Source organism: Streptomyces sp. H27-H1 (assembly GCF_026627445.1).
Classification (GTDB): domain Bacteria; phylum Actinomycetota; class Actinomycetes; order Streptomycetales; family Streptomycetaceae; genus Streptomyces.
Genome location: NZ_JAPNLJ010000011.1, coordinates 56,679 through 111,372, shown reverse-complemented (window position 1 = coordinate 111,372; position 54,694 = coordinate 56,679). Strand labels below are relative to the sequence as shown.

Annotated in this window: 55 protein-coding genes, 2 pseudogenes and 1 riboswitch (2 of these 58 only partly in view); of the genes and pseudogenes, 31 read left to right on the top strand and 26 right to left on the bottom strand. The window is 72.3% G+C overall.

Annotation, left to right across the window (positions count from 1 at the left end; genetic code table 11):
• Both OTB20_RS14675 and OTB20_RS14670 read right to left on the bottom strand, forming a co-directional pair.
• Positions 1-808: the 5' portion of an alpha,alpha-trehalose-phosphate synthase (UDP-forming) gene (locus tag OTB20_RS14675; protein WP_267817746.1), read on the bottom strand. The gene continues 653 nt to the left of window position 1, outside the view; the window shows 808 of its 1,461 coding nt (coding positions 1-808); the start codon lies at positions 806-808; the stop codon falls past the left edge of the window.
• Positions 809-926: 118 nt separating this feature from the next.
• Positions 927-1,904 (bottom strand): glucosyl-3-phosphoglycerate synthase, encoded by a 978-nt coding sequence (locus OTB20_RS14670; protein ID WP_267817897.1) that lies wholly within the window; start codon positions 1,902-1,904, stop codon positions 927-929.
• 186 nt (positions 1,905-2,090) lie between these two features.
• Positions 2,091-2,248: riboswitch (SAM riboswitch) on the top strand.
• A gap of 17 nt (positions 2,249-2,265) precedes the next feature.
• Here OTB20_RS14670 and thrC point away from each other — a divergent pair.
• The 6 genes from thrC (at position 2,266) to OTB20_RS14640 (ending at position 8,158) form a co-directional block, all read left to right on the top strand.
• On the top strand, positions 2,266-3,576 hold the full coding sequence (thrC, locus tag OTB20_RS14665) for a threonine synthase (RefSeq protein WP_267817744.1): 1,311 nt from the start codon (positions 2,266-2,268) through the stop codon (positions 3,574-3,576).
• Positions 3,577-3,608: 32 nt separating this feature from the next.
• Complete coding sequence (locus OTB20_RS14660) at positions 3,609-3,887, top strand: MoaD/ThiS family protein (protein ID WP_266907411.1); 279 nt, start codon at positions 3,609-3,611, stop codon at positions 3,885-3,887.
• Positions 3,888-4,282: 395 nt separating this feature from the next.
• Positions 4,283-4,489 carry a cold-shock protein gene (locus OTB20_RS14655; RefSeq protein WP_008743607.1) on the top strand — a complete coding sequence of 69 codons (207 nt, stop codon included), beginning with the start codon at positions 4,283-4,285 and terminating at the stop codon, positions 4,487-4,489.
• A 369-nt stretch (positions 4,490-4,858) separates the two neighbouring features.
• Positions 4,859-6,484, top strand: a complete 1,626-nt coding sequence (gene groL / locus OTB20_RS14650; protein ID WP_267817741.1) for a chaperonin GroEL — start codon at positions 4,859-4,861, stop codon at positions 6,482-6,484.
• A 219-nt stretch (positions 6,485-6,703) separates the two neighbouring features.
• Positions 6,704-7,321, top strand: coding sequence for a phosphoribosylanthranilate isomerase (locus tag OTB20_RS14645; protein WP_267817739.1), 618 nt, complete (start codon positions 6,704-6,706; stop codon positions 7,319-7,321).
• Between the two features lie 201 nt (positions 7,322-7,522).
• Positions 7,523-8,158 (top strand): hypothetical protein, encoded by a 636-nt coding sequence (locus OTB20_RS14640; protein ID WP_267817737.1) that lies wholly within the window; start codon positions 7,523-7,525, stop codon positions 8,156-8,158.
• Positions 8,159-8,230: 72 nt separating this feature from the next.
• On the opposite strand, the gene OTB20_RS14635 is transcribed toward OTB20_RS14640, so the two are convergent.
• The gene (locus OTB20_RS14635) at positions 8,231-8,830 is read right to left on the bottom strand and encodes a TetR/AcrR family transcriptional regulator (protein WP_267817736.1); all 600 of its coding nucleotides are present in this window, start codon (positions 8,828-8,830) and stop codon (positions 8,231-8,233) included.
• 93 nt (positions 8,831-8,923) lie between these two features.
• Between OTB20_RS14635 and OTB20_RS14630 the strand changes: the two genes are divergently transcribed.
• The 5 genes and pseudogenes from OTB20_RS14630 to OTB20_RS14610 all read left to right on the top strand — a co-directional run bounded on the left by OTB20_RS14630 (position 8,924) and on the right by OTB20_RS14610 (position 12,892).
• Positions 8,924-9,745 (top strand): SDR family oxidoreductase, encoded by an 822-nt coding sequence (locus OTB20_RS14630; protein ID WP_267817734.1) that lies wholly within the window; start codon positions 8,924-8,926, stop codon positions 9,743-9,745.
• A gap of 69 nt (positions 9,746-9,814) precedes the next feature.
• Positions 9,815-10,272: pseudogene (locus OTB20_RS14625) on the top strand (haloalkane dehalogenase); the annotation flags it as partial.
• 134 nt (positions 10,273-10,406) lie between these two features.
• Positions 10,407-11,852 carry an alanine/glycine:cation symporter family protein gene (locus OTB20_RS14620; RefSeq protein ID WP_267817732.1) on the top strand — a complete coding sequence of 482 codons (1,446 nt, stop codon included), beginning with the start codon at positions 10,407-10,409 and terminating at the stop codon, positions 11,850-11,852.
• A 51-nt stretch (positions 11,853-11,903) separates the two neighbouring features.
• Positions 11,904-12,173, top strand: a complete 270-nt coding sequence (locus OTB20_RS14615) for a hypothetical protein (protein ID WP_267817730.1) — start codon at positions 11,904-11,906, stop codon at positions 12,171-12,173.
• Between the two features lie 131 nt (positions 12,174-12,304).
• On the top strand, positions 12,305-12,892 hold the full coding sequence (locus OTB20_RS14610; RefSeq protein ID WP_267817727.1) for a hypothetical protein: 588 nt from the start codon (positions 12,305-12,307) through the stop codon (positions 12,890-12,892).
• 85 nt (positions 12,893-12,977) lie between these two features.
• Here OTB20_RS14610 and OTB20_RS14605 read toward each other — a convergent pair whose 3' ends face one another.
• The gene (locus OTB20_RS14605; RefSeq protein ID WP_267817726.1) at positions 12,978-13,559 is read right to left on the bottom strand and encodes a GNAT family N-acetyltransferase; all 582 of its coding nucleotides are present in this window, start codon (positions 13,557-13,559) and stop codon (positions 12,978-12,980) included.
• 136 nt (positions 13,560-13,695) lie between these two features.
• Here OTB20_RS14605 and OTB20_RS14600 point away from each other — a divergent pair, with 136 nt between their 5' ends.
• Entirely contained in the window at positions 13,696-15,009 is a 1,314-nt protein-coding gene (locus tag OTB20_RS14600) for a lipase family protein (protein WP_267817725.1), read from the top strand.
• Positions 15,010-15,112: 103 nt separating this feature from the next.
• Here OTB20_RS14600 and OTB20_RS14595 read toward each other — a convergent pair whose 3' ends face one another.
• The 3 genes from OTB20_RS14595 to OTB20_RS14585 are packed head-to-tail and all read right to left on the bottom strand — an operon-like array spanning position 15,113 to position 18,663.
• The gene (locus tag OTB20_RS14595; protein WP_267817723.1) at positions 15,113-16,687 is read right to left on the bottom strand and encodes a PTS transporter subunit EIIC; all 1,575 of its coding nucleotides are present in this window, start codon (positions 16,685-16,687) and stop codon (positions 15,113-15,115) included.
• A gap of 56 nt (positions 16,688-16,743) precedes the next feature.
• The gene (gene murQ, locus OTB20_RS14590; protein WP_267817721.1) at positions 16,744-17,670 is read right to left on the bottom strand and encodes an N-acetylmuramic acid 6-phosphate etherase; all 927 of its coding nucleotides are present in this window, start codon (positions 17,668-17,670) and stop codon (positions 16,744-16,746) included.
• Positions 17,671-17,691: 21 nt separating this feature from the next.
• Positions 17,692-18,663 carry a MurR/RpiR family transcriptional regulator gene (locus OTB20_RS14585; RefSeq protein WP_267817719.1) on the bottom strand — a complete coding sequence of 324 codons (972 nt, stop codon included), beginning with the start codon at positions 18,661-18,663 and terminating at the stop codon, positions 17,692-17,694.
• Between the two features lie 124 nt (positions 18,664-18,787).
• Between OTB20_RS14585 and OTB20_RS14580 the strand changes: the two genes are divergently transcribed.
• Together OTB20_RS14580 and OTB20_RS14575 are read left to right on the top strand one after the other, a co-directional pair.
• The gene (locus OTB20_RS14580; RefSeq protein ID WP_267817718.1) at positions 18,788-19,213 is read left to right on the top strand and encodes a hypothetical protein; all 426 of its coding nucleotides are present in this window, start codon (positions 18,788-18,790) and stop codon (positions 19,211-19,213) included.
• A gap of 7 nt (positions 19,214-19,220) precedes the next feature.
• A complete protein-coding gene (locus tag OTB20_RS14575; RefSeq protein WP_267817716.1) occupies positions 19,221-19,490 on the top strand; it encodes a DUF4031 domain-containing protein in 270 nt (89 codons plus the stop codon).
• 83 nt (positions 19,491-19,573) lie between these two features.
• Here the strand turns inward: OTB20_RS14575 and OTB20_RS14570 are convergent, their stop codons facing one another.
• On the bottom strand, positions 19,574-19,783 hold the full coding sequence (locus OTB20_RS14570; protein ID WP_267817714.1) for a DUF397 domain-containing protein: 210 nt from the start codon (positions 19,781-19,783) through the stop codon (positions 19,574-19,576).
• Positions 19,780-20,655 (bottom strand): helix-turn-helix domain-containing protein, encoded by an 876-nt coding sequence (locus tag OTB20_RS14565; protein ID WP_267817713.1) that lies wholly within the window; start codon positions 20,653-20,655, stop codon positions 19,780-19,782. Before OTB20_RS14565 ends, OTB20_RS14570 begins: the two co-directional genes overlap by 4 nt.
• A 155-nt stretch (positions 20,656-20,810) precedes the next feature.
• Between OTB20_RS14565 and OTB20_RS14560 the strand changes: the two genes are divergently transcribed.
• The 3 genes and pseudogenes from OTB20_RS14560 to OTB20_RS14550 form a co-directional block, all read left to right on the top strand.
• Positions 20,811-21,248 (top strand): ATP-binding protein, encoded by a 438-nt coding sequence (locus tag OTB20_RS14560; RefSeq protein ID WP_267817712.1) that lies wholly within the window; start codon positions 20,811-20,813, stop codon positions 21,246-21,248.
• 291 nt (positions 21,249-21,539) lie between these two features.
• Entirely contained in the window at positions 21,540-22,439 is a 900-nt protein-coding gene (locus OTB20_RS14555; protein ID WP_267817710.1) for a helix-turn-helix domain-containing protein, read from the top strand.
• A gap of 171 nt (positions 22,440-22,610) precedes the next feature.
• Positions 22,611-23,162, top strand: a pseudogene (locus tag OTB20_RS14550) (hypothetical protein); the annotation flags it as partial.
• 48 nt (positions 23,163-23,210) lie between these two features.
• On the opposite strand, the gene OTB20_RS14545 reads toward OTB20_RS14550, so the two are convergent.
• Positions 23,211-24,422 (bottom strand): Cmx/CmrA family chloramphenicol efflux MFS transporter, encoded by a 1,212-nt coding sequence (locus OTB20_RS14545; RefSeq protein WP_267817895.1) that lies wholly within the window; start codon positions 24,420-24,422, stop codon positions 23,211-23,213.
• Positions 24,423-24,476: 54 nt separating this feature from the next.
• Positions 24,477-25,250: a hypothetical protein gene (locus OTB20_RS14540; protein ID WP_267817708.1), complete on the bottom strand. Its 774-nt coding sequence runs from the start codon at positions 25,248-25,250 to the stop codon at positions 24,477-24,479.
• Positions 25,251-25,360: 110 nt separating this feature from the next.
• Here OTB20_RS14540 and OTB20_RS14535 point away from each other — a divergent pair, with 110 nt between their 5' ends.
• A complete protein-coding gene (locus OTB20_RS14535; protein WP_267817707.1) occupies positions 25,361-26,056 on the top strand; it encodes a copper homeostasis protein CutC in 696 nt (231 codons plus the stop codon).
• Positions 26,057-26,413: 357 nt separating this feature from the next.
• Here the strand turns inward: OTB20_RS14535 and OTB20_RS14530 are convergent, their stop codons facing one another.
• On the bottom strand, positions 26,414-28,396 hold the full coding sequence (locus OTB20_RS14530) for a HelD family protein (RefSeq protein WP_267817893.1): 1,983 nt from the start codon (positions 28,394-28,396) through the stop codon (positions 26,414-26,416).
• A 444-nt stretch (positions 28,397-28,840) separates the two neighbouring features.
• On the opposite strand from OTB20_RS14530, the gene OTB20_RS14525 reads away from it, so the two are divergent.
• The 3 genes from OTB20_RS14525 to OTB20_RS14515 all read left to right on the top strand — a co-directional run bounded on the left by OTB20_RS14525 (position 28,841) and on the right by OTB20_RS14515 (position 30,008).
• Complete coding sequence (locus tag OTB20_RS14525; RefSeq protein WP_267817706.1) at positions 28,841-29,026, top strand: hypothetical protein; 186 nt, start codon at positions 28,841-28,843, stop codon at positions 29,024-29,026.
• 125 nt (positions 29,027-29,151) lie between these two features.
• The gene (locus OTB20_RS14520; protein ID WP_267817704.1) at positions 29,152-29,475 is read left to right on the top strand and encodes a hypothetical protein; all 324 of its coding nucleotides are present in this window, start codon (positions 29,152-29,154) and stop codon (positions 29,473-29,475) included.
• Entirely contained in the window at positions 29,427-30,008 is a 582-nt protein-coding gene (locus OTB20_RS14515) for a glycosyltransferase family 87 protein (protein ID WP_267817702.1), read from the top strand. The genes OTB20_RS14520 and OTB20_RS14515 overlap by 49 nt, the downstream gene beginning before the upstream one ends.
• Here the strand turns inward: OTB20_RS14515 and OTB20_RS14510 are convergent.
• From OTB20_RS14510 to OTB20_RS14500, 3 genes are all read right to left on the bottom strand, one after another.
• The gene (locus OTB20_RS14510; protein ID WP_267817701.1) at positions 29,966-31,609 is read right to left on the bottom strand and encodes a DNA repair helicase XPB; all 1,644 of its coding nucleotides are present in this window, start codon (positions 31,607-31,609) and stop codon (positions 29,966-29,968) included. The two genes, OTB20_RS14515 and OTB20_RS14510, sit on opposite strands and share 43 nt — an antisense overlap.
• A 195-nt stretch (positions 31,610-31,804) precedes the next feature.
• Positions 31,805-32,491, bottom strand: a complete 687-nt coding sequence (locus tag OTB20_RS14505) for an HAD-IA family hydrolase (RefSeq protein ID WP_267817699.1) — start codon at positions 32,489-32,491, stop codon at positions 31,805-31,807.
• 7 nt (positions 32,492-32,498) lie between these two features.
• Positions 32,499-33,107 carry a TetR/AcrR family transcriptional regulator gene (locus tag OTB20_RS14500; protein ID WP_267817698.1) on the bottom strand — a complete coding sequence of 203 codons (609 nt, stop codon included), beginning with the start codon at positions 33,105-33,107 and terminating at the stop codon, positions 32,499-32,501.
• A gap of 84 nt (positions 33,108-33,191) precedes the next feature.
• Between OTB20_RS14500 and OTB20_RS14495 the strand changes: the two genes are divergently transcribed.
• Positions 33,192-33,770 carry a peroxiredoxin-like family protein gene (locus OTB20_RS14495; RefSeq protein WP_267817697.1) on the top strand — a complete coding sequence of 193 codons (579 nt, stop codon included), beginning with the start codon at positions 33,192-33,194 and terminating at the stop codon, positions 33,768-33,770.
• Positions 33,771-33,779: 9 nt separating this feature from the next.
• On the top strand, positions 33,780-34,256 hold the full coding sequence (locus tag OTB20_RS14490; RefSeq protein WP_267817696.1) for an N-acetyltransferase: 477 nt from the start codon (positions 33,780-33,782) through the stop codon (positions 34,254-34,256).
• A 171-nt stretch (positions 34,257-34,427) separates the two neighbouring features.
• Here the strand turns inward: OTB20_RS14490 and OTB20_RS14485 are convergent, their stop codons facing one another.
• The 3 genes from OTB20_RS14485 to OTB20_RS14475 all read right to left on the bottom strand — a co-directional run bounded on the left by OTB20_RS14485 (position 34,428) and on the right by OTB20_RS14475 (position 39,439).
• Positions 34,428-35,705, bottom strand: a complete 1,278-nt coding sequence (locus OTB20_RS14485) for a hypothetical protein (protein WP_267817695.1) — start codon at positions 35,703-35,705, stop codon at positions 34,428-34,430.
• Between the two features lie 480 nt (positions 35,706-36,185).
• Positions 36,186-36,791 (bottom strand): DUF4291 domain-containing protein, encoded by a 606-nt coding sequence (locus tag OTB20_RS14480; protein ID WP_267817693.1) that lies wholly within the window; start codon positions 36,789-36,791, stop codon positions 36,186-36,188.
• A gap of 155 nt (positions 36,792-36,946) precedes the next feature.
• Positions 36,947-39,439, bottom strand: a complete 2,493-nt coding sequence (locus OTB20_RS14475; RefSeq protein ID WP_267817691.1) for a helicase C-terminal domain-containing protein — start codon at positions 39,437-39,439, stop codon at positions 36,947-36,949.
• Positions 39,440-39,525: 86 nt separating this feature from the next.
• On the opposite strand from OTB20_RS14475, the gene OTB20_RS14470 reads away from it, so the two are divergent.
• Both OTB20_RS14470 and OTB20_RS14465 read left to right on the top strand, forming a co-directional pair.
• A complete protein-coding gene (locus OTB20_RS14470) occupies positions 39,526-40,461 on the top strand; it encodes a hypothetical protein (protein ID WP_267817690.1) in 936 nt (311 codons plus the stop codon).
• Positions 40,462-40,677: 216 nt separating this feature from the next.
• Complete coding sequence (locus OTB20_RS14465; RefSeq protein WP_267817688.1) at positions 40,678-41,307, top strand: HAD family hydrolase; 630 nt, start codon at positions 40,678-40,680, stop codon at positions 41,305-41,307.
• A gap of 18 nt (positions 41,308-41,325) precedes the next feature.
• On the opposite strand, the gene OTB20_RS14460 is transcribed toward OTB20_RS14465, so the two are convergent.
• On the bottom strand, positions 41,326-41,604 hold the full coding sequence (locus OTB20_RS14460; protein WP_267817686.1) for a hypothetical protein: 279 nt from the start codon (positions 41,602-41,604) through the stop codon (positions 41,326-41,328).
• Between the two features lie 143 nt (positions 41,605-41,747).
• On the opposite strand from OTB20_RS14460, the gene OTB20_RS42420 reads away from it, so the two are divergent.
• Positions 41,748-42,131 carry a cold-shock protein gene (locus OTB20_RS42420; protein WP_324289406.1) on the top strand — a complete coding sequence of 128 codons (384 nt, stop codon included), beginning with the start codon at positions 41,748-41,750 and terminating at the stop codon, positions 42,129-42,131.
• Between the two features lie 54 nt (positions 42,132-42,185).
• Here the strand turns inward: OTB20_RS42420 and OTB20_RS14450 are convergent, their stop codons facing one another.
• The 4 genes from OTB20_RS14450 to OTB20_RS14435 form a co-directional block, all read right to left on the bottom strand.
• Positions 42,186-43,055 carry a 1,4-dihydroxy-6-naphthoate synthase gene (locus OTB20_RS14450; RefSeq protein ID WP_267817684.1) on the bottom strand — a complete coding sequence of 290 codons (870 nt, stop codon included), beginning with the start codon at positions 43,053-43,055 and terminating at the stop codon, positions 42,186-42,188.
• Complete coding sequence (locus OTB20_RS14445) at positions 43,052-43,798, bottom strand: futalosine hydrolase (protein WP_267817683.1); 747 nt, start codon at positions 43,796-43,798, stop codon at positions 43,052-43,054. The genes OTB20_RS14450 and OTB20_RS14445 overlap by 4 nt, the downstream gene beginning before the upstream one ends.
• 13 nt (positions 43,799-43,811) lie before the next feature.
• Positions 43,812-44,297: a DUF2771 domain-containing protein gene (locus OTB20_RS14440; RefSeq protein WP_267817682.1), complete on the bottom strand. Its 486-nt coding sequence runs from the start codon at positions 44,295-44,297 to the stop codon at positions 43,812-43,814.
• A gap of 78 nt (positions 44,298-44,375) precedes the next feature.
• Positions 44,376-45,758 (bottom strand): MFS transporter, encoded by a 1,383-nt coding sequence (locus OTB20_RS14435; RefSeq protein WP_420716396.1) that lies wholly within the window; start codon positions 45,756-45,758, stop codon positions 44,376-44,378.
• 338 nt (positions 45,759-46,096) lie between these two features.
• Here OTB20_RS14435 and OTB20_RS14430 point away from each other — a divergent pair, with 338 nt between their 5' ends.
• The 3 genes from OTB20_RS14430 (at position 46,097) to OTB20_RS14420 (ending at position 50,269) form a co-directional block, all read left to right on the top strand.
• On the top strand, positions 46,097-47,005 hold the full coding sequence (locus tag OTB20_RS14430) for a DUF3027 domain-containing protein (protein WP_267817678.1): 909 nt from the start codon (positions 46,097-46,099) through the stop codon (positions 47,003-47,005).
• A gap of 147 nt (positions 47,006-47,152) precedes the next feature.
• Complete coding sequence (locus tag OTB20_RS14425; protein ID WP_267817676.1) at positions 47,153-48,895, top strand: ABC transporter permease; 1,743 nt, start codon at positions 47,153-47,155, stop codon at positions 48,893-48,895.
• Between the two features lie 72 nt (positions 48,896-48,967).
• Positions 48,968-50,269 carry a nitrate/sulfonate/bicarbonate ABC transporter ATP-binding protein gene (locus OTB20_RS14420; protein ID WP_267817675.1) on the top strand — a complete coding sequence of 434 codons (1,302 nt, stop codon included), beginning with the start codon at positions 48,968-48,970 and terminating at the stop codon, positions 50,267-50,269.
• Between the two features lie 64 nt (positions 50,270-50,333).
• Here OTB20_RS14420 and OTB20_RS14415 read toward each other — a convergent pair whose 3' ends face one another.
• Complete coding sequence (locus OTB20_RS14415; protein ID WP_267817674.1) at positions 50,334-51,377, bottom strand: WD40 repeat domain-containing protein; 1,044 nt, start codon at positions 51,375-51,377, stop codon at positions 50,334-50,336.
• Positions 51,378-51,454: 77 nt separating this feature from the next.
• On the opposite strand from OTB20_RS14415, the gene OTB20_RS14410 reads away from it, so the two are divergent.
• On the top strand, positions 51,455-52,147 hold the full coding sequence (locus tag OTB20_RS14410) for a GDSL-type esterase/lipase family protein (RefSeq protein WP_267817891.1): 693 nt from the start codon (positions 51,455-51,457) through the stop codon (positions 52,145-52,147).
• Between the two features lie 59 nt (positions 52,148-52,206).
• Positions 52,207-53,196, top strand: coding sequence for an aldo/keto reductase (locus tag OTB20_RS14405; RefSeq protein ID WP_267817673.1), 990 nt, complete (start codon positions 52,207-52,209; stop codon positions 53,194-53,196).
• Positions 53,197-53,325: 129 nt separating this feature from the next.
• On the opposite strand, the gene thpR is transcribed toward OTB20_RS14405, so the two are convergent.
• Together thpR and OTB20_RS14395 are read right to left on the bottom strand one after the other, a co-directional pair.
• Positions 53,326-53,916: an RNA 2',3'-cyclic phosphodiesterase gene (thpR, locus tag OTB20_RS14400; RefSeq protein WP_267817671.1), complete on the bottom strand. Its 591-nt coding sequence runs from the start codon at positions 53,914-53,916 to the stop codon at positions 53,326-53,328.
• Between the two features lie 140 nt (positions 53,917-54,056).
• A protein-coding gene (locus tag OTB20_RS14395) for an MFS transporter (RefSeq protein WP_267761019.1) crosses the window boundary here: on the bottom strand, positions 54,057-54,694 show its 3' end. 712 nt of this gene lie beyond the right edge of the window; the window shows 638 of its 1,350 coding nt (coding positions 713-1,350); its start codon lies off the right edge, out of view — the gene reads right to left on this strand; the stop codon is at positions 54,057-54,059.

The window sequence follows — 54,694 nt, the reverse complement described above, 5'->3', positions numbered from 1 at the left end:
GCCCGCGCAGTTCGTCCGCGTCCACCCCGAGGGGATACGGGGTCACCTCGGTGAACCGGGCCGGCCCGTACCCGCTCGCGTCCGCGGCCGTCCTGCGGTGCGACACCCCGCGCGGGGTCCCGCTCTGCACGGACGGCGTCGCGATGCCGCGCGCGTCGTCCGACTCCGCGCCGGTGATGAAGTGGGCCGACCACCTCCACGTGTGGAAGCCCAGCCGGTCCGCCCCGAGCATCCCCCACACCAGTTGGCTGCGGATGTCCTCCGGGAGCATCTCCATGAACTCCGGCGACGCCCACGGCGTGTGCGTGAAGTGGCCGATCCTCAGGTCGGGGCGCAGCTCCCGCAGCATCCCCGGGGCCAGCGCCAGGTGGTAGTCCTGGATGAGGACCGCCGCGCCCTGCGCCGCCTCCTCGGCCAGTGCCGCGGCGAAGGCCTCGTTGTACGTGACGTACGACTGCCAGCGCCGCCGGAACTCCGCGTCGAAGACCGGCTCGCGCGGGATCTCGTACAGGTGGTGGTGGAGGAACCACAGCACCGAGTTCGCGATGCCGTTGTACGCGTCGTCGTAGACCTCCGGGTCGATGTCGAGCATCCGCACGCCCGGCTCGGCCACACCCCGCCGGACCGCCTCCCGGTCCGCGTCGGACAGGGCCGCGCAGATCCACACCGCCCCCGGCTGCTGCGCGAGGGCGGCGGAGAGGCCGGAAACGAGGCCGCCCCCGCCGCGGCGGGCACTGAGCGTGCCGTCCGGGGCGAGGGCGTACGAGAGCGGGCCGCGATTCGCGGCGACGAGAACTTGGGAAGCCATGCCGCGAACCTAGCCCGGCTCGGGGCCGGTCAAACGTCGGTGCCCGCGCGTGCGCCGGACCGAGAGAAAGACCACTGCGCCGAGTGCCGTGAACGCGCGCCGGCGCCCCGTCGCGGGGCTACGCCACGCGGCGGCGCGCGTACTCCTCGATCTCCTGCATCGGCGGCCGCTCCTCGGTGTCCACGGCGTAGGTGTGCGGTACGAACCCCTCCGGGCCGCGCTCGAACTGCGTCAGCTCGGGGCGTACGAGGTGCCCGCGCGCGAGCCGCGCCAGGGCCGTGCGGTAGATGGCCGCGGCCATCCGGCCCAGCGCCTGGCCGTCCTGGTGCCGGTGCAGCCGTACGCCCACGTCCACCTGGGCCAGCGCGTCCAGCCCGGCCGTGTGCAGCGCGTCCACCAGCAGGCCCAGCTCCACCCCGTAGCCGACGGGGAACGGCAGCCGCTCCAGCAGCTCGCGGCGTACGGCGTACTCACCGCCCAGCGGCTGGACGAAGCCCGCCAGCTGCGGCCAGTGGAGGTTGAGCAGGGGGCGGGCCACCAGCTCCGTGACCCGGCCGCCCTGGCCGTGGGCCTTGGCGGCGTCGAGGCCCTCGAACTCCTGGCCGAGCGGCCGGTCGTACATCGCCTTGACGAACCGCACCGGCGGATCGGTCAGCAGTGGACCGACGATCCCGGAGACGAAGGTGGCCGAGAAATCACGCAGATCGGCGTCGACGAAGCAGACGATGTCACCCGTGGTGACCAGCAGCGATCGCCACAGGACCTCACCCTTGCCGGGCAGCGCCGGGATCCGCGGCAGGATCTCGTCGCGGTGCACCACCCGCGCCCCGGCCTTGGCCGCGACCTCGGCGGTGCGGTCCGTCGAGCCCGAGTCGATCACGACGAGCTCGTCCACGAGGGGCACCGGCAGGCCCTCGATCAGATCGCGCCGGATCACCTCGACGATCTCGCCGACCGTCGCCTCCTCGTTCAGCGCCGGCAACACCACACTCACCGTGGTCCCCGCTGCCCGCTTGGCGGAGAGCAGCCGGCCGAGCGGTCGGTCGGCGGCGGACCAGGAGCGGTCTGCCAGCCAGCGCTCCACCTCTTCCAGCACCTTCAGCACTCCCTGGTTCTTCACTGGTATGGACCGAATTGTGATCCATCTCGCGGTTCGGACGGCTGTCTCAACCCCCCGGGCCTTCGGTTACAGTCTTGAACAACGCAAAGGTCCACCGCATGCCGGGGGGCCTTGCGTACAAACGCACCGGCGCGCCACAGAGCGCGTCCGCCGGTGCCATACCGCTCATCCAGAGGGGCAGAGGGACACGGCCCGTTGAAGCCCCGGCAACCCTCCAGTCGGTCTCGCGATCGCGCATTCCAGCGACGTCAGCGAGGTCCCCGGCTAGGGAAGGTGCCAATTCCGTCTCATGGCGAAGTGCGCCATGGGGAAGATGAGGAGAAAGGGCCTCGCCATCATGGCTGCACAGTCTGTCGCAACCTCTGCCGAAACCGTTGAAACCACCGTTTCGGGAACCTCTGTCGATCTCGGTCCCGCCACCGGCCTTTCCTGTCGTGAGTGCGGTACCCGCTTCGAGCTCGGCCCGATCTTCGCCTGCGTCGAGTGCTTCGGACCGCTCGAAGTCTCCTACGACCTGCCGCTCGGGGACCCCGAAGCCCTGCGCGCCGCGATCGAGGCCGGCCCCAACAACATCTGGCGCTACGCGCCGCTGCTGCCCGTCCCGGCGGACGTGGCCTCCAAGCCGAGCCTGAACCCCGGCTTCACCAAGCTCGTGGACGCGGCCAACCTGGCCAAGGAGCTCGGCGTCACCGGCAAGCTGTACGTCAAGGACGACTCCGGCAACCCGACGCACTCCTTCAAGGACCGCGTCGTGGCCATCGCCGTCGAGGCCGCCCGTGCCTTCGGCTTCACCACCCTCTCCTGCTCCTCCACCGGCAACCTGGCCGGCGCCGTCGGCGCCGCGGCCGCCCGCGCCGGCTTCCGCTCCTGCGTGTTCATCCCGCACGACCTGGAGCAGGGCAAGGTCGTCATGGCCGGCATCTACGGTGGCGACCTCGTCGGCATCGAGGGCAACTACGACGACGTCAACCGCTTCTGCTCCGAGCTCATCGGCGACCCGCTGGGCGAGGGCTGGGGCTTCGTCAACGTCAACCTGCGCCCGTACTACGGCGAGGGTTCCAAGACCCTGGCGTACGAGATCTGCGAGCAGCTCGGCTGGCAGCTGCCCGACCAGATCGTCATCCCGATCGCGTCCGGCTCGCAGCTGACGAAGATCGACAAGGGCCTGCGGGAGCTCGTCAAGCTCGGACTCGTCGAGGACAAGCCGTACAAGATCTTCGGCGCCCAGGCCGAGGGCTGCTCGCCCGTCTCGACCGCCTTCAAGGCCGGTCACGAGGTGGTCCGCCCGCAGAAGCCGAACACCATCGCCAAGTCGCTGGCCATCGGCAACCCGGCGGACGGTCCGTACGTCCTGGACATCGCACGCCGCACCGGCGGCTACGTCGAGGACGTCAACGACACCGAGGTCGTCGAGGCCATCAAGATCCTCGCCCAGACCGAGGGCATCTTCGCCGAGACCGCGGGCGGCGTGACCGTCGGCGTGACGAAGAAGCTCATCGAGAACGGGCAGCTCGACCCCTCGCTGACCACCGTGATCCTGAACACCGGTGACGGCCTCAAGACCCTGGAGGCGGTAGCTGCCGACAGCGGCCAGACCGCCACCATCCGCCCGAGCCTCGAGGCGTTCCGCGCCGCCGGCCTGGCCTGATCCTCCTCCTGACCCGGAAAGGCAGTAGCGCCATGAGCGTCAACGTCCGCATCCCCACCATCCTGCGCACCTACACGGGCGGCCAGGCGGAGGTCCCCGCCGAGGGCGCGACCCTCGAAGAGGTCATCCAGTCGCTGGAGGCGAGCCACCCGGGCATCGCCGCGCGCGTCCTGGACGACCAGGGCAAGCTGCGCCGCTTCGTCAACGTCTACGTCAACGACGACGACGTGCGCTTCGAGGGCGGTCTGCAGACGTCCACGCCGGACGGCGCCGGCATCTCGATCATCCCCGCCGTCGCGGGCGGCTGCTGATAGTCGCCACCCTCCGCGGAAACTGAATTGCCCCCTCCGTTACTAAACGGAGGGGGCAATTCTGCTTGGTTGGGCGCGGTAGAGTTGGGGAAGTCCCCTCCGCTGCCCTTGCCCGCCGCATATGAGCGGGTCGCGAGAGGGTTGACATTGAGTCAACATGCAAGCGCGCTATGGGTCGTTGGCCTGGTTTGTCCGGCCCGAGTTGCCCTGGAATATTCTTGATTTTCACCCTATTTCAATCTTTTGTCATGGCCAGAATTCTCGTCGGAATGACCTGTTGCAGACAGCAGCGGTGCGGATACATTCAGCCCCGGTCGAGGCGTTCCGGCGCAAGTTTCTGACCCGGGACCGCGAAGTGCGGTCCTGCGCAAGGGCCAGTAATAGGGGAGTTAGGCATGGCTCAGGGCACCGTCAAGTGGTTCAACGCGGAGAAGGGCTACGGCTTCATCGCGGTCGACGGTGGTGCGGATGTGTTCGTCCACTACAGCGCCATCCAGATGGACGGGTACCGCACCCTTGAAGAAGGTCAGCGGGTCGAATTCGAGATCTCGCAGGGCCAGAAGGGTCCGCAGGCGGACATGGTCAAGCTCGCCGCCGGCTAGTCCGACCGCGATCGACCACCGACACGTACGGGGCCGCGCACAGCGGTCGCGTACGACGGCACAACGGCATATGTACGAGGGGCCCACATCCTGGACACGGGATGTGGGCCCCTCGTGCGTGGCGGCGCCGGAGGCCCTGCGGCGTCCGGGTGTTCGGCGCGGGTTGTCCGAAGCCGCTTGCACTCGGAGGGGTCGAGTGCTAATCATTGGCGTTAGCACTCTCCTAGTGAGAGTGCTACCTAAACGAGGACCGGGTCAGTGAGGCCCACGGGGTCCGGCGGGAAGAAACCGCCGGGCACGCAGGCCGTCCGTCGCGGGCGCGGGCGCGGTCCGGGAGCAATCCACCGCTGTCCGGGAGGACCACTTCAGATGGCCAAGATCATTGCGTTCAACGAGGAGGCCCGGCGCGGTCTCGAGCGAGGCATGAACCAGCTCGCCGATGCCGTCAAGGTCACCCTTGGCCCCAAGGGTCGCAACGTCGTCCTTGAGAAGAAGTGGGGCGCCCCCACGATCACCAACGATGGTGTCTCCATCGCCAAGGAGATCGAGCTCGAGGACCCGTACGAGAAGATCGGCGCAGAGCTGGTCAAGGAAGTCGCCAAGAAGACGGACGACGTCGCCGGCGACGGTACGACCACCGCCACCGTTCTCGCCCAGGCGCTCGTCCGCGAGGGTCTGCGCAACGTGGCCGCCGGTGCGAACCCGATGGCCCTCAAGCGCGGTATCGAGAAGGCCGTCGAGGCCGTCTCCGCCGCCCTGCTGGCGCAGGCCAAGGATGTCGAGACCAAGGAGCAGATCGCTTCTACGGCCTCCATCTCCGCCGCCGACACCCAGATCGGCGAGCTCATCGCCGAGGCCATGGACAAGGTCGGCAAGGAAGGCGTCATCACCGTCGAGGAGTCGCAGACCTTCGGTCTCGAGCTCGAGCTCACCGAGGGCATGCGCTTCGACAAGGGCTACATCTCGGCGTACTTCGCCACCGACATGGAGCGCATGGAGTCGTCGCTCGACGACCCGTACATCCTGATCGTCAACTCGAAGATCGGCTCGGTCAAGGACCTGCTGCCGCTCCTCGAGAAGGTCATGCAGTCCGGCAAGCCGCTGCTGATCATCGCCGAGGACGTCGAGGGCGAGGCCCTGTCGACCCTGGTCGTCAACAAGATCCGCGGCACCTTCAAGTCCGTCGCCGTCAAGGCTCCGGGCTTCGGTGACCGTCGCAAGGCCATGCTCGGCGACATCGCCATCCTCACGGGCGGCACGGTCATCTCCGAGGAGGTCGGCCTCAAGCTCGAGAACGCCGGTCTCGACCTGCTCGGCCGCGCCCGCAAGGTCGTCATCACCAAGGACGAGACCACCATCGTCGACGGCTCCGGCGAGAGCGACCAGGTTGCCGGTCGCGTCAACCAGATCCGCGCCGAGATCGAGAACTCCGACTCGGACTACGACCGCGAGAAGCTCCAGGAGCGCCTCGCGAAGCTGGCCGGCGGCGTGGCCGTCATCAAGGCCGGCGCCGCGACCGAGGTCGAGCTCAAGGAGCGCAAGCACCGCATCGAGGACGCCGTTCGCAACGCGAAGGCGGCCGTCGAAGAGGGCATCGTCGCCGGTGGCGGCGTGGCCCTGCTGCAGGCCTCCTCGGTCTTCGACAAGCTAGAGCTCACCGGCGACGAGGCGACCGGCGCCAACGCCGTCAAGCTCGCGCTGGAGGCCCCGCTCAAGCAGATCGCCGTCAACGGTGGTCTCGAGGGTGGCGTCGTCGTCGAGAAGGTCCGCAACCTGCAGATCGGTTGGGGCCTGAACGCCGCGACCGGCGAGTACGTCGACATGATCGCCGAGGGCATCATCGACCCGGCGAAGGTCACCCGCTCTGCCCTGCAGAACGCGGCGTCGATCGCGGCCCTCTTCCTCACCACCGAGGCCGTCATCGCCGACAAGCCCGAGAAGGCCGGCGCCGGTGGCGGCGGCGGCGGCATGCCGGGCGGTGACATGGACTTCTGATCGGCCTCTGGGCTCCGGCCCGGCTGATCGGCTGTTCTTCACGTTCCGAGGGCGGCACCCCCACTGGGGGGTGCCGCCCTCGGGCGTTTCACGGCACGCGAGGGCGAAGGCGAACGGCTCGGGGATCGGCCCCGTCCCGGGCCGGCGGCGGGCGGACTCTCCTGCCCGGCCCGTGGGACGCATCGTCGTGGGGCGGCCGCGGTTTGGTTGACTGCTGTCATGACGGATGGGACGAGTGTGTTCATCAAGATCTGCGGGCTCAAGACCGCGCACGACGTCGAGGTCGCCGTGGCCGCCGGAGCTGATGCCGTGGGCTTCGTCTTCGCGCCCGGCAGTCCGCGTACCGTCGACGCCGCCACCGCGCGGGCGCTGGCCGCCGGGGTACCGGACGGGGTGCTCACCGTAGGGGTGTTCCGCGGGCAGTCGGTCGGGGAGGTGCGCCGTTTCGCCGAGGAGAGCGGCGTACGGGGCGTGCAGCTGCACGGCGAGGAGGGGCCCGGGGACTTCGCGGCGCTGCGCGCCGAGGGCCGCACCCTGCTGCGGGCCACCGCGGAGCACGCGAAGCGCTGCGGGGAGTACGGCGAGGACCTGCTGCTGATCGACGCCCCGGACCCTGGCTCCGGCAAGCCGTGGAACTGGGGTGCGGCGGAGTTCACCGCACCCGAGGGCCGGTGGCTGCTGGCGGGCGGGCTGACGCCGGGGAACGTGGCGCAGGCCCTCACGGTCACCGGCGCCTGGGGCGTGGACGTCTCCAGCGGGGTGGAGGGCGAGCGCGGGGTGAAGTCCCCGGAGCTGATCCGGGCGTTCATCGAGGCGGCCCGGGGCGCGCAGGGCTGAGCGGGGCCGCGCGCCCGGCTGAGCGGGGCCGCGCGCCCGGTGCGGCGGCGTGGGGCCGGGCGCGGCCTGGCCGCGGCGCGCGCTGGGAGTGTGGATTCGCTGAGCCGTCCGGCGGCTCCTGGGATGTGTCGCCGTGGATCGGGGCGCGCGGGATGGTCGGCTGCCCGCGGTCACAATCGCCGACATCGAAAGGTGGTACCGGTGAACCGAGTACGGTTCCTCGCCGCCGTCGTCCCCTCCCTGCTGGTCGCCGCACTCGGCGGCGCCGCCGCCGCGCCGGCCGCGGCCGCGCCGCTGCCGAAGCCCAAGCTCCAGGTCCCGCACTGCCTCGACAGCGACGGTGTCGACCTCAATGAGCTCTTCGGGGTGAAGGAGCGGATCATCGGTCCGCCCGGCTGCCGCGAGACCTACGCCAAGGAGAGGTGGGTCCGCACCGCGCCGGCCTGGATCACCGCGCCGAGCGCCGCGGACGCCGTCTATCCGGAGGGGTACACGCCGTCCCGCCCCGACCCGATCGACGACTTCAACTCCAAGTTCGTCAGCGCCACGTACGTCCACGACATCGGCACCCCGGCGGAGAAGACCTTCACGTTCAAGAAGAAGCAGGTCCTGCGCACCGGTTTCGTCGGTGACGACGGTCTTCCGTACTCGGTGGCCGTCTCGCCGCCGTTCAAGGCGCTGGACCTGGGCCCGCACACGAACACCGTCTACTTCACGCTGAAGGAGCAGCACTGCGACGGCTTCGGCACGGTCGTGGAGGAGAACTGTCTGCCCGCCGGCACCTTCACGTTCTCGAGCGACACCCCCTTCACAGTGGTGCCGAGGCCCTCGCACTAGGCTCCCGGCCTCCGCTCCGCCCCGCCCCGTCCCTCCCGGACTTCCCGGTGTGGGCCGGGGCGGTCGTGCGTCTCAGGCGAGCGAGTCGATCCAGCGTTCCAGTCGGCGGCCTTCGACGGCCATCAGCTCGGGGTCGCGGAAGGTGTTGGTGAGCAGTGAGATGCCCTGGTAGGAGGCGATCAGGGCCACCGCGAGCTCGCGTGCGTCGGCGGTGCGGCCCAGTGCGTGGAACTGCTGCTCGGCCCAGTCGAGCAGCACTCGCATGACCTTGGCGAGGGTCTGGTCGAGGCCGTCGTCGCGCTTGTCGAGCTCGGAGGCGAGGGATCCGGTGGGGCAGCCGTAGCGGGCGGTGAGCTCGCGCCGGCCGACCCAGCCGGAGAGGAGGGCCTTGAGCCGGTCCTGCGGGGTGGGGAGCGCGTCGAGGGCGGCGATCAGACCGGCGAGGCCCTGGGCGTGGGCGTCGATGGCGGCCTCGACCAGCTGGTCCTTGGTCTTGAAGTAGTAGTAGACGTTGCCGAGGGGGACATCGGCCGCACGTGCGATGTCGGCGATCGTCGTCTTCTCCACGCCCTGCTCGTGGAGGACCTGCGCCGCCGCCGAGGCGAGCCGTTCGCGCTTGCTCCCGCGCTTGGCCTTCGGGCGGGACGGTTCGGCAGATCCTGAGTAAGTCACCTGACTAAGTGTAGACGGGCGTGGCCCGGCGGGCTATGGTCGTCCCAGGAGTTAGTCAGTCGACTAACTCATCGACAGGGGTGGGAGTCTCACATGTTCGTCATCACGGGTGCGACCGGGAACGTCGGCGGCGAGCTGGTACGGATCCTCGCGGCGGCCGGCGAGCGGGTCACCGCCGTCTCCCGCCGGACGCCGGAACACGCTCTGCCCACCGGCGTACGTCACCTCCGGGCCGACCTCGCCGAGCCGCAGAGCCTGCGGCCCGCGCTCGTAGGGGCCGATGCCCTGTTCCTGCTCGTCGCCGGCGAAGACCCGGGGGAGGTCCTGGAACTGGCCGCGGATACCGGCGTACGAAGGGTCGTGCTGCTGTCCTCGCAGGGGGTCGGGACCCGGCCCGAGCAGTACCGGCACCCGGCCGCCTTCGAGGAGGCCGTCCGGCGGTCGGGGCTGGAGTGGACGGTCCTGCGCTCGGGCGGGCTCGACTCCAACGCCTTCGCCTGGGCCGAGTCGATCCGTACGCACCGCACGGCCACCGCGCCCTTCGGGGACGTCGGGCTGCCGACGGTCGACCCGGCGGACGTGGCCGAGGTCGCGGCCGCCGTGCTGCGGGGCGCCGGGCACGGGGGGAGCACGTACGACCTGACCGGGCCGGTCCTGGTCACCCCGCGCGAGCGGGCCGCGGCGATCGCGGGGGCGATCGGCGAGCCGGTGCGGTTCGTGGAGCAGAGCCCCGAGGAGGCCCGGGCGCAGATGCTGACCTTCATGCCCGAGCCGGCCGTCGACGGCACTCTGTCGATCCTCGGCGCGCCCGTCGCCGCCGAGCTCGCGGTGAGCCCCGCCGTCGAACGGATCCTGGGCCGGGCCCCGCGCCCCTTCGCCGCCTGGGCGGACCGTACGGCCCCGGCCTTCCGCTGACCCGGCCCGCGCAGGCGCCCGCGCCCACGGTCCCGAAAGTTCCCCTCTCTCCCAGAAGGAGCAGCAGCCGTGCCCGTACAGCCCGTACTCGACTCGACGATCCACTACCGGGAGGCCGGTGACGGGTCCGGTGTGCCGATGGTGTTCCTGCACGGGAACCCCACCTCCTCGCACCTCTGGCGGGAGGTCCTCCCGGCGGTCGGCGGCGGCCGGCTGCCCGCCGCCCGGGGCGGGTACGCGGCATCGCGTTCACCGAAACCATCGTCAAGCCGATGAGCTGGGAGGAGTTCCCCGAAGGCGGCCGTGAGCTGTTCAGGGCGATCAAGACCCCCGGCACGGGCGAGGCGATGATCCTGGACGACAACCTCTTCATCGAGCAGGGACTGCCCGGTACCGTCGCCACCCCGATCGATCCGCGGGACCTAACCGTCTACGCCCGGCCGTACCCGACGAGGGAGAGCCGGCGCCCGCTGCTCCAGTGGCCGCGCTCGATGCCGCTGGGCGGGGAGCCCGCCGCGGCGGTGGCCGCATGGGCCGGCCGGCACGGTCTGCGCCGACCGCGGGAAGCGGGGCGAAGGGCGCGCGGTACGGGTCTTCGGTCCCTCCGGCAGCGGACGTAGGTCCCTGTCGGTGGGCCTTCCGCCCCGCGACACTTCGAGACATGGACACTCTGGATTCGGTGATCGTCAACGTGAACGATCACCTCTGGACCTACCTGCTGATTCCGCTCGTGGTCGGTGCGGGCCTGTACTTCACGGTCCGCTCCCGGGGCGTGCAGCTGCGTCTGCTTCCCGAGATGTTCCGGGTGCTGAAGGAGAAGACCCCGCCGCGCGCCGACGGCCGCAAGCAGGTCTCGTCCTTCGGCGCCTTCACGATCTCCGCCGCCGCACGCGTCGGTACCGGCAACATCGCCGGTGTTGCCGCCGCCATCACCCTGGGCGGCGCGGGCGCCGTCTTCTGGATGTGGATGATGGCGCTGATCGGCGCGGCCTCCGCCTTCGTGGAATCGGCCCTCGCCCAGCTCTACAAGGTGCGGAACTCCACCGGCGCGTACCGGGGCGGCCCGGCGTACTACATGCAGCGGGCGCTCGGTAAACGCTGGCTCGGGGTGCTCTTCGCGGTGACGATCACCGTCACCTTCGCCTTCGTCTTCAACGCGGTGCAGGCCAACACCATCACCGCCGTCGCCGCCGGTTCGCTCGCGGACGCCGACGGATCGGACTGGTTCGGCCCGATGCTCGGCGTGCTGCTCGCCGCCCTGCTGGGCCTGGCCGTCTTCGGCGGGGTCAAGCGGATCTCGTCCGTCACCACCGTCCTGGTGCCGCTGATGGCGATCGTCTACCTGCTGCTCGGCGCGGCCGTGGTCCTCCTCAACATCACCGAGTTCCCCCGGGTCGTCGCCGACATCGTCGGCGGCGCCTTCGGCTTCCGCGAGCTGGCGGCCGGCGGCATCGGCGCGGCCATCCAGCAGGGCATCCGGCGCGGCATGTTCTCCAACGAGGCGGGGCTGGGCTCGGCCCCGAACGCGGGCGCGGCCGCCGAGGTCTCGCACCCGGTCAAGCAGGGCCTCGTACAGTCCCTCGGGGTCTTCTTCGACACGCTGCTCGTGTGCACGATGACGGCCTTCATCGTCCTCGTCAGCAACCCGGAACTGTCGGGCCGCCAGGGCGCGGACCTGACGCAGACGGCGCTGAGGGACACGCTCGGCGGGTGGGCCGGGCACCTGCTCACCGTCGTGGTCTTCATGCTCGCCTTCAGCAGCATGATCGGGAACTACTACTACGGCGAGACCAACATCCAGTTCATCACCCGCAAGCGGTGGGTCCTGCCGGGCTACCGGGTACTGGTCCTGTCGGCGGTCGTGCTCGGTTCGCTCGGCTCGGTGTCGGTCGTCTGGAACCTGGCCGACGTGTTCATGGGCCTGATGGCCCTGATCAACCTCGCCGCGATCATCCCGCTGTCGGCGATCGCCTTCCGCCTGCTGGACGACTACCTCGCCCAGCGCCGGGCCGGCCTGGAGCCGGTCTTCACCCGCGACCGGATGCCGGACCTGAAGGGCGTCCAGTGCTGGGACCCGGTCCGCACGACCATCCCCGCATCCAGGTAGTCGTCGTCCCACCCCTTCGGCCCCGGCCTCTCCGCCGAGGCGCACGAGTGGATGCGCGGCCCGCAGATGTACGTCGCCTCCTCGCAGCCGGCCGACCGGCCTTCCTCGGTGCGGGGCATCGGGGCCTGGCCGACGCCGGCGGGCGCGATGGCGCGGGCCCGCCACCGCGTCCGGCGCACCGGTCTGGGCGGGGAGCGCGTCCTCGCGCTCGCGCCGGGCCGGCCCGGCGAGGTCGACGTACTGACGAGGTCGGCCTACTGGTCGTACCTCTGGCGGCTGGACGGTCGGGCGAGGCGGTCCGGGATGGGGGCCAGGTCGTAGTCGGCCCGGCCTTGCCGCGTACGAACAGGCCCTGAAGCAACGGGAATTATGGAGCCCTGCTCGATCTAAGGGAGATCTCAGGGGTCGGTGCCGGATGCGACTCAGGGGTCGCCGGCCGTAGCGTCGTTCGCATGATCACGTCGCGAACAGCCTTCCTTGCCGCGCCCGCTCTGATGGGCGCCTACGGCCTCATCCGCATCCTCGACGGCCTGGACGGCAGTCGGGGGCCGGGTCCCGCCTGGAGCCTCGGGCACCTGTGCTTCCTCGGTGCGCTCGTGCTCTTCGTCCGGGGCTTGGCCGACATGCGGACGGCCGCCGGCCGGGGCGGGCTGTCCACCACGGCCCTGTGGACGGGCACGGCGGGAGCCGTCGCCCTCGGGGCGCAGTTCGTCATCGACCTCGTGGTCGGCTTCCTGTCGGCGGACCGGGGCGCGATGGACGAGCTGTTCGTGCGGATCCAGGACGTACCCGGGGTGCTTCCCGTGGTCTACGACTTCGGGCCGCTGCTGTTCTTCGTGGGCCAGCTGGTCCTGGTCTGCCAGCTGGCCCAGCGCCGGATCCTGAAGCCGTGGGCGCCGGTCCTGGTCCTGATGGCCGCGACCGTGCCTTTGGCCGGGAAGGACCTCATACCCGTCGGAGCCCTCCTCCTGCTGGTCGCCTTCGCTCCGCTCTACCGAGGGGTCGCGGCTCTCGAGGTGAAGACCGGGGCGACGGCGTAGCCGGGGGTCGGCGGCGAAGGCGGCCAGGTGCCTTGGTGGGAGGCGAGGTGAGCCGGGCGGCTCGTTGGTGTGGTGGTGGTCGCGCTCAGTCCGTGCGCAGGCGGGCGTGGAGGTGTTCGTCGTGCCAGCCGTCCGTGTGGAGGAGGGCGCCGCGCATGGTGCCCTCCAGGGGGTAGCCGGCCTTCGTCGCGACGCGGCAGGAGGCCGGGTTGGACACCGAGTGGGTGATGCGCACGCGGTGCAGGCCGAGGTCGTCGAAGGCCCATCGGGTCACGGCGGACACGCCCTCGGCCGCGGCTCCGCAGCCGCGCCCGGCGGGCAGGAGCCAGTACATGATCTCGGCGCTGCCGCCGCGCAGGTCGATGTCGGCGAGGCCGATCAGGCCGACCGGCACGGTGTCCTGCGTGGCGGCCACGGCCCAGACCGCCGCGTGTTCGGTGTGCCAGCGTTCGCGCCAGCGGGCGATGCGGGTGACGGCCCGGTCCTCGGTCAAGGGGTCGGGGCGGTTCCAGTGGCGGATGTCCGGGTCGGCGTACGCGGCCACGAGCGCGGGGGCGTCGTAGCCCTCCCAGGGGCGCAGCAGCATCCCGCCGGGGAGGGCGTACGTCGGCTGGGTCAGTGCGGCCATCCGGCCTGTTGGGACGACGGCCCGTATCGAGTCGGTCATCGGATCATGATGCCGTTCGGCGGCGCGGGGCGGGTCGCCGGACTGGCGACACATATGTGATGGAACGTCACAGTTGGTGACAATATGCCCGTTTGTCTCTACTCTCTCGTCCGGCACCGAGTGAATGGACGAACACATGAGACGACGGCTTTCGGCGATCACCGCGGCCGGTGTGGCCGCGATCCTCGCGCTGGGCTGCGGGACGACGGCGACCGCGAACACGAACCCGGACGGAGGCAAGGGCGGCAAGGGCCTGTGCGCCCCGGGCGTGCCGATCGGTCCGGAGGGCGAGAAGTTCTACGACCCGCCGTCGCCGCTGCCCGAGGGCGACCACGGCGACCTGATCTGGGCCCGCCGCGTCGACGCCCCGAACGGTGCGCGCGCCTGTCGGATCCTGTACCTCTCGACCCTGCAGAGCGGCACTCCCGTCGCCGTCTCGGGCATCGTGGCCTGGCCCGACGCCCCCGCGCCGCGCCACGGACGCAACGTCGTGGCCTGGGCGCACGGGACCGTGGGCGGACCGCGCCAGTGCGCGCCCTCCGCGGTGCCGAACCCGGCCACCGACCTGGTGGGCTACTACACCTACGACAGCCCGTGGGGCATCGACGTCGGCGTGCCGGCGCTGACGCAGTTCCTCGATTCCGGTGACGTCGTGGTCGGCACCGACTACCAGGGGCTCGGCGCCCCGGGCGTGCACCAGTACACCGTCGCCGTCACGGAGACCAACAACGTCCTGGACTCGGTCCGCGCGGCCCGCCGGATCACCGACACCCACGCGAACCGCAAGGCGGCCGTCCTGGGCTGGTCGCAGGGTGGCGGAGCGGCGGCCTTCATCGCCCAGAACTACCGCCAGTACACCCCGGAGACCCAGCTGGTCGGTATCGCGGCGCTGGCGCCCGCGGCCAACCTGGGACCGGACTTCCGCGGCCTGGTGCTGCCCGGCCCGACGGATGCCACCTCGGCCTCCCACAACGCGGCGCTGCGCATCAACGTCTACCGGGGCTTCCTCGCGGCCTACCCGGAGCTGAAGGCCGAGGACGTGCTGAAGCCGGCCGGTCTGGAGGCGCTGCGCGGTGACGGGGTGATGTGCATCGAGCACCTCGCCGACGTGATCCAGAACAACGTGGGCAACGTCGGGCAGCTCGACACGCTGTTCCAGCCGCTGTCGGTGGTGCCGGAGGTCTGGCACCAGCGCTTCCGCGAGAACACCGCGGGCCTGGTCGCCTCGGTGGCGCCGATCCTGGTGATGCAGGGGACGGCGGACACCGTCATCAACCCGAACTCCACCGACGAGTACGTGAAGCGGGCCTGCCGCTTCAACAAGCCGGTCGAGTACACGAAGTACCAGGGGGCGACGCACCAGACGATCCCCAACGTCGCCGAGCCGGAGTACCTGGGATGGATCGCGGACCGCTTCGCGGGCAAGCCGGCTCCGTCCAACTGCGCCTGAGGCGAAGCGAAGCCGCTTGAGCTGAAGTGAAGCAGTGAAGCAGTGAAGGCTCCCGGCCGGTGTGGTCCACCGGCCGGGAGTCTTCGTACGTCAGGGGCGGCCGTCAGCGGCCCACGGGGACCGGGGCGGAGTCCGAGGCGTTCGCGGGCTCGGCCGCCGGTGCCTGGGGCGCGGTCTGCGGGGCGGCCGTGTCGGTGTCCTGGCCGGTGTTGAAGTCCACCAGCATCTGCTTCGTGAAGCCGAAGAAGTAGGTGGCGGCGAAGCCGACGAGGTAGCCGACGGCCAGGCCGCCCGCGTAGATGGCGATGGTCATCCCCATGCCCGACTTGCCGTCAAGCAGCGGGAACAGTGCCCAGCCGGAGGGGCCGATGGCGGCGGAGCCGAAGGCCGTGCCCAGCTGGTTGAAGAGGCCGACGAAGGCCCCGCCCGCCGCGCCGCCGATGCAGGCGGTGATGAAGGGGCGGCCCAGGGGCAGGGAGACGCCGTAGATCAGGGGCTCTCCGACACCGAGGAAGCCGGCCGGGAGGGCGGACTTGATGGTGGCGCGGATCGAGCCGTTGCGGGGGAGCTTGTAGTAGACGGCGATGGCCGCGCCGACCTGGCCGGCGCCCGCCATGGCGAGGATGGGGAGCAGGACGGTGTAGCCGGTCTGCTCGATCAGGGTGGTGTGGATGGGGATCAGGGCCTGGTGCAGGCCCAGCATGACCAGCGGGAGGAAGAGGCCGCCGAGGACCAGGCCCGCGAAGGCTCCGCCGGTGGCGAGCAGCCAGGTGGCGAAGGTACCGATGGCGGTGGAGACCTCACCGGCGACGAACATCAGGCCGAAGATGGTGACCAGGCCGGAGATCAGCACCGTGAGGGTGGGGGTGACCAGGACGTCCAGCGCCTCCGGGACCCACTTGCGGCACCACTTCTCGACCTGGACGGCGAGCAGTGCGGCCGCCAGGGCGCCCAGTACGCCGCCCTGGCCGGGGGAGAGCTGCTGGCCGAAGGCGTCGATCTTCGTGACGCCCGGGAAGACGATGATGGCGGCGACCGCGCCGCCGAGGATGGCCGTGCCGCCGAATTCCCTGGCTGTGTTGTAGCCGACGAAGACCGCGATCAGGGACATGAACCCTGAGGCCATCGCGGCGAGCGCCGGGACGACGGCAGGCAGCCAGCCCATGTTGGTGATGAACCCGTTGAGGCCGGCGATGATGCCGCAGCCGATCAGGGCCGGGATCAGCGGGACGAAGATGTTCGCGGTGCGGCGCAGGAACAGCTTGAAGGGGGTGGAGTTCTTCGCCTTCCGGGCGTTCTTGAGGGCCGCGCCCTGGGCGGCGAGTTCGTCGGCGCCGTGGCCGGACGGGTGATCCGCGGCCGGGGCCGCCGGGGTGGCCGGGGCTGCCGGGGTGGCCATGGCTGCCGGGGTGGCCGAGCGGCCTTCCGCGACCAGGGCCTCGAACTCGGGGGTGACGCGGGCGACGGTGCCCGGTCCCAGCACGATCTGGTAGGTGTCGTCCTCGACGACGCCCATCACGGCGGGGACGGCCTTGAGGGCCTCGTCCTGGACCAGCGAGCGGTCGCGCAGGGTGATCCGCAGGCGGGTCATGCAGTGCGCGATGGTGACGATGTTGTCCGGGCCGCCGACCAGGGGAAGGATCGCGGCGGCTGTGGCGCGGTTCTTGTCAGTGGACATGGTGGTTCGCCTTGTTGGTTGAGGTCGGCGGGGGAGTCGGCGGAGGCCGGCGCGGGTCAGCGGGGGGTCTGGGTGAGGGCGGCCCGGAGGTGGCCCCGGGACGTGGTGAGCAGTTCGGCGGCCGTGGGGCCGTCGACGCCGCCGAGGATGATGAGGATGGCCTGCTTGACCTCGCCGTCGGCGGCGGTGAGCGCGGCCTCGATCTCCCCGTCGGGGGCGCCGGTCGCCAGCGAGACGATGCGGCGGGCGCGGGCGCGCAGCTTCTCGTTGGAGGAGCGCATGTCGACCATCAGGTTTCCGTACGTCTTGCCGAGCCGGATCATCGTGAGGGTCGAGATGAGGTTGAGTACGAGCTTCTGCGCGGTGCCCGCCTTCAGGCGGGTGGACCCGGTGAGGAGTTCGGGTCCGACGACCACCTCGATGCCGTGGTCGGCGGCCGCGGCGAGCGCGGAGCCGGCGTTGCAGGACAGGCCGACGGTGAGCGCGCCGCGGTCGCGGGCGAACTCGACGGCGCCGATCGCGTACGGGGTGCGGCCGGAGGCGGAGATGCCGATGACGGTGTCGTCGGCGGTCAGGGTCAGCGCGGTCAGGTCCTCGGCGGCCAGTTCCTTGGAGTCCTCGGCGCCTTCGACGGCCTTGACCATGGCGGAGGGGCCGCCCGCGATCAGGCCGACGACCTCGGAGGGGTCGGTGTTGAAGGTGGGCGGGCACTCGCTGGCGTCCAGTACGCCCATCCGGCCGGCGGTGCCGGCGCCCGCGTAGATCAGGCGCCCGCCGCGGGCCATCCGCGCGGAGATGCCGTCGATGGCGGCGGCGATCGTCTCCAGCTCGCCGGCGACGGCGGCCGGGACGGTGGCGTCCTCGGCGTTCATCAGGCGGGCGATCTCGAGGGTGGAGAGCCGGTCGATCTCGGCCAGTTCGGGGCGGAAGGCCTCGGTGGTCAAGGTGGCGAGCTGGGCGCGGAGTTCGGCGTACGCGGTCATGAGTGGGGGGCTCCTGAGCTGCTAGCGGGTGGTGCTGCCCCGCTTGGCGGTGGGTACGGGGGTGTGGTGGCGGGGCGCGAGCGCCTCGTACGAGGCGGCGAGCGCGGGCGCGGCCGTCTCGTAGGTCTGCTGGGCGACGCCCACGAAGAGGCAGTCGACGACGAGGAGCTGGCTGGTCCGGCTCGACATGGCGGCCGGGCGCAGCTGGGTCTCGCGGGCCGCGGACGTGGCCAGGACGAGGTCGGCGTAGTGGACGACGGGGGAGTTCTGGCGGGCGGTGAGCGCGAGGGTGGTGGCGCCGCGTTCGAAGGCGGTCCGCAGGGGGTCGATGACGTCGCCGGTGCCGCCGGAGTGGGTGATGGCGACGGCCACGTCGCCGGGGCGGAGCAGGACGGCGGTGGTGACGGCCAGGTGCGGATCGCCCGGCGCGTGGGCGATCAGGCCGATGCGCGACAGCTTCTGGGCGAGGTCCTGGGCGACGAGGCCGGAGGCGCCGACGCCGTAGATCTCGATGCGGCGGGCGCCCGCGAGGGCGGTGACGGCTGCGCCGAGGGCGGTGACGTCGAGGCCGGCGGCGGTGTCGGCGAGGGTCTGCGCCTCCTCGTGGGCCAGCTTCGCGACCACGTTCGCGAGGGAGTCGTCGACGGCTATGTCCACGGTGACGGCGGGGGCCGCGCCGGACTCCTGCTGGGCGGCGAGCGCGGCGAGCGCGAGGCGCAGGTCGCGGTAGCCGGGGTAGCCGAGGAGGCGGGCGGTGCGGACGACGGTGGCCTCGCTGGTGCCGGTACGGGCGGCGAGGTCGCTGACGGTGAGCGCGGCGCAGCCGGCCGGGTCCTCGGCGACGGTCTCGGCGACGGCCTGCATGGAGCGGGTCATCGAGGGTCCGAGACTGCGGACGCGGGCCCGCAGGGCGGCGGGGGCGGGGACGGGGGGTACGGGCGCTGCGCCCGGGCCCTCCGAACCGCTGAAGGTTTCTTTCACATTCTTGCTCACGCTTGAAATCTATTTTCAGCGGGGCGGGTGCGTCAAGACGCCATAAGGCACCGGCGCGGCGGTTCCTTGGCGGGTGGCGAAGGGGACCTTCGCCACTTGGCCCGTCCGGGTCCACAATGTCTCCATGGACCACGCGACCCCCCTTGAACAGGCGCTGCACGCCGCACGCGCCCTGGTACTCGCCGATCTCGTCGCGGGCGAGGTCGCCGAGGCCGATGTCGTCTCCCTCGTCGAGGACGCGGTCACGCACCGCCGGTGGTGGGTGGAACAGTGGCCGGAGGGCGTCGACTACCTCGCCGGACTCGTCGCCCAGGACGTGAAGGACGCACTGCTGCAGAAGCACGGGCGCTGGCCGCTGTGCCCGGTCTGCGCCCACGGTGAGCCGCACGCGCTGGACGTGGAGCCCGAGCTCGGACCGGACCCGATGTGGGTGTGCTCGGAGGCCGGCGTCCGGGTGGCGCCGGTGGGCGGACTCGCACCGGTCCTCGCGGGCGGCCTCGGCGCCGACTCCGACTCGGGCTCCGGCTCCGGCTTCGGGCACGGCGAATGAGCCGCCGGTGACCGTGTACATCGACCCGCCCGACTGGCCGGGTCACGGCCGCCTGTGGTCACACCTGGTCAGCGACGTCTCGTTCGAGGAGCTGCACGCCTTCGCCGCGTCGATCGGCTGCCCGCCGAAGGCCTTCGAACGCGACCACTACGACGTCCCGGAGCAGCGGTACGCGGACGCGGTGGGCGCGGGCGCCGTGGAGATCGGCAGCAAGGAGCTGGTACGCCGCCTGACGGCGGCCGGGCTGCGCAGGCCGAAGGGGCGACCGGCCGCATAAGGCCTGTCGGCCCTAGGGTGAGGAGGAGCCCGACGAGTGCGTGTCCGGTGACGACCAGGCGCGGGGCGCGTCAGCTGGAGGGATCAACAGCCCGACGCGTACGACACGAAGCCCGACCATGCGCCCGGAGCGAGCGCGAGCTGGGGGCCGTCGAGGCACTTGGAGTCGCGGACGTGGACGGCGCGGGGGGTGGTGGCGACCTCGACGCAGGAGTCGCCTTCGCTGCTGCTGCTGTAGCTGCTCTTGAACCACGCCAGGTCGTGGGCGTCCCCGGCTGAGGCCTTGTGGATCATGTTTCTCCCAGCAGTCGCTCGATGCGGGCGGTGGACTCACGGGGGGTGAGGGCCTGAGCCCGGATGATGCCATATCGCAGTTCCAGGATACGGAGCTGCTTCCGCTCGGTCACCGGTCGGCCGTTGACCATGGCCGGCGAACGCCCGACGACCGAGCCGTCATCGAACTTCAGCACCTCGATGCCGCCAGCCAGCCCGGCGTGTTCCTCACGGTCCATCGGCATTACTTGAAGCTCGACGTTACGCAACTGTGCAACCTCCAGTAGGTGTTCGAGCTGTGCACGCAACAGCCTCCTCCCGCCCAGCGGACGTCGAAGCGTCCATTCCTCCAGCACGAAGCTGAGTTCGGGTACAGGGCCCCGCTCAAACACGGACTTGCGGGCCATGCGACCGGCCACCATCCGCTCCACCTCGTCCTGCGTATATGCCGGCCGTCGCATCAGCAGCAGTCCACGTGCGTACTCCGGTGTCTGCAACAGGCCGTGGATGTTGAGCGGGTCGTACAGCTGGAGCTCCACCGCCTGAGACTCCAGCATGGCCAATTCCCGGACCTTCCTCGGGTACCGGACCTTCGCCACGTCCTCTTTCATCGCCGCGAGCAGCCCACCCGCGTCCAGGACCTCGTCCGCCTTGTCCAGGAATTCGGGGCGCGGGATCCGCTTCCCACCCTCCAGCTTGTAGACCATGTCCTCGCCGTACCCGACCGCAACTCCGAAGTCGGCGGCCCGCATCCCCACCGCCTCCCTTCGCAGCCTCAACTGCCGTCCCACGGTAGCGACGACGGCCACCCCCCAGTCGTCGTCCGGGTCCACCTCCCAGCCCGGCTCATCCGCCTCGCTCTTGAGCCGCTGTACCCCTTCGTCCACTGACATGCCGCACCCCTCTGTCCGCGCTTACGTGCCGCGACGCCCCTACCCGTCGGACGGGTTCCGACAGTCCGGACAGCAGTGGACAAGCTCCGGACAGTCACCCTACGCATCGGCTCCGTCACTGTTCACGGTAGGCCTGGACGGCCACGCTCGGTGACGTGAACCAGAAGAAGACCATCCAACCCCCGCCACCGGCATGTCGCTTCGATGCTCTGCTGTCCCCCACGCCGCGAGGCGCCCGGCTGGCCCGTGTCCTGGCCGTCGACTGGTTGCGCACCCGGGGCCTGCCGCACCGCGTCACCGAGGCGGCCGAGCAGATCGTCGCCGAGCTCGCCGCGAACGCCGCCACTCACGGCCGGGTCTCCGGGCGGGACTTCCTTCTCGCGCTCCTCGCCGAGGCCGATGCCTGCGTCCTGCGCATCGAGGTCACGGACACCCGGCGTGAAGGCCTCCCCCGTCTCCGTCCGCCGACCCCCGACGCAGACTCCGGGCGCGGCCTGCTCCTCGTCGAGGCGCTCGCCGACCGCTGGGGGGTCGGGCTCGGTCCCGTCCCCCGGAAGACCGTATGGGTCGAACTCGACCTGCCGCGCCCCTGACCTGCGGATATCGCTCGCGCACCGGAGCCCGTTCGGTGGGGCGCCGGTGGCCGGGACGATCCCAAGACTCAAGACACGGGAGAGAAAGAACCCCACCAAACCCCACCCCTCCCGCCCATGGCGCACGCTCACTCGCTTGAGTGAAAAACGCCAACTTGGCTGGCTTCGGGACGGGTTGCCTGATCTACGCTCAGCTCGACATACCAACTCACAGCTGACATGCGTCGGCCCCCGCCGGGACGGCAATCCCAAGGCGAGGGCCTGACCACCAAGGAAGACGGAACCTTCCCGATGGATACCCTGAACACTAGCGCGCGCCCGCACGCCCAGCCCCGTAACGGCGGGGAAAACCACCCGTCCCGGGCCACCCGTGCGCACACCCGTTCCGGCGGTGTCATCCACGACAACGCCCGCCACGCCACCCGCTTCACCGTGATCGGTAACCACCTCGCCCAGCACGCCGAGTTGTCGCTGCTGGCCATCGGCCTGGCCGTCCACATCCAGTCCCTTCCCGGCGGCGCGCTCATCGACATCAGGACCCTCGCCGCCCGCTTCCCCGAGGGGAAGACCCGGATCGCCGCCGCCCTGCGCGAGCTGGAGGCCCACGGCTATCTGCGCCGCACCTGCGAACGCACCAGCAGCGGTCGCGTCGTCACCCGCACGGTCTCCTGCAATCAGCCGGGCCGGTCCGACGCCACGGACGGACCGGCGCCGAAGCCGCGGCGTCCCTCCCGCCGGGAGGGCGAGCCGCCGCGGCGTGCCCTGCCCGCCGTGCCGCAGCCCGCGTACCCGACTCCCGACCTCCTCCGGTCCGCCGTCGAGGTCCTCGCCGGTATCCGCCGTGGGGATCCGCGCCTCCTGCTCTCCGCCGTGGACGTCGAGCACCTCGCCCCCGGGGTCGCGGCCTGGCTGGAGCGTGATCTGCCTCCGAGCGCCGTACGTCATGCCCTGACCGCCGACCTGCCGTCGGAGCCCCTGCACCGCCCGGCAGCCCTGCTGGCCCACCGGCTCGCCGCTCAGCTCCCGCCCATGCCGCCGTTCAGTCTCCGGGAAGCACCCGCGGACCTCGTCAGGCACCCGCTCCAGAACTGTGACGTCTGCGACCACGCCTTCCGTGCGGACGAACCCGGCCGCTGCCGCGACTGCCGCAAGCTCCGGCAACCGGCCACTGCGACTCAACCTTCCGGGTGAGCATCGCCAACTAGCTTAATTCCGGACGGTGTTACGCATCTAGGCTCGCCGCAGATGTTGCCTTTGGCATGTGCCAGAGGCAATCCCCACTGCCACAGGATCCGCTATGGTCAGCTCGCCCCACGAGGCGATGCACCGCATCTTCCAGGAACACCCGGAACTCTTCTCCCGGCCGCTCGCCCGGTCCGCTTCGGCCCTCCCCAGTGGCCCCTGCTCACCCTGTGCCCGCTGGTCGCGGGGCCGCACAACATGCCACTGATCACCAACCCCGCCGAAGTCCGCAAGGACCTCGCGCTCGCGACCCTGTCCGCGATCACCCACGCCAGGAATCCGGACATCGGAGCCATACTCAAAGCGATGACCAACGTGCTGCGGGACACACCCGCGGCCCTCGCCAACCCGATCATCGAATTCATCGCACAGGGCATGGGAAAGCACCCCGCCGCAGCACTTTGGAGGAAACTGGTGGCCGTGGACCTCTCTTTCTATAAATCGCCCCTCTCCGAAGAGCTCCGCGACGAGGGCCGGGTCAAGGGCCGGGCGGAGGGCGAGGCACGTCGCGCCGCCGAGGACGTCCTGGCCGTCCTCGTGGAGCGGGGCATCGATGTCCCCGAGGAGGCCCGTGAGCGCATCACCGGCTGCGGCGACGCCGAGACCCTGAGCCGCTGGCTCCGGCGCGCCGTCACCGCCCCCTCCGCCGACGAGATCTTCACGGACGGGTAGCCCCGGGGAAAGGGGAGCCCTCCGCCTCCGAAGTCTTCAGGCGCGGCGCTACGCGCGGACGGGGTCCTTGGCCGGGGCCGTCTCGGACGAGGCCACGACGCGGGTCGGGTGCCCCGTACGGCGGTCCAGGCGGAGGGCTGCGAGGCCCAGGGCGATGGCGGTGACGGTCATGGCGCCGCCCGCCCAGGCGGTGGCGGAGTAGCCGTACCCGGCGTCGATGACGGTGCCGCCGAGCCAGGGGCCGCCGGTGTTGCCGAGGTTGAACGCGGCCGTCGTGGTCGCGCCGGCCAGGGTCGGGGCGGCGCCCGCGACGTTGAACATGCGGGCGTTGAGCGCGGGGGCCGTGAAGAACGCGGAGAAGCCGAGCAGGAACGAGAGGGCGATCGCGGCCGCCGCGGTGGAGGCGAGCAGGGCCAGCGCCGCCAGGAAGACGGTGGAGGCGGTGATGCCCCACAGCATCACCCCGAACAGGTGCGCGTCGGCGATCCGCCCGCCCACCGTGGTGCCCACCAGCGCGCCGACGCCGAAGAGGCCCAGGATCCACGGCACCCAGCCGGAATCGAGCCCGGCCACATCGGTGAGCAGCGGGGACAGGTAGCTGAAGGCGCAGAAGACGCCGCCCGCGGCGAGCGCCGTGACACCGATCGACAGCCACACCTGGCGGTCGCGGTAGATGCGCAGCTCACGCGTGAGCGAGGGCTTCTCGGCGGGCAGCGGAATCTTCGGGATCAGCGCGAGGATGCCGACGAGCGCGACGGCGGAGGCCGCGCCCACCGCCCAGAACGCGGAACGCCAGCCCAGGTGCTCACCGAGGAACGCGCCGACCGGGACGCCGAGGACGTTGGCGATGGAGAGGCCGCCGATCATGACGGCCATCGCGCGGGCGCGCTGGTGTCGCTCGACCATGGCGATGGCCACGGCCGCGCCGACCGCCCAGAAGCCGGCGCAGGCGAGCGCGGAGACGATGCGGGAGGCGAAGAGCAGCTCGTACGAGGGGGCCAGCGCGCCCGCGACCTGCCCGAGGCCGAAGAGGCTGATCAGGGAGAGGAGCGTGGTGCGGCGGGGCAGCCGCAGCGTGGCGACGGCGAGCAGCGGGGCACCGACGACCATGCCGATCGCGAAGGCGGATATGAGCAGGCCCGCCTGCGGGATGGTGACGCCCATGTCCTCGGCGATGGGTGGGAGGAGCCCGGAGAGCATGAACTCGCTGGTACCGAGTGCGAAGACGGAGAGGCCGAGGATGTAAACGGCGACGGGCATGCGGGTGCGTTCGGCTGCTGCGGGCATGAATTACCTCAACCAAGACGAAGCGGGTCACATTCCCGGGGGCTGCTCCGAAGGCTGTGAGGGGTCCGTAGGCCCGGTCAGCCGGCTGAGCTCGGCGGCCAGGTTCGTACGGGCCGGGGTCTCCCAGTGAGCGGCCCCGTACGGGGTGCGGAAGAGGCGGGGCAGCTCCAGCAGCTGGCGCAGGACGGCGGCCCGGCCGGCCCGGAAGGCCTCGTTGGGGACGAAGCCGTACTCGGCGCGTACGGCCGTGGCGTAGGCGGCGTACTCCTGCGCCGTGCCCGCCAGGACGCCCAGGTCGGCGTCGCAGAGCAGCTCGCCGTTGGCGTCGCCGGGCGCGGGGTCGTGGGTGACGGTGAGCCGGACGAGGCGGGCCACCTCGGCGGTGCGGGCGTCGTCGATGCCGAGCTCGGGCAGGGCGCGCTCGGCGAGGACGGCGCTGCGCTCCTCGTTCTCGGAGCGGTCGGGCCGGTAGACGACGTCGTGGAACCACGCGGCGAGCTCGACGGCGGCGCGGTCGGGGCCCGGCTCGGCGCTCTCCGCGTGCTCGGCGTGTTCCGCGTGCTCCGCCTGCTCGGCCTGCTCGTTTTGTGCGGTGGCCAGTACGTCGATCCGTGCGAGTACGTCGGCCAGGTGCGCGGTGGTGTGGTACTTGCGCTGCGGTTCCGCCCAGGCGGTGAGGAGGCGGTCGGCGTAGGGGGCGGGGTCGCGGTCGCCGGCGGCTCCGGCGGCCGCGGCGGTGGCGTGCCAGCGGGCGCGGAGGTTCTGCTCGCGGTGCGTGTCGGACGTCGTGGCGGATGTCATGAGCACATTGTGGTGGTGGCGTGATTGTGCTGGTGGTGGGTGGGCGGAGGCCCGTACTCTGAATATTGGACTAGACCTATTTTGCAATGCGTGACGAAGGATGGGATTACATGAGCAACCGTGCGCTCCTGGAGGTGATCGCCCTCGACGTGGAGGACGCGGTCGCGGCCCAGGCCGGTGGGGCGGACCGACTCGAGCTGGTCACCGACATGGCCGCCGACGGGCTCACCCCGCCGCGCGAGACCTTCGCGGCGATCCGGGAGGCGGTCGACATCCGGCTGCGCGTGATGCTCCGGAAGGCGGACGGCTTCTCGGCCGGTTCCGCACAGGACGTGGAACGCCTGGTGGCGGAGGCGCGGGCGCTGCGAGCGGAAGGGGCGCAGGAGTTCGTCCTCGGCTTCCTCAACCCCGACGGAAGCCCCGACCTCACCGCCGTCGAGGCGGTCGTGGCGGAGCTCGGCGGCTGCGGGTGGACGTTCCACCGGGCGATCGACCGGGCGGCGGACCGCGACCAGCTCCGCAAAGCGGTCGCCGACCTGCCCGGGCTCGACACCTACCTCACCGCGGGCGCGGCGGGCGGGGTCGACGAGGGCCTGCCGGTGCTCCTCGAGGAGGCGGCGAAGGCCGGCACCGCCGGCTACGAGCCGCGGATCCTGGTGGGCGGCGGGCTCGCCCTCTCCCACTTGCCGGTGCTGCGCGAAGCGGGCATCGACGCCTTCCACATCGGCAGCGCGGCCCGCCCCTCCGGATGGGCCCGCCCGGTCTCCCCGACGGCGGTCGAGGCCTGGCGCACAGCCCTGAGCTAAGCGGGCCGGGGCCCGGCCCCAGGGCAGGCAACACCGGGGCCCGGCCCCCGGACCCCCGCGCCTCAAACGCCGGCGGGGCTGAAAAGACCGCCTCAAACTCCCCCAGCTACCGCTGGGAGGGGCCCCCTGGCGAGGCTGGATGAATCCAGCCTCGCCGGCGTTTGAGGCGCGGGGTCTGGGGCGGAGCCCCAGGGGCTTTTCAGCCCATCCGGCGTTTGAGGACCGGTCAGGGCCGGGCGCTGGGAACGGTGGAGGGGCGGGTAGGGGACTTCGCCCCGCGCAGCGGCAACTCGCGTCCGGGGTCGGGGCGGGGCGCACCCGGGTCGGGGCGGGGCGCACCCGGGGCGGACCGGCGGGTCAGGTCAGGGCGACCGGGAGGGGGGTCGTGTGGAGGAGGGTGAGGCCGGAGACGGCTCGGGTGAGGCAGACGTAGAGGCGGCGCAGGCCGGTCCGTTCGTCGGGCTCGCCCGCGACCACGTCCGCCGGCTCGTGCAGGACGACGTAGTCGTACTCCAGACCCTTGGCCAGCGAGGCCGGCACCAGCGTCAGACGGGACTCCGCGGTCGTCTCCTCACCCGGCGCCAGATACGGGAGCCCCGCCGCCACCAAGGCCTCCCCGAGCTCCGCGACCCGCTCGTCCGCCGCGATCAGCCCGATCGACCCCTCGTGCGCGAGCGAGGCCCGGCAGGCCGCGATCACCGCCGCCGGAAGGGCGGAGGGGGAGTCGACGGCGGAGACGACCAGCGAGCCCGGGGTCTCGCGGACCGAGGAGACCGGCGACAGGCCGGGCGAGATCGACGGGAGCAGCCGCGAGGCGTAGGCGATCACCTCGCGCGGTACGCGGAAGCCCGCCGTCAGTTCCTCCAGCACCGCGCCCGGCTTGCCCAGATGCCCCAGCGCCTCGTCCCAGCTGCGCGTCGCCCACGGGGTCGTGCCCTGCGCGAGGTCCCCGAGGACCGTCGCCGAGCCGGTCGTGCAGCGCCGGCCGACAGCCCGGTACTGCATCGGGGACAGGTCCTGCGCCTCGTCGATGACGACATGGCCGAGCGAGTGCGTGCGCTCCACCAGGTCCGTCGCCTCGTCGATGAGCACCAGGTCCGCCGCCGACCACTTCACCGACTTCACGCTGCGCGGCGGCTTGGCCCAGAGGAGCAGCTGCTGCTCCTCCTGCGACAGGATCCCCTCCGCGTGCTCCGCGAGGAACGCCGGATCGGAGAGGAGCCGCAGCACCAGTTTGGCCGGTTCCACCAGCGGCCACACCGCTTTGACCACGGCCTTCACGGCGGGGTTGCGCGCCACCGCGTCCTGGACCCGGTCGTCGGGCGCCTCGCCCGCCTGCTCCATGCGTACGAGGACCGTGTGCGCGATCCGCTGCGGGAGGGCGTCGCGGGCGGCTCCGTAGCGGATGTCGCGGTTCTGGAGCTCGGCGACGATCTCGGCGATCTCGTACGCGGGCACCCGCCAGCGGCGCGATCCGCGGACCACCATCAGCGGTTCGACGGGCTCGCTGACGTGGGAGTGGACGGCGCGGCGCAGTACCTCCGCCATCCGGGCGTCGCCCTTGACCACGGCGGTTTCGGCGGCGTCCGCGCCGCGTACCTCCAGGTCCGCGCGGGCGACCAGGTCGTCGACCGTGGCCTGCTTCACCTCCAGCTCGCCGAGGGCGGGAAGGACCTGCTCGATGTAGTGCAGGAAGGAACGGTTCGGCCCGATGACCAGGGTGCCGGTGCGGGCGAGGCGGTCGCGGTGCGCGTAGAGGAGGTACGCGACACGGTGCAGTCCGACGGCCGTCTTGCCGGTGCCGGGACCGCCCTGCACGCAGACGGAGCCGGACAGCCCGGAGCGGACGATCTCGTCCTGCTCGGGCTGGATCGTCGCCACGATGTCGCGCATGGGGCCGACGCGCGGGCGCTCGATCTCCTGCTGGAGCAGCTTGCTGACGGCCGCCGCCTCGGCGGGGTCGGAGAGGTGCTCGTCCTCGTACGCGGTCATTTCGCCGCCGGTGTAGCCGAAGCGGCGGCGCAGCGCGACGTCCTGCGGGTCGTTCTTGGAGGCCCGGTAGAACGGCTGGGAGACGGGCGCGCGCCAGTCGATCACCATGGGGTCGCCGCCGGCGTCGTGGACGTGGCGGCGGCCGATGTAGAACTGCTCGCCCTCCGCACCCTCGGAGAGCTCCGCGCCGGGCGCGTGCAGGTAGTCGAGGCGGCCGAAGAAGAGGGGGGTGTGGGCGAGGTCGGCGAGGGCCTTGATCCGGTCGTCGATCTGGGCCTGGAGGACGATCGCGTTGACCCAGTTCGCGGTGACGTCGCGGATGTCGAGGGCTTCCACGTCCTCGCGCATCGCGCGGAGCGCGGACCGGGAGGCGGCGAGGTGGGCCCGTTCGCGGCCCAGGGGGTCGGCGGCGGCTGCGTCGGCGGCGGCTGCGTCGGGGCTGGGGTCGGTGACGTGGGCGTGCGCGGGCACGGGACTGCCTCCATCTGCTGATGATCTGCGTGATGCGGACGGACGGGCCCGCCGGTTTCCGAGCGGCGGGCGGCACTCCCGGTGACGCGGCGGGAGGCGGCAAGAGCGGAGATTCTAGTCATCGCGAAGGCGGTACGCGAATGAATATGGCGGGCCGAAAGTCCTTCGGGAGGGAGCACCCGTACGGGGGCCGTTCGAGCCGGGTCCTCCTTTGGACAGAGCCCGTAGGGGGTGGCATTAGCCGGGAGGAGGAGGCCGGAGACCTGGAGGTTCAGCCCCCAGGGCGATGTGATTTCCCGGGCGAAAACCCACCATGGATACATGAGCACCGCAACCTTCACCCCGGTCCAGGGTCGCCGCCCGCGCGGCGCCACCGCCATTTCCCACTCCCGCCCCCGTTACAGCGTCGGAGGCGTTCTGCGCGCCGCCAAGGTCTTCGCGGCGACCGCCGTGAGCGTCGTCGTCCTCGGTGAATACGCCGAGGACGCGGGCGTCATACGCCGCTGAAGCGGCGGCCTGAGCCGAGCCCCGAGCCGAGCCCCGAGCCGAGCCCCGAGCTCTGCCGTGGCGCCGTCGTATCGGGCGGTCGCCTCGGCGCGGATGCCGGGGCAGTGATCCACTAGGGTCGCGCCGTGACCCGGAGCTCCGAGACCAGCCGCCTGCTGTCGCCCCGCGTCGGTGTGCTGATCGCGGGCCTGCTGCTCGTGCTCGGTGTGCTCTGCGTCGCCCTGCGCATCCCGGTGGCCGATGCCCTCGCCCCCGGCCTCTCCGCCGCCGAGTGGAGTCCGGCCGCCGCGTATCCGCCCTTCGCGGCCATCCTCTTCGCCCCGGCCGCATGGCTGCCGACCGGCGTACTGAAGGCCGTCCTTGTCTTGGGCAGCGCCGGACTGTTCGCCCTGCTGATCCTTTGTCCTGCCGGCTGTCGGGCCTGCGGGCCCGGCCGGGCGCCGTCCTGACCGCCACCGTCGCCGGGCTGTGGCTGGAGCCGCTGTTCCAGACCCCGCTGTCCGGCCAGATCGCCCTGGCCCTGGCCTGCCCCGTCCTGTGGGACCTGCACCGGCCGCGGGGCGCGCTCGGCAAGGGCTTCGCGCTGGGCACGGCCGCCGGGATCACCCTCACCCCGGCGCTGCTGATCCCGTACCTGCTGCTGACCGGCCGGATCCGGGCCGGGCTGACAGCACTGGGCGCCTTCGCGGGCACCGGGCTGCTCGGGCTGCTGGTCCTCCCGGGGGCCTCCGCCGAGTTCTGGTCCCGGCACCCGCCCCAGGGCGGCCGCTCACTCCTGCTGGACTGGCCCCACCTCTGGGTCTGGACCGTCCCGCTGCTCACGGCCCTGCTCGCCGCCGCCCTGCGCCTGCGCCGGAGGGCCGCCGGGGCGCGGGCAGCCGCGGAGAGTACCGGCGAGGAGGCCACCGGCGAGCAGGTTGCCGGGGTGCCGCGGGATGGTCAGCCGTCGGCCAGCAGTTCGTCGGCGTCCATGATCCGGTAGGCGTAGCCCTGTTCGGCCAGGAACCGCTGGCGGTGCGCGGCGAAGTCCTGGTCGATGGTGTCGCGTGCGACGACCGAGTAGAAGCGCGCCTCGTGGCCGTCGGCCTTCGGGCGCAGGACCCGTCCGAGGCGCTGGGCCTCTTCCTGGCGGGAGCCGAAGGTGCCGGACACCTGGATGGCGACCGTGGCCTCGGGCAGGTCGATGGAGAAGTTCGCGACCTTCGAGACGACCAGCACGCTGATCTCGCCCTCGCGGAAGGCGTTGAAGAGCTTCTCGCGCTGGGCGTTGGAGGTCTCGCCCTTGATGACGGGCGCGTCGAGGTGTTCGCCGAGCTCGTCGAGCTGGTCGATGTACTGCCCGATGACCAGGGTCTGTTCGCCCGCGTGCTTGGCGACCAGCGCCTCGGTGACCTTCCGCTTGGTGGCGGTGGTCGCGCAGAAGCGGTACTTCTCCTCCGTCTCGGCGGTCGCGTAGGCGAGGCGCTCCGCCTCGGTCAGGTTGACCCGTACCTCGACGCAGTCGGCAGGCGCGATGTAGCCCTGCGCCTCGATCTCCTTCCACGGGGCGTCGAACCGCTTGGGCCCGATCAGCGAGAACACGTCCGACTCGCGACCGTCCTCGCGGACCAGCGTCGCCGTCAGCCCGAGCCGCCGCCGTGCCTGCAGGTCCGCGGTGAACTTGAACACCGGAGCCGGCAGCAGGTGCACCTCGTCGTAGAGGATCAGGCCCCAGTCCCGGGAGTCGAAGAGCTCCAGGTGCGGGTAGATGCCCTTCCGCTTCGTGGTCAGGACCTGGTAGGTGGCGATCGTGACGGGCCGGATCTCCTTGCGGGTGCCGGAGTACTCGCCGATCTCCTCCTCCGTCAGCGAGGTCCGCTTGATCAGTTCGTGCTTCCACTGGCGCGCGGAGACGGTGTTCGTGACCAGGATCAGCGTGGTCGCCTTGGCCTTGGCCATCGCGCCGGCGCCGACCAGCGTCTTGCCGGCGCCGCAGGGCAGCACGACCACACCGGAGCCGCCGTGCCAGAAGCCCTCGACGGCCTGCTGCTGGTAGGGGCGCAGTGCCCAGCCGGTCTCGTCGAGCTCGATCGGGTGCGCCTCGCCGTCCACGTACCCGGCGAGGTCCTCGGCCGGCCAGCCCAGCTTGAGCAGGGTCTGCTTGATCTGCCCGCGCTCGGAGGGGTGTACGGCGACGGTGTCGGCGTCGAGGCGCGCGCCGACCAGCGGGGCGACCCGCTTCGAGCGCAGGATCTCCTCCAGCACCGGCCGGTCGGTGCTGGTCAGGACCAGTCCGTGGACGGGGTGCTTGGAGAGGGTGAGACGGCCGTAGCGGGCCATGGTCTCGGCGACGTCGACGAGCAGTGCGTGCGGGACGGGATAGCGGGAGAACTCCACCAGCGCGTCGACGACCTGCTCGGCGTCGTGACCGGCGGCGCGGGCGTTCCACAGGCCGAGCGGGGTGATCCGGTAGGTGTGGATGTGCTCGGGAGCCCGCTCGAGCTCGGCGAAGGGCGCGATGGCGCGTCGCGCGGCCGCGGAGAGCTCGTGGTCGATTTCGAGGAGGAGCGTCTTGTCGCTCTGGACGATGAGGGGCCCGTTCACGCACGTCCCTTTCGGCGTGGGAGGACCGCCCGGACGCGGACGGTCAAACCTCCAGTGTGCCGTATCGCCGCAAGGGCTGAGCGGTTCTGGGTCCTCCGGGCGCCGCCCGGGCCTGCGGCGACGGCGAACGGCCCTCCCGGGCGGGCCCGGGTGCGGGGCCGGGCACGGTCGGGGGCCGGGCAGGGCAGGGCGCGGTCAGGTCGTGGGAGCGGCTGCGGCGGAAGCGGAAGCGGAAGCCGTCGCGAAGGCGAGGATCTCGGGGACGGCCTCGCGCAGGGTCGGGAAGTGGCGGTGGGCCTCGGGGTGGGCGGCGGGGGTGTTGACGGTCCAGACCGTCATGCCGGCCCGCAGTCCCGACCGGACGCCCGAGGGGGCGTCCTCCACGACGAGGCAGTGGGCGGGGTCGGCGCCGAGGAGGGCCGCGCCCCGCAGGTACGGGACCGGCGAGGGCTTGCCCTCGGAGACGGCGGCGGCGTCCACGAGCACGGGCGGCACGGGCAGGCCGGTCCGGTCGAAGCGGCCGCGCACCCGGTGCTCGTAGTTGGAGGTCACCAGCGCCCAGCTGCCCGGAGGCAGGGCCGCCAGCAGCTCGGCGGCGCCGTCGAAGGCCGCGTAGGTGCCGGACCGGACGTCCTCGTCCTCCAGCTCGTGCAGCGCGGCCAGGCAGGCGTGCGGGTCCTGGTCGGGGGCGACGGCCGCGAAGGTCTCCATCGGGCGGGTCCGCAGGGCCACGGCGTGGACCGCGTCCGGATCCAGTCCGTAACGGGTGGCCCAGGTGGCCCAGACCCGGCGCTGGCCTGCGACGGCGTCGACGAGGGTGCCGTCCACGTCGAACAGGACGTACCGGGCGGGCGGGACGGTGGAGGCGGCTGCGTTGCTCACCGGCGGATCATGCCAGGCCGCGCAGGAGCAGCTCCAGGCCGCCGTCGAACTCCCGGTCCGGGGTGACCGAGCGGGCGTCGCGGGCGGTCGCCGACATGTACGGGAACTGGTCCCCGGGCAGGTCGGCGATGGCGGTGGTGCCGGGCCCGGACAGCGGCCCGAGGTGTTCCAGTTGCGTGGCGCCGATCACGTAGGCGATGAGCGCGCGCAGCGCGAGGACCCGTTCCTCGGCCTCGATGCCGGCCTCGGTGAGTACCCCGAGCACCGTCTCCGACCAGCGCAGCCCGCTGTGCGAGCGGTGCCGGTGGGTCAGGGTGAGCGGCAGTACGGACGGGTGGGCGCACATGGTCTCGCGCAGGCGGCGAGCCAGCACCGTGATCCGGCCGGGCCAGGGCCCGTGGGGCGGTGGGGCGGTGTCGACTGCGCTGAGGACGAGTTCGACGACGAGCGCCTCGAGTTCCTCGCGGTCCCGGACGTAGCGGTACAGGGCCATGGGGCTGATGCCGAGCTCGGTGGCGACGGCGCGCATGGACAGCCCGGGCAGCCCGTCGCGGTCGATGACGACGAGGGCGGCGGCGGCCAGTTGGGCCGTTGTGTGGGAGCGGGGGCGTGGCATGAGGGTTGACAGCGTACGGCATACGCCTACGCTGGGGTGGTAGGCGTACGGCATACGCTTACGTCCGTCGAGGAGGGGTATTCCATGCTCGAGCCCGGTTCCGTCGTGCCCGTCCGCCGCCTTACGGCCCTCTGGGGCCAGGTCCTGCCCGTGCCCGACCCGCAGCGGCTCCTCCACCTGCAGTTCCGGCGCTTCGCCGGCTGCCCCGTCTGCCACCTCCACCTGCGGTCGGTCGTCCGGCGCCACGCGGAGATCGAGGCCGCCGGGATCCGCGAGATCGTGCTCTTCCACTCCCCGGCCGAGGAACTGCGGCCGCACACCGCGGACTTCCCCTTCGCCGTCGTCGCCGACCCGGAGCAGCGGCTCTACCGGGAGTTCGGCGTCGAATCCTCCCCGCGCTCCCTGCTGGACCCGCGCGCCTGGGGGCCGGTGCTGTGGGCGATCGCCCGGTCGGCCGTCGCCGTGGCCCGGGGCCGGGAGCGGCTCCCCGCCCCGCGGCCGCGGGGCGGGCGGTTCGGGCTGCCCGCCGACCTGCTGATCGGGCCGGACGGACGGGTGGTGGCCGCCAAGTACGGTGAGCACGTCTACGACCAGTGGTCCGTCGACGAGCTGCTCGAACTGGCGGCCCGATATCCGGTGGGCGCCGCGAACGGGGCTGCGTAGGGTCCCCGCATGACTACTGATCAGCAGGACTTCGTGCCGGCGGCCGACGTGTTCGAGGTGCCCGCCGGGCTCGTCGGCGAGGGCTTCCGGCTGGAGCCGCTCGGGCCGGAACACAACGAGAGGGACCTCGCCGCCTGGAGCGGAAGCATCGCGCACGTGCGGGCCACCCCCGGCTTCGCGGGGAACTGGCCGCCGCTGGAGGGGATGAGCGCCGAGCAGAACCTCGCCGATCTGGAGGGCCACGCGCGGGACTTCGCGGAGCGCCGCGGGTTCACCTACAGCGTGCTGGAGGGGGAAGGGGAGGGCGAGGTCATCGGGTGTCTCTACATCTACCCGGCGAAGGAGGACCCGCAGTGCGTGCAGGTCCGTTCCTGGGTACGTGCCGACCGGGCCGCGCTCGACAAGGCCGTGTACGGGGCCGTCACGAACTGGCTGGCCGAGGTCTGGCCGTTCAGGGCGGACCGGATCGACTACGCGGCCAGGTGAGACGGGGCGGCCGGGTGGGGCGGAGCGGAAAACCGAAGGGGCCCGGCACACGCATCGCGCGTGTGCCGGGCCCCTTCGGGGTGTTGCGAGCCGGCTGGGGCCACGTCGGTGACCGGTGGCCCGAGCCGACTGGGGCCACGTCGGTGACCGGTGGCCCTTTCCGGTTCCGTACTAGCCGCGGACGGTGCGCCGGCGGCGGTTGCCGAGCCAGGCGGCCGCGCCGCCGAGGCCGATGAGGAGGGCGGCCAGGCCGGAGTACAGGCCGGTGTTGGAGTCCGAGCCGGTGTGCGCGAGGGAGCCGGTCGGGGCGGGGGTGTTCCCCGGGGCCGGGGTCGACGGGGCCGCCGGGGTGGAGGCCGCGGAGCCGGTCGGCGCCGGGGTGGTGGGCGCCGGCGTGGTGGGCGCGGAGCCGGTCGGTGCCGGGGTCGTCGGTGCCGGCGTGCTGGGCGGAGTGGTGGTCTTCGGGCCGAGCTGGAACTGCTGGTCGGAGGAGAGGAAGGGGTAGGTGTTGCCCTCGGACAGGCCGACCATGGCGGTCACCTTGACCGGGGCGAGCTTCTTGAGCGTCGCCTTCGGGCCGAGCTTGACCTGTATGTGCGTGATGTGGTCGCCGGAGGCGGCGCCGAAGCCCTTCGCGATGACCGGCAGGCGGCCGCCCTGGACCTTCAGGTCCTTCCACGTGCCGTCGACCTTGACCCGCACCTTGAGGTCGGAGTCCGCCACGTCGGCCATGTCCACATCCAGCCAGGTGCCGAGGCCGGAGTTGAACTCGCCGCCACCGGTGACCCGGTAGCGCAGGTCCATCTCCCGGCAGTCGGGGGCTTCGCCGTCGGCGCAGGGGCTCACCTTGCCGAACGAGGTCTCCAGCGTCCCGGGCTTGGCCGCCGGACCGGTCTTGAAGGCCAGCGAGCCCTCGCCGCCGTCCGTGAGCTCGTTCTGGTAGGTCGACGCCCGCAGGTTGAAGTCGCCGTTGAGGGTCGGGTAGCTCTTGCCGAGGCCGATGGTGACCTTCCAGACCATCTTGCCGCCGGCCGGGATCTGGAAGCCGTCCGAGGCATTGCCGTCCGCCGGGTAGAACAGTCCCTGCCACTCGCCGTCCTGCTGCCCGATCCGGAACCCGGTCGCCGGGGCGCTCACCGGGGCGACCTTGTAGATCACGTCGCTCTCCTGGAGCGGGCTGCCGCCGGTGTGGTCGAGGAGCATCCACGGGTGGTAGGAGGAGGGCTTGTCCGTCGTGTTGGTCACCGTCAGGTCGAAGGTCTCCGTCGCGCCGCCCCGGGTCAGCGGGCCGCTCGGGACCGGTGCGCTCATCGTGGTCTTCAGCGCCTTGTAGTTGCCCTCGGTGGCGTAGGCCGACAGCGGCATCAGGGCGGTGCCGGCGATGGCGGCGACTACCGCGGTGGCGGCGGCGGTGCGGACGGTGCGGCGGGTGGCGGTGCGAGCGGACATGGTGGAATCCCCCGGGAATCAACAAGATCAGACGGCAGTGGCGGCCGAAGGGCAGAGTGGCCGAAAGGTGGAGAGGCAGAGCAGGCGAAGCGGCCTGGCGAACCGGCCGGCGGTGGAACGCCGGTCCGGTGGGTGGTGCGGGATCTCGCCGGCGGTCCGGTTGCTTCCCCCCCGGTCGCTGCTGCGATGAGCTGATCTTCACACAGGTCACATCTCCAATCCGTCGTCGGAATGTCACCGCAGTGCAACAGGCCCCAAGGGCCCTGTTGAACTGCCTGACCTGCGGAGACAGCGGAATGGTCGCGACCCGTTTCCGTCGCTAGTGCTGTGGCCGGAAAGGTTCACCGTGTCGCGGCGCCCGGCACGGCACCTCGCGGCGTTGTCGGACCGGGCAAGTACGTCCAGTACGAGCCTCGGCCCTCCGCCTTGCGATGCACCGCACCGGACACCGCGACCCGGCAAACCTTCCCGGCCACAGCACTAGCCGCCCAGGTGTTCCAGCGGCCCCGCCGGGTAGGGAACCTCCTGCGGAAGCAGGGCGCGCGCCGCCTCCGGTGCCCCGGAGCGGAGCAGGCCGTGGATCTCCCGGACCAGCGGGGTCACATCGCGGATGGCGACCGTCCACTCGTCGGCGTAGGCCCGCGACGCCTCCCCGGCCAGGCCCAGTTGGAGCGAGCGGTACGGGAGCGGGTTCAGGTGCAGATCGCGCTCCGGGTCCCACTGCACGCGGGCGGGGGCGGTACGCAGCGTCCGCTGCCAGTCCGCCCGGTCGGGGTGCACGGCGGGGACGTAGTGCGACAGGCAGGCGTCCCGCAGCGCCCGGTCGAAGCCGGTGCGGGTGATCTCGACGGCCAGGACCGTCTCCTGGTCGGCCTTGGTGGCCCAGCCGCAGCGGTACATCATCCACAGGAACGACGGCTTGACCCAGGTCATCCGCTCCCGCTTCCAAGCGGGCGGGAAACGGCCCTCAAGGGCGGCCGGCACCCCGATCCGGGGGTGGTACGCCTGGTACACGGTGATGGTGTCGGCGGTGTGCGAGGCGCGAATCTGGTGGCGGGGGACGGGAGCCGTCGTCATATCGGACATGGCCCCAGCGTGCGGGGCCGCGCCAACTCCGGGCCAGCGGATTTCCCTCCCGGGACCGGACCGACGAGGACCGGACGGGACCGGACCGACAGGCGCCGCCGGGCAGGTCCTGCCCGGCGGGCCCGGCCCGGCCCGAGCCGAAGGACGCGCCCCGGCTAGAGCTGGTCCTCGGCCAGTTCCGCGACCCCCGTGATCCGGTGCAGCGCGTACGTCCGTACCTCGTCCGCCGTGTGGTCGTAGCCGGTGACGAAGCCGCCCTCGACCCGGACGGGGGCGATGACCCGCTGGCTGGCCGCCCCGTCGGCGTTGACGTAGCCGATCCACACCGCCGACCCGGTGAGCGCGGCGGCCTGCACCGTCGCCAGGGTCTCCGCCGCGCTCGTACGCGGGAGTTCGCCGGCGGCTCCCGGACCGCCCGCGCCGGAGGAGGTGGCGGCGGGCTCCTTGCGGATGGCCGTCGCCGCCATGTCGCCCGCGCGGATGGCCCGTACGGCCGCCGCGAGCAGCGTCGTGTCCGGTACCGGCGGCCCGTCGGGGACCGGTACGGGTACCGCGCGGTTCGGGGTGCGGTGGGCGTCGGCGCGGGCGATCAGGACGTCACCCGTACGGGATTCCGCGGCCGGGGCGTACCCCATGGCCCGCAACCCGTCGAGCAGCACGGTCGGTTCGGCCTGCGCGGCCAGCACGGTCGGCGCGAGGCGGCGCAGCCCGAGGCCCGCGGACCGTTTGTCGGCCATGATCTCGTTCAGCATGCCGTCGTCGTCGCAGCGCACGTACGAGGAGGCCGAGCCGACCCGGAGGTGTCCGTGCCGCCGGGCCACGTCGTCGATGAGGTACGACAGCGGCTGAGGTACCGGCGTCCGGCTGTGCTCGGTGAGGAAGGACTGCAGGTCGACGGCGGTGTGGCCGGCGTCCAGGGCGCGGCGTACCGACCCGGGTGTGAAGCGGTACACGGTGGCCCCGCCCTTGGACTCCACCTCCGCCAGCACGGCCAGGACCTCGGCGACCGCCCGCCGCAGCGGCCCGGGGGCCACCGCCGTCAGGTCGGCCTGGAGCAGTACGTGGTCGACGGGCTCGGGCAGCAGTGGCGCGAGCAGCGGCGCCGGGTCGCGCCCCTCCAGCAGGGCCCGGCCGGGTGCGGCGAGCGCGCCGCGGCCGGTGACTCCGAGGACCTCCGCCTCGGTCAGCGTCCAGCGTGCGAGGCGGGAGCGCAGTTCGCTCGTACCGCGCACCGGCCGCTCCCACGAGAGGCGGGCGAGGAGCACGGACGGGTCCGGGGAGCCGCCCTCGGGGAGGTCGGCGAGCAGGGTCAGGGCGCGGCGGCGCACCTCGGCGGCGGCGGAGCGGTCCAGGTCCGCACCGAGCACCGAGAGCGTACGGCCCTTCGCGTCCTGTTCGCCGACCAGGCCGGCGGTCCGGGTGGCGGCCAGCCAGGCCGCCGCCAGCACCGACCAGCGCTCGGCGGGCGGGAGTTCGAGCCACTTGTCGAAGGCCGGGGTCGGCGCGTACCGCTCGTCGGCCTCGCCGTCGCTGGCCAGCAGGCCGGCCGCGTAGGACAGTTCGATCCAGAACGCCGCCGACGGCTCGTCGGTGTCCAGCCCGGCAGCCGCCCGCTTCAGGTCGCGTACGGAGAGCCCGCCCGCCCGGAGCACGGCCGGACCGGTGTGCTCCCAGGACTTCACCAGCTCCTCGACCGTCGACAGCGCGGCCAGCGCCTGACCGGCCGCGTTCGCGTCCACAAGCTGTGGACGGTGCTCGCGGTGCGCGGGAACGGCCGGGGGCAGCGGCTCCGTCACCCGGTGCGCGAGCCCGCCGCGCAGGTACAGCGCCACCTCGCGCGGCAGCAGGACGGTGCGCGCCGAGGCCGGCAGCAGCAGACCCCGGTCCCGGAGCCAGCGCACCGGAGGCGTCGGATTCGGGGTCACCTCCCCGTACGGAGGGCCCCACACGAGCCGGCCCAGCACCTGGTGGGCCTCCGCGGGGGCTTCGTCGAGCAGCGCCGACATCCGGACCGGGTCGGTGAACAGGGCCGTCAGCGCGGTCACCGCCGACACCGGGTCGTGCGTCGCGGACAGCCCGACGGCCGCCACGATCTCCTGGATCCGGGTCGGCGACATGCCGGCCGTGGCCTCGGCGACGGTCGGGCCGAGCCCGGTGGGGGAGGGCCGCGAAGGGGAGGGGGCGAGCAGTTCGCGGGCGGTGCGCACCAGGCGCAGCCGCTCGTCGTCGCTCCATACGAGGGCCTGCTCGCGCAGGGTCGCAAGGGCTCGGGGGAGTTCGGCGCGGGCCCCGTTGTCCGTGCCGGACGTGGTTCCGGTGTCACCGCTGAGCAGGGACTCCAGTACCGCGTACGGGCAGGGCTCCGGGCCCACCGCGAGGGCCTCGGCGCTCTGCAGGGCGAACCGGTCGAGGCGGTCCAGCGCGCGCACCACCGAGGCCCGTGTCCCGGCCCGCGTCGCGAGCTGCGACACGTCCCCGGGGACCGGGCTCAGCAGGTCCGGCCGGGCGCGCAACAGGGCGGCGAGCCCCTCGTCGTCGCGGGCGCGCAGCTCTTCGGCGAGGGAGCGCGGAGCGCTTCCCGCGGTGCTCGGGTCAGGCACGGGCGTCGCCTCCTGGTCGCGTCGGCCGGTCAGTCGGCCGGTCCCCATCCGGCCAACGGTATCCGCTGCGCCCCCGGCCGCTCCACGGGCGCACGCGCTACCTTCGGTCGAGGTGGCACGGGAGGAGCCGGGGCGTGGGGATCGAGAGCGACCATCTGGTCTACGAATATCTGAGCCGGGTCGGGGACTTGGCCCAGCGCAAGCACCTGTCGTCCGGGGACCGGATGCGGCTGGTGGCGGGGCTGCGGGACGAGATCGACCGGCGGCGGGCGAAGTACGAACCGGAGACGCCCGCGGCGGTACGGCGCATTCTGGAGCGGATCGGCACGCCGGAGGAGGTCCTGGACACCCTGTCGGCGACGGGCCCGCCCACGGCGGCCGACCGTCCGGCGCCCTCCGCTCCCGCGGTGCCGGTGCAGCGGGGGGCCGCGCCGCCGCACCTCGCGGGGCTCGACGAGCTGGGCTCCGGCGAGAAGATGGAGCCCGACTGGTGGACGGTGGGGCCGGCGTCGGCGGTGGAGGGCTTCGCGGGCGGGATCGAGATCCCCGAACTCCTGAAGGGGCCGGCCGCGGAGCGGGAGCCGGACGCGGAGCCCGAGCCGGATCCCGCCGAGGCTCCGGAGGGGCGGCGCACGCTCGTCGGGTTCCTGCGGGAGCGGCGGCGCCGGGCGAAGGCGGACGCGGATGCCGCGGCCGCGGCAGCCGTCGTCGCCCGGGCGGCTCCGGTGAGGCGAAAGCCCCACACGTTCCTGCTGTTGGCGGCGGTGGCCCTGCTCGCGGGGGCCGTCTCCGGCTACTGGCTGCTGAGCGCCGGGGGCTGGCTGCTCGCGTACGCCTCGCGGGTGCTGGGTCCCGCCGAGCGGAAGTGGGTGGTCTTCGGGCTGCCGGGAACGGTCTTCGCGGGGGCGGTGCTGTGGCTGTGGGGCCGGCTGAACGGCCGCTGGGGGTCCCCCTTGGCTGATGAGGCCATGGGGGGCGCCTTCCACGACCTCCTGCCGTGGCTGGCGCGAGGCGCGGCCGTGGCCTCGGCGCTCTACCTCCTGTGGCGCTCCCGCCGCCGCCCCGGCTAGTGCTGTGGGGCCGCCCCCGACCTCCCCCAGACTCCGTCCGGGGGGACCCCCGGTTCGCCCGTTCCCCGAAGCTCCGCCCCGGACCCGTCGCGACCTGCGGCGCCGCTCCCGGGGGGCCGGCCCCCCGGACCCCCGCGCCTCAGCGCCGGCGGGGCTGTGAACAGCCCCGGACGGGGGCGGTCCGGGCCGTGGTGGGCGGCTCGGCACAATGGAGGTATGAGCCCCGAGACGCAGCTGACCGTCGGATTCGACCTCGACATGACCCTCATCGACTCCCGACCGGGCATCAGGGCCGCCTACCAGGCACTTTCGGCCGAGACGGGCACCTACATCGACGCCGACGCGGCCGTCACCCGGCTCGGGCCGCCGCTGGACCAGGAGCTCGCGTACTGGTTCCCGGAGGCGGAGATCCCCGCCATGGCCGACCGGTACCGGGAGATCTATCCCACATACGCCATCGCGCCGACCCCGGCGATGCCGGGCGCCCGCGAGGCGGTCGAGGCGGTCCAGGCTCTCGGCGGCCGTGCGATCGTCGTCACCGCCAAGCACGAGCCCAACGCCCGCCTGCACCTGGACCACCTGGGCATCAAGCCCGACGCGGTCGTCGGCTGGCTGTGGGCGGAGGCCAAGGCGGTCGCCCTGCGCGAGTACAACGCGCAGGTCTACGTCGGCGACCACGTCGGCGACGTACGGGGCGCCCGCGCCGCCGGCGCTGTGTCGGTGACGGTCCCGACCGGTCCGTGCCCGGAGCCGGAACTGCGCGAGGCGGGCGCCGACGTGGTCCTGGCGGACCTCACGGAGCTGCCGGCCTGGCTGGCGGAGTACGCCCGCACGCGCACCGCGTAACCGCCGGGGAAGCCCCGCCTACGCCTGCGCCTGCGAGGCGCGAGCCGCGGTGCGCTGCGCGGCGGCCGAGCGCAGTACGCCCGCCGCCGAGATCGCGAACCCGACGCCCATGAGCATGCACACGGCCCACGCGTACGACGGGAACGGGTCGGTGTCGAGGAACAGCGGGGCCATCGTGGCGAGGGTGGCGACGGCGCCGACGATGAAGACGATGCCGCCGGCCTTGACGAGCGCGTCGCCGGGGCGGGCCGCGTCGGGGTCGGTGTCCACGGACTCGGGCTGAGGAGTAACAGTCACCCGACCAGGGTAGTTCCCTGGCCCGAGCGGTCACCCGCGAAGGACCGGGGAACGACTTGTCACCCGGATCACGGCTACTAGCCTGAGAGGTGCGGGCAGGCGGCCCGCTTCCCACCCGGCGAACTCAAGGACAGAGGACGGACGTGCCTACCGGCAAGGTCAAGTGGTTCAACAGCGAGAAGGGCTTCGGCTTCCTCTCCCGCGACGACGGCGGCGACGTCTTCGTCCACTCGTCGGTGCTTCCCGACGGGCTGGACGCGCTCAAGCCCGGCCAGCGCGTCGAGTTCGGTGTCGTCGCAGGACAGCGCGGTGACCAGGCACTTTCGGTGATCGTCCTGGATCCGGCCCCCTCCGTCGCGGCCGCGCAGCGGCGCAAGCCGGATGAGCTCGCCTCCATCGTGCAGGACCTCACGACCCTGCTGGAGAACGTCACGAACCAACTGGAGCGGGGTCGTTACCCCGACAAGGCGCACGGCGGGAAGATCGCCGACATGCTCCGCGCGGTGGCCGACCAGCTGGACGTCTGAGCTACGAAGCACCGTGCCCCGCCGCCCACGAGGGCGGCGGGGCACGTCCGTGTCCTACGGGAACGCCAGCGCGTCGGCGGCGATGGCCGGAACCAGACCCTCCGCCGCCGCCCGGGTCAGCAGCCCGCGCACGGCCGCGTAGCCGGCTTCGCCGAGGTCGGCGGTGAACTCGTTGACGTACAGCCCGATGTGCTGGTCGGCGACGGCCGGGTCCAGCTCCTGCGCGTGCGCCCGTACGTAGGGCCGGGACGCCTCCGGGTCCTCCCAGGCCATCCGGACCGACGTACGGGCCGACTCGGCGAGCGCGCGCAGCGCGTCCGCGCCCAGGGAGCGCTTGGCGATGATCGCGCCGAGCGGGATCGGCAGGCCGGTCGTGGACTCCCAGTGCTCGCCCATGTCGGCCAGGCAGTGCAGCCCGTAGTCCCGGTAGGTGAAGCGGGCCTCGTGGATGACCAGTCCGGCGTCCACGCGGCCGTCGCGCACGGCGGGCATGATCTCGTGGAACGGCAGCACGACCACCTTGCCGACCCCTTCGGGCAGCACGGCGGCGGCCCACAGCCGGAACAGCAGGTAGGCGGTGGAGCGTTCGCTCGGGACCGCGACCGTCTTGCCGGCCAGGTCCGTGCCCGGCTCCCGGGTGAGGACCAGCGGCCCGCAACCACGGCCCAGCGCGCCGCCGCAGGGCAGGAGCGCGTACTCCTCGAGGACCCACGGGAGGACGGCGTAGGACACCTTCAGCACGTCGAGCTCACCGCGCTCGGCCATGCCGTTGGTGAGGTCGATGTCGGCGAAGGTCACGTCGAGGGCGGGCGCGCCGGGGACCCGGCCGTGGGCCCAGGCGTCGAAGACGAAGGTGTCGTTCGGGCAGGGCGAGTACGCGATCCGTACGGGGTGTACGGGCTGTTCGGGGTCTGCGGCGTTCATGAAGGTCCTCCCCAGGAAGCGAGTACGGGCCCCAGTACCCGGAAGCCGTCGGCCAGCGCCGTCAGCGCGTCGCCGATCCGCCAGGCGGCACGGTCCCGCGGGCCCACGGCGTTGGAGACGGCACGGACCTCCAGGACGGGCAGCCCGTGCGCGGCGGCGGCCTCCGCGACCCCGAAGCCCTCCATCGCTTCGGCCCCTGCGAGGGGGTGCCGTGCGGCGAGGGCGGTCGTACGGGCGGCGGTGCCGGTGACGGTGGAGACGGTCAGGACGGGCGCGAGCAGCGCCCCGGTCACCTCGGCGGCGCGCGCGGCGAGCTCTGCGGGAGGCAGGTGCACGCTGCGGCCGAAGCCGAGTTCCGCGACGGGCAGGAACCCCTGCGGGGTCTCGGCGCCCAGGTCGGCGGCGACGATCACGTCGGCGACCACGAGGGAGCCGATCGGGGCGGCGGGCGCGAACCCGCCGCCGATGCCGGCGGAGACGACGAGGACGTAGCCGCCGGTGTCGGGCGCGAGCGCCAGGGCGGTCGCCGTCCCGGCGGCCGCGGCGGCCGGGCCGACTCCGGCGACCAGCACGTCGAAGGCTCCCCGGCGGTGGATGAGGTAACCGCCGGGGAGGGTGCGCGGCTCGGGGCCGGGGGTGTGGTCCGGGCCGGGGGTGTGGTCCGGATGAGGGACCGGACCGGACAGGCCGCGGACGACGGAGTCCGCCTCCGCCGTCACCGCGGTCACGATGAGCGCGCGCATGGTGGGTACGTGACTACTTGAGCTTGACGTTGAAGGCCCAGACGGCGAGGGGCTTGCCGTCCTCGGAGACCTGGACGATGTTCAGCTTCTTCGAGGTCGGGGCCTCGCCCTGGCCGCCGGTGGCGAAGATGTCGGCGCCGGGGAAGCTGCGGTAGGTGTTGGAGGAGGGCTCGGTGATCGGCTGGCCGTCCAGGACCGCCTGCCACTGCTTGCCGTCCTCGACGACGTCCGGCTCGACACCCAGGCGCAGGGTGTCGCCCCGGCCGTAGTGGACGGTCTTGGAGTGCTTCACGTCGGTGAAGCACTCCTGGACCTTTTCGGCCGTGAGTTCCTTGCCGTCGCTGCAGGCGGCTTCGGTGGACACCGACGAGGTGCCGACCGTCACGGTCGCCAGCGGCGTCGGCTTGTCACAGGCGGAGAGGAGGAGGAGGCCGGCGGAAACGGCTCCGAGGGCCGCGACGCTGCGGCGGGCCCTACCCGAGAAAAGCGGTGCGGTCATGAGCCGAAGGCTATCGGGCCGGTGCGGTCCGCCGGTGCACGGGGTCCTACGGTGTGCCGCCTCCGCGAGCGCCCCCCGCTACGCCACCCGTGGGCGGGAGGACGTGGGGTGCTGGTGCCGCGGGGACGTGAGGAAGCCGCGCAGTGCCATCGCGGTGCCCAGGGCGACCACCACCGCGGCGATGGACATGCCCAGGACGCCGTTCAGGGGCAGGGCGATGCCGATCGCGCCGCCCAGTACCCAGGCCACCTGGAGCAGGGTCTCCGAGCGGGCGAAGGCAGAGGTACGGACGGCCTCGGGCACGTCGCGCTGGATCATCGCGTCGAGCGAGAGCTTCGCGAGGGCCTGGCAGAAGCCGGCCGTCGCGCCCAGGACGGCCATGAAGACCCCGCTGAAGAAGAGCGCCGCGAGGACGGCCACCGCGAGGGTCAGGGACAGTACGGCGGCGATGATCGCCTCGGGTGCGCGGGCCCGGAGCCAGGCCCCGACGGCGGTCCCGCAGGCGTTGCCGACGCCCGCCGAGACGCCGACGATGCCCAGCGACACGGCCGCGCTCTGTCCGGCGAGCGGGTGCTCGCGCAGCAGGAACGCCAGGAAGAAGATCAGGAACCCCGACAGCCCGCGCATGGAGGCGTTCGCCAGCAGCCCGCACAGCACCGGCCGGCTGACCGTCCGCAGCCCCGGCCGCTTCGAGTGCGCCTCGTGGGTGGAGAGCCGGGCCCGGCGTTCGCCCTTCGCCTCGTCGACCTTGTGCGGCAGCGTGAACGCCGCGACGGTGCCCCAGATGAAGATCGCGCACGCCCCGTAGAGCGGCCACGGCGGTCCGATCGTGTGCAGGGCGGCGCCCACGGGCGCGGCGGCGCCGGTGGCCAGCAGGCCGGCCAGGGTGACCCGGGAGTTCGCCTTGACCAGGGAGAACCCCGGTGGGAGGAGTCGGGGGACCACCGCGCTGCGCACCACCCCGTAGGCCTTGGAGGCGACGAGGACACCGAGAGCGGCCGGGTACAGCTCCAGGCCGCCCGTGGCCACCGCGCCCGACATCATCACGGCCAGCAGGGCCCGGGTGAGCATCGCGCCGGCCATCGCGGCCCGCCGCCCGTGCGGCAGCCGGTCCAGCAGGGGGCCGATCACCGGGGCCAGCAGGGTGAAGGGGGCCATGGTGATGGCGAGGTACAGGGCCACTCGGCCGCGTGCCTCGTCGGTGGGGACGGAGAAGAAGACGGTGGAGGCGAGCGCGACTGTGATCATCACGTCACCGGCGCCGTTGATCGCGTGCAGCTCGATCAGTTTGCCGAGACCCGATTCGCCGGCCCCGTGGGCGTGCGTGGCCCGCCGGATTCCGCGCGCCGTACCGGTGAACGGCAGGTGCAGGGCACGCCCGACGGCCCGGCCGGCCCGCCTGGCCGGTCCCGAGCCGTCAGCGGACGACCGTACGGGTGCCACGGGCCCATAGTGCCCCACTCGGTCCTCTCAGACCCTCCCCGGCGCGTCGCGGAGGCCCGGCCGCGCCTCGGGATGGGCGCGGGTGTCCGCGAATCGGACCTTGCATGTGGGCCGAAGGCGCCGGAGGAGGTAGCGTGCGTAGCGCGCCACCGGCGGTTGCTCCTGGCCGCGCGCCTCTTCGCGATCCCGCAGAATGGATCGCAGGTAGGTGCGCACGGGAACCCGATCGGGCGCGGACGTCGACGCGGCCCCCTGGTCCGCTCCGCCCGCGCTACGTAGGGAGACAGCCGACGGGTCGTTGTGGACGACAAGTACGGACGGCGCACTCGTGAGACGGCGTAGGAGAGAACGAGACTGTGAGTGCTGCGACGACGCGAAGCCGTACCCCCGACCGCCTGTGCGTCGAGGCGGTAGACCTCGCCCGAGCGGCGGCTGAGGAAGCCGCCGCGCCCGGAGTGGTGGGCGAGCACCTTGCCGCCATTGCTGAAGGTGACAGGGTCGTCACGCACTTCTTCGAGTGCAAGGACCCCGGGTACCGAGGCTGGCGCTGGGCCGTGACGGTGACGCGTGCGTCCCGTGCGAAGAACGTCACCCTCGACGAAACGGTGCTCCTGCCGGGCGACGACTCCCTGCTGGCCCCCGAGTGGGTGCCGTGGAGCGAGCGGCTGCGGCCGGGCGACATGGGTCCGGGCGACCTGCTCCCCACGGACGCCGAGGATCTGCGGCTGGAAGCGGGCTGGTCGGGCGAGGACGCCCCGCCGCCGAACTCGGTGGTGTCCGCCGAGATGGCCGAGCTGGTCGAGGCGGAGGACGCCGACGTCACCGACCGCGCGGTGGTTCCCGTACGCGGCTCCATCACCTCCGTCGCGGAGGAGCTGGGCATGCGGCGGGCGCGCGTGCTCTCCCGCTACGGGCTGCACAGCGCGGCGGACCGCTGGGACGAGTCCTTCGGCGCGAAGACCCCGATGGCGCAGGCCGCGCCGGCCTCGTGCGTCTCCTGCGGGTTCCTCGTCGCGATCGGCGGCTCGCTGGGCCAGGCGTTCGGAGTCTGCGCGAACGAGTTCGGGCCCGCGGACGGCCGACTGGTCTCCCTGTCCTACGGATGCGGCGGCCACTCGGAGGCTGCGGTGATGCCGAAGCCGCCGAGGCCGGCCCCGCCGGTGCTCGACTCCATGGGCTCCGACGAGTTCACCCTCCGCCCGGCCCCCGACTCCGGCTCGGTCCCCGCCCCGGACCCCCTGGCCGCGGACCTCGGCCACTCCTGACCTCAGGGCTCCACCCCGGGGCCATGAACGGCCCCGCCGGCGTTTGAGGCGCGGTGCCTGGGGCGGAGCCCCAGGCACCGGGTCCGGCTTCGCCCGGTTGGGTGGCTGGGGGCGCGACACGCCGTCAGGCGTGATCGGCTGGGCCCGATGAAGACCTCCGCGCGCCCCGAGTCGCACACCGGCCGGGCGGCCCCCACCCGCACCCGCCTGTCGTGGGTGGACTTCGCCGTGGCCGCGGCCTTCCTGGTGCTCGGGTACGCGGCCCTCCAGGTCGGCAAGGGCACCACCGTCAATTTCGACCCCGCCGACGTCCCCGACGTGGACACGGACCCCGCGAAGCTCCCGCACTACGCGGCCCGCAGCGTCCTGCGGATGTTCATCGCGCTGATCGCCTCCGTGGTCTTCACCTTCGGGTACGCCTACGCCGCCGCCCGCAGCCGCCGCCTGGAGCGGGTGCTGATCCCGGCCCTGGACATCCTCCAGTCCGTCCCCGTCCTCGGCTTCCTCTCCGTCCTCGTCACCTTCTTCGTCGCCCTGTTCCCGGGCTCCCTGCTCGGCCTCGAATGCGCCGTCATCTTCGCCATCTTCACTTCGCAGGCCTGGAACATGACCTTCGGGTTCTACGCCACCCTGACCTCCCTCCCCCGCGAACTCGACGAAGTCTCCCGCTCGTTCGGCTTCACCCGCTGGATGCGTTTTTGGCGCGTGGAGGTCCCCGCCGGAGTCATCGACCTGGTGTGGAACGGCATGATGAGCTTCGCCGGCGGCTGGTTCATGCTCGTCGCCTCCGAGGCGGTGTCCGTCTCCGGTACCGACTACGCCGTCCCCGGACTCGGTTCGTACGCGGGCACGGCGATCGGCGAGGGGGACCTCGGGAAGGTCGGCTGGGTCATCCTCGCGATGACCGTCACCATCGTCACCGTCAACTTCCTCTTCTGGCGGCCCCTCACGGCCTGGGCGGAGAAGTACAAGAACGAGCAGTCCGAGTCCACCGACGTCCAGCGCAGCTACGTACTGGACTTCCTGCGCCGCTCCCACTGGCCCCGGCTGCTGGGCCGCGCCACCGCCCCCGCCCGCGATGCCACCGGCCGGGCCGCCCGTGTACTGGGCCGCGACGACAGGTCGCTGTCCGTGGACCCGGGCCGCCGCCGGACCGGTGACGTGGTCTTCGGCGTCGTCGCCGGAGCCGTCATCCTGTGGGGCCTGTACGACCTGGCGCGCTACCTGCAGCGCGAGACCGGCCTCGGCGTCTTCGGGGAGCCACTGCTGCTCGGGCTGATCACCTTCGTCCGGGTGATCGTGCTGGTCGCCGCCGCCACCGTCGTGTGGGTGCCCGTAGGCGTGTGGATCGGCTCCTCGCCCCGGCTCACGAAGATCGCCCAGCCCGTGGTGCAGGTGCTGGCGAGCTTCCCCGCGAACCTGCTCTTCCCGGTGGCCGTCTGGTTCTTCCTCAAGACCGGGCTGAACATCAACATCGGCTGCGTCCTGCTGATGGCCCTCGGCGCGCAGTGGTACATCCTCTTCAACTCCATCGCCGGCGCCATGTCCATTCCCTCCGACCTCAAGGAGGCCATGGACGACCTCGGGGTACGCGGGCTCCAGCGCTGGAAGCGCCTGATCATCCCGGCGGTGTTCCCCTCGTACGTCACCGGCGGCATCACCGCCTCGGGCGGAGCCTGGAACGCCTCCATCGTCGGCGAGGTCGTCACCTTCGCCGGTACCACGCTCTCCGCGAGCGGCCTGGGCGCGTACATCTTCCACGCCACCGAGTCCGGGGACTTCCCCAAGCTGATCGCCGGGATCGCCGTCATGAGCCTGTACGTCGTCGGCCTCAACCGGCTGTTCTGGCGGCCGCTGTACCGGCTCGCGGAGCGCCGCTACTCCATCTGACCCCTCGGCCCCTGCCCCTGCCCCAGCCCACGTCCGCGCGTCGAGTCCGCCCGATCCGAGGAGCCCGCCCCGATGACCACGATCCTCCAGGCCGCCGCCCTCACCAAGTCCTACGCCGGCGCCGACGGGGAGCTGCCCGTGCTCGGCGGCATCGACCTGGAGATCCGCGAGGGCGAGATCGTCGCGCTCCTCGGCAAGTCGGGCAGCGGCAAGTCCACTCTGCTGCGCTGCCTCGCCGGGCTGATCCCCGCCAGCTCCGGCTCGGTCATCTACCGGGGCGAGGAGCTGCGCGGGGCGAACCCGGGCACGGCGATGGTGTTCCAGACGTTCGCGCTGCTGCCCTGGCTGACGGTGCGGCAGAACGTGGAACTGGGCCTGGAGGCCAAGGGCATGGACCGCGAGGCGCGGGCCCGGCAGGCGGTGGAGGCGATCGACCTGATCGGTCTCGACGGCTTCGAGTCGGCCTACCCGAAGGAGCTCAGCGGCGGGATGCGCCAGCGCGTCGGTTTCGCCCGGGCGCTCGTCGTGGAGCCGGACGTGCTGATGATGGACGAGCCGTTCTCCGCGCTCGACGTGCTCACCGCGGAGAACCTGCGCGGCGAGCTGATGGAGCTGTGGGCCTCGGACCGCTTCCCCGCCAAGGCGGTGGTGCTGGTCACGCACAACATCGAGGAGGCCGTGCTGATGGCCGACCGCGTGGTGGTGCTGGGCTCCCGCCCCTACGGCACCATCAAGGAGACCTTCGCGGTGGACCTGGCCCGCCCCCGGGACCGTAACGGCGCCGACTTCGAGCGGATCGTGGACGCCGTGTACGCGGTGATGACCGGCCGTACCGCCAAGACCCCGGCCGCGGCCCCGCCGGCCAAGCGGACCCCGGCCAACACCCCGCTCCCGGCGGCCAGCGTCGACGGGATGGCGGGTCTCGCCGAGATCGTGCTCCAGCGGGGCACCGGCGACGGCCGCGAGGACCTCGCCGACCTCGCCGAGGAGCTGGGCCTGGAGGTGGACGACCTGCTGCCCCTGGTGGACGGGCTGGAGCTGCTGGGCCTGGCCGAGGTACGGGACCTGCACCTGGTGCTGACCGCGCGCGGCACCGCCTTCGCGGGGGCCGACGTACAGGAGTCGAAGGAGCTGTTCGCGGAAGGGGCGATGGAAGTCCCGCTGGTGCACCTGATCCACAGCACCCTGCAGCGCTCGCGGGGCGGTACGCAGCGGGCCGGGTTCTTCCGCGACCTGCTCTCGCACCACTACACGAGCGAGCAGCTGGAACAGCAGCTGGAGACGGCGACGGACTGGGGCCGCTACGGGGAGCTGTACGGGTACCACGCGGACGGCGAGGAGTACCGGCTCGACGAGGACACCGGCCGGGGATAGCCCGGGACCCCAGCCCCCGTACCCCAGCCCCCGTACCCCAGCCCCCGTCCCCGTCCCCGGAGGGTCAGGGATTGGGGCGCCGTCGCAGGATCCGCTTCGCGGCCAGGGTCAGGCCCATGGCCGCGACCAGCACGAAGGCCCCCTTGGTGAAGTTCCCGTCCGAGGGCCCGGCGGAGGACCCCGCCCCCGGTGCGGCCGAGCCCGACGGCGCGCGGGACGGCGACCCCGACGGGCCGGACGGGCCCGGGTCCGTCGCCGGACCCACCGCAACGGCGACGACCCGGCTGTTCGCCCCCTCCGCGCCGAACATCAGCGCGGACCCGTCCGCCGTGTACGTCACGGACTCGGCCTGTCCCTGCCACGGCGCGGCCACCGACTCCCCGTCGCCGGCCGGTCTGCCGTCCTTCCACGGGTACGTCCTCGCCCACAGGTACCCCCGCAGCGCGAGCCGCCCCCCGTCCGGGGAGAACGCACCGTCGGTGACCCACGGGACGTCCCCGATCCGCCGGAAGGTGTTCGTACCGCTCGTGGTCAGCGTCGCCGGACCCTCGTAGAGCCCGCCCTCCCGCTCGTCCTTGCTCGCGATGTACACCCGCCCGGTCACCGGATGGACCATCAGCGCCTCCGCGTTCCGGGGCCCGTCGGCGTACTTCACGGTGAACTGCGCGGCCTTGAGCGTGGCGTTCCCGAGCTTCTTGGGCTCGGGGAAGCGGTAGATCCACACGTGGTCCCAGGAGCCGCCCCGGTTGTCCCCGATGTCGCCGACGTACAGCTGCCCGTCCGGGCCCAGCGAGATCCCCTCGATGTCCCGGGGGCTGCCGATGCCCGTCATCGTGATCCGCGCGACCGTCTTCCCGGTCGCCGAGTCCACGCCGTACACGTACGGGCCGTCGTCGCTGTCGTTGTGCGTCCAGTACACGCCCGGGTGGATCCGGCTGGCCGCGAGCCCGCTCGACTCCTTGATCCGGGGGTCGGTGATCGTGAACCCGGACGCGGCGGGGCCGGGCGCGGCGTAGGCGGCCACCGGCGGCAGGGCGAGGCCGGCGCCAACGGCGGCGGCAACGGCCGTGACGACGGCGGCGGTCAGGGGCAGCGGGTGCGGGCGCATCCCCCTAGCCTGCCAGCCTGTCCCGCGTGTCCGGCATCACAGGGGCCGCGGCCCCCGTGATCCGCGAAGATGACCGGATGCGTTTCATGTTCGTCGGGGACTCCATGACCGTCGGGCGCGCCGGTGACTACACCTGGCGCTACCGGATGTGGCAGCACCTCGACACCACCTTCGGCGGCCCGTACGAGATCGTCGGCCCCCGCAGCGCGCTCTACGACACCCTCGCGGACGCGCCGACCAGCCATGCGTACGCCGACCCCGGGTTCCCCGCCGACGCCCGCCGCCACCTGGCCGGCTGGGGCGAGGGCTGGCAGCACATGGCGCCGCTCATAGGCCCCGCGGTCCGCTCCGGCGAGGCCGACGTACTGCTCGTCTCGCTCGGCCTGATCGACCTCGGCTTCTACACCGCCGCCGAGGGCACCACCGCCAACGTCCGCCGGTTCATCACCGGGGCCCGCGCCGCCCGGCCCGGAATCCGGATGGTCCTGCTGCCCGTCATCCCCAACGTCCGGGCCCAGGACGACGCACCCTTTGCGGCGCAGGTCGAGCTCTTCAACGAGCTGCTCGCGAAGGCGGTCGCCGACCTGTCGACCCCCGCCTCGCCAATCCTGCTGGCCGCGCGCCCGGACTCGTACGAGATCCACCGGGACACCTACGACGGCACGCACCCCAACGCCTCCGGCGAGCACCGCCTGGCCGGGGAGTTCGCGGCGGTCCTCCACCAGGCCTGGGACCTGGGCGGTCCCTACCGGCCCCGGCAGGACACGTAACACGCCCTTCACCGAGGGCTCTTGCTTCGAGCGCACTCCAGGCAGTTGGCTAGGTGCCCATGGAGTACACGCAGCTCGGACGCACCGGTCTCAAGGTCAGCCGACTTGTCCTCGGCACCATGAACTTCGGCCCCCAGACGGGCGAGCCGGAGAGCCATGCCCTCATGGACACGGCCCTCGACGCCGGAATCAACTACTTCGACACGGCCAATGTGTACGGGTGGGGTGAGAACAAGGGCCGTACCGAGGAAATCATCGGCACCTGGTTCGGCCAGGGCGGCGGCCGCCGTGACAAGACGGTGCTCGCCACCAAGGTCTACGGGAGCATGGCCGCGGAGGGCGACCCCTGGCCCAACTACGACAGGCTGTCGGCGCTGAACATCCGGCGGGCCGTCGACGCCAGCCTCAAGCGCCTGAACACCGACTACATCGACGTCTACCAGTTCCACCACGTGGACCGGCTGACGCCCTTCGAGGAGATCTGGCAGGCCGTCGAGGTCCTGATCCAGCAGGGCAAGATCCTCTACGCGGGATCCTCGAACTTCCCCGGCTGGAAGATCGCCCAGGCCAACGAGGCCGCGGCGCGCTCCGGCCGGCTCGGCCTCGTGAGCGAGCAGTGCCTCTACAACCTCGCCGAGCGACGGGCGGAGCTGGAGATCATCCCGGCCGCCGAGGCGTACGGGCTCGGGGTCATCCCGTGGTCCCCGCTGCACGGCGGGCTGCTGGGCGGGGCGATCCGCAAGTCGGCGGAGTCGGGGCGGACGGCCACGGGGCGCTCGGCGGAGGCCCTCGCGAACAGTTCCGTACGGGCGCAGGTACAGGCGTACGAGGACCTGCTCGACAAGCACGGACTGGAGCCCGGCGAGGTCGCCCTGGCCTGGCTGCTGACGCGGCCCGGGGTCACGGGCCCGATCGTCGGACCGCGCACGCCGGAGCAGCTCGCGTCCGCGCTGCGGGCGGTGGAGCTGGAGCTGTCGCCCGAGGTGCTGGCGGGGCTGGACGAGGTCTTCCCGGGGCCGGGGGCGGCTCCGGAGGCGTTCGCCTGGTAGCCGCCGGGCAGCCGCCCGAGGGGCGCGGGCCTACTGTCCGACGGCGGCGGCCACGGCGACGACGACGAACATCAGCACGAGCACACCGGCCATGACGCGGTTTCTGGTCTTGGGATCCACCCGTCGAGCCTAACGCGACCCAGCCCGCCCTTCGTACGGAGGGGCGGGCTCTCCCAGTTCCCAGGAGCCGACCACCTCGTACCGGGGCTGCTCGCCGGGTACACCGGAGACCGGCAGATTGCTCCTGACCAGGCTCAGCTCCCCGACCTGCCAGGCGGCGCCCTCGAAGGAGGCCAGCGCGTCGCGGTAGGGGCGTACGTCGTCGGCCTCGTCGCGGAGCCGGCCGAGGGTGAGGTGGGGGGTGTACCGGTGGTGCTGGTCCATGGACACCCCGGAGCGCCGGGCGGCGGCGTCGGCCCGCTCGGCCAGCATCCGCAGGGCGTCGAGATCCCCGGCGGCGCCGGCCCACAGGGAGCGGTGGCCGAAGTGGCCGGATCCGTGGATCCGGAGCGGGAAGGGCGCCGAGCGGGTGGCCGCGCGGGCCAGGCGGGTGTGCAGCTCGGGGAGCAGCTCTTCCTGGACCTCGCCCATGAAGGCGAGGGTGAAGTGCCAGCTCGCTTCCGCGGTCCAGCGCAGGCGGTCGTCGTGGAGGCCGCGTACGGCTTCGGCCAGCTCTGCGACGGCCTTCGCCGGGGGCATGACGGCTGCGAAGAGTCTCATGCGCCGAGCCTAGCGATGCGGTCCGCGCGGGGCTCCGTTGCCGGAGGCCTCGGGGCCGTGGCGGCCCGGCCGCGCCCGGCAGGGCCCAGGGCCGGCCGGGGGCCGGAATCGCCCTGTGGGCAATCCAGCCCCCGGCCGGGTCAGGCCGCCGTGACCAGTTCGCGGGTGCGCGTGGCCGGGACGAAGGTCACGCCGCGGCGGGTCACGCTGAGTCGGAGGTTGCCCACGCGGGACAGGACGAGCCCGATGGTCAGGGCCGCGGCCAGCGATACGGCTCCGCCGGCGGCCATGCCGATCCGGGCGCCGTAGGTGTCCGTGATCCAGCCGACCAGCGGAGCCCCGATCGGGGTGCCGCCGGTGAAGACCATCATGAACAGGGCCATCACCCGGCCCCGCATCTCGGGGTCGGTGGCGATCTGGACGCTGGAGTTGGCGGTGACGTTGACCGTCAGGCCGAAGACCCCGAGCGGTACCAGAAGCGCCGCGAACAGCCAGAACCCCGGTGCGAAGGCCGTCACCAGCAGGAGGAAGGAGAAGAGCACCGCCGCCGCGACCAGCAGCCGCAGCCGGGACAGGCCCCGCCGGGCCGCCAGCAGGGCGCCCGCCAGGGAGCCCGCCGCGATCAGGGTGTTGAAGAGTCCGTAGGTGCCCGCGTCGCCGTGGAAGACCTTGCTGACGAAGGCCGACAGCCAGATCGGGAAGTTGAAGCCGAAGGTGCCGATGAATCCGACGAGCACGATCGGCCAGATCAGATCGGGGCGCCCGGCGACGTACCGCA

Bases quoted from the DNA above. Each gene is read 5' to 3' on its own strand.
- thrC (WP_267817744.1), top strand. From the start codon at position 2,266: ATGGCTGCACAGTCTGTCGCAACCTCTGCCGAAACCGTTGAAACCACC.
- OTB20_RS14660 (WP_266907411.1), top strand. From the start codon at position 3,609: ATGAGCGTCAACGTCCGCATCCCCACCATCCTGCGCACCTACACGGGC.
- OTB20_RS14655 (WP_008743607.1), top strand. From the start codon at position 4,283: ATGGCTCAGGGCACCGTCAAGTGGTTCAACGCGGAGAAGGGCTACGGC.
- groL (WP_267817741.1), top strand. From the start codon at position 4,859: ATGGCCAAGATCATTGCGTTCAACGAGGAGGCCCGGCGCGGTCTCGAG.
- OTB20_RS14645 (WP_267817739.1), top strand. From the start codon at position 6,704: ATGACGGATGGGACGAGTGTGTTCATCAAGATCTGCGGGCTCAAGACC.
- OTB20_RS14630 (WP_267817734.1), top strand. From the start codon at position 8,924: ATGTTCGTCATCACGGGTGCGACCGGGAACGTCGGCGGCGAGCTGGTA.
- OTB20_RS14620 (WP_267817732.1), top strand. From the start codon at position 10,407: ATGGACACTCTGGATTCGGTGATCGTCAACGTGAACGATCACCTCTGG.
- OTB20_RS14615 (WP_267817730.1), top strand. From the start codon at position 11,904: ATGCGCGGCCCGCAGATGTACGTCGCCTCCTCGCAGCCGGCCGACCGG.
- OTB20_RS14610 (WP_267817727.1), top strand. From the start codon at position 12,305: ATGATCACGTCGCGAACAGCCTTCCTTGCCGCGCCCGCTCTGATGGGC.
- OTB20_RS14605 (WP_267817726.1), bottom strand. From the start codon at position 13,559: ATGACCGACTCGATACGGGCCGTCGTCCCAACAGGCCGGATGGCCGCA.
- OTB20_RS14600 (WP_267817725.1), top strand. From the start codon at position 13,696: ATGAGACGACGGCTTTCGGCGATCACCGCGGCCGGTGTGGCCGCGATC.
- OTB20_RS14595 (WP_267817723.1), bottom strand. From the start codon at position 16,687: ATGTCCACTGACAAGAACCGCGCCACAGCCGCCGCGATCCTTCCCCTG.
- murQ (WP_267817721.1), bottom strand. From the start codon at position 17,670: ATGACCGCGTACGCCGAACTCCGCGCCCAGCTCGCCACCTTGACCACC.
- OTB20_RS14580 (WP_267817718.1), top strand. From the start codon at position 18,788: ATGGACCACGCGACCCCCCTTGAACAGGCGCTGCACGCCGCACGCGCC.
- OTB20_RS14570 (WP_267817714.1), bottom strand. From the start codon at position 19,783: ATGATCCACAAGGCCTCAGCCGGGGACGCCCACGACCTGGCGTGGTTC.
- OTB20_RS14565 (WP_267817713.1), bottom strand. From the start codon at position 20,655: ATGTCAGTGGACGAAGGGGTACAGCGGCTCAAGAGCGAGGCGGATGAG.
- OTB20_RS14555 (WP_267817710.1), top strand. From the start codon at position 21,540: ATGGATACCCTGAACACTAGCGCGCGCCCGCACGCCCAGCCCCGTAAC.
- OTB20_RS14545 (WP_267817895.1), bottom strand. From the start codon at position 24,422: ATGCCCGTCGCCGTTTACATCCTCGGCCTCTCCGTCTTCGCACTCGGT.
- OTB20_RS14540 (WP_267817708.1), bottom strand. From the start codon at position 25,250: ATGACATCCGCCACGACGTCCGACACGCACCGCGAGCAGAACCTCCGC.
- OTB20_RS14535 (WP_267817707.1), top strand. From the start codon at position 25,361: ATGAGCAACCGTGCGCTCCTGGAGGTGATCGCCCTCGACGTGGAGGAC.
- OTB20_RS14530 (WP_267817893.1), bottom strand. From the start codon at position 28,396: ATGCGCGAGGACGTGGAAGCCCTCGACATCCGCGACGTCACCGCGAAC.
- OTB20_RS14525 (WP_267817706.1), top strand. From the start codon at position 28,841: ATGAGCACCGCAACCTTCACCCCGGTCCAGGGTCGCCGCCCGCGCGGC.
- OTB20_RS14500 (WP_267817698.1), bottom strand. From the start codon at position 33,107: ATGCCACGCCCCCGCTCCCACACAACGGCCCAACTGGCCGCCGCCGCC.
- OTB20_RS14495 (WP_267817697.1), top strand. From the start codon at position 33,192: ATGCTCGAGCCCGGTTCCGTCGTGCCCGTCCGCCGCCTTACGGCCCTC.
- OTB20_RS14490 (WP_267817696.1), top strand. From the start codon at position 33,780: ATGACTACTGATCAGCAGGACTTCGTGCCGGCGGCCGACGTGTTCGAG.
- OTB20_RS14485 (WP_267817695.1), bottom strand. From the start codon at position 35,705: ATGTCCGCTCGCACCGCCACCCGCCGCACCGTCCGCACCGCCGCCGCC.
- OTB20_RS14480 (WP_267817693.1), bottom strand. From the start codon at position 36,791: ATGTCCGATATGACGACGGCTCCCGTCCCCCGCCACCAGATTCGCGCC.
- OTB20_RS14475 (WP_267817691.1), bottom strand. From the start codon at position 39,439: ATGGGGACCGGCCGACTGACCGGCCGACGCGACCAGGAGGCGACGCCC.
- OTB20_RS14465 (WP_267817688.1), top strand. From the start codon at position 40,678: ATGAGCCCCGAGACGCAGCTGACCGTCGGATTCGACCTCGACATGACC.
- OTB20_RS14450 (WP_267817684.1), bottom strand. From the start codon at position 43,055: ATGAACGCCGCAGACCCCGAACAGCCCGTACACCCCGTACGGATCGCG.
- OTB20_RS14445 (WP_267817683.1), bottom strand. From the start codon at position 43,798: ATGCGCGCGCTCATCGTGACCGCGGTGACGGCGGAGGCGGACTCCGTC.
- OTB20_RS14440 (WP_267817682.1), bottom strand. From the start codon at position 44,297: ATGACCGCACCGCTTTTCTCGGGTAGGGCCCGCCGCAGCGTCGCGGCC.
- OTB20_RS14425 (WP_267817676.1), top strand. From the start codon at position 47,153: ATGAAGACCTCCGCGCGCCCCGAGTCGCACACCGGCCGGGCGGCCCCC.
- OTB20_RS14420 (WP_267817675.1), top strand. From the start codon at position 48,968: ATGACCACGATCCTCCAGGCCGCCGCCCTCACCAAGTCCTACGCCGGC.
- OTB20_RS14415 (WP_267817674.1), bottom strand. From the start codon at position 51,377: ATGCGCCCGCACCCGCTGCCCCTGACCGCCGCCGTCGTCACGGCCGTT.
- OTB20_RS14410 (WP_267817891.1), top strand. From the start codon at position 51,455: ATGCGTTTCATGTTCGTCGGGGACTCCATGACCGTCGGGCGCGCCGGT.
- OTB20_RS14405 (WP_267817673.1), top strand. From the start codon at position 52,207: ATGGAGTACACGCAGCTCGGACGCACCGGTCTCAAGGTCAGCCGACTT.
- thpR (WP_267817671.1), bottom strand. From the start codon at position 53,916: ATGAGACTCTTCGCAGCCGTCATGCCCCCGGCGAAGGCCGTCGCAGAG.